Genomic DNA, 57,671 nt, shown 5'->3' with positions numbered 1-57,671 from the left:
TGGATCAGGAGATGGGCTGCGGCGTCTGGAATGTTCACCAGCGCATGCGGCTGCGTTATGGCGAAGAGGCGGGCCTGCGGTTTGCGGCATCTCCGCAGGGCGGCGTACGGGCTGTGCTCTATTGGCCGCTGCCGGATCGCTTGGAAGGAATCAATCAAAGTCAGGGCAGGGGGCAGAGAATGAATGAATATCTTATTGGTTGATGACGAGAGTTATGTCACGGAAAGTTTATATCAGACGATACCATGGCGTGAGCTGGATATTGAAGAAGTGTATCAGGCTTCTTCCGCCTTGGAGGCGATCGACCTGCTGGAGGAGGAGGACATCGATGTGGTGGTCACGGATGTTCGGATGCCGGTCATGACCGGCCTGGAGCTGATGGAGACCATAACCGAGCGCTGGACGCATATCCGCTGCATTTTACTTACGGGTTATTCGGATTTTGAATATGCCAAGCAGGCGATTCGGCTGCAGGCATCCGATTATATTTTGAAGCCGGTGGACGATGATGAATTCATACGCAGTGTGAGCTCCGCCTTGGCGTCAATCAAGGAGGAGCGGAAGGAGCTTGGGCAGTATCATCAGTTGATGTACAGCCGCAAATCGGATCTCGGCATTCTGCGAAACAGCCTCATGCATGATCTCTTGCTTGGACGCGAGATACCGCGACCTTCACTCGAACACAAGCTGCATGAATACGAGATCCCACTCCGAACAGACCGGTGGACGGTTATGCTGCTGATCCAGCTCGGGCAGAAATTTACAAGAATGGACGACCATTCGGTCAGCCTGATGGAATATGCCATCGGTAATATTGCGGAGGAGGTATTTGCCGAGCTGCTCCATGTGTGGTCCAGCAAAACGCCGCATAACGGCTTGATTCTGTTGGCTCAGTACAAGGCAGAGGAAATGAATCCATTCGCGGATTCCCGCGCATTGAAACAGTATGTATACCAGTTTCAACAGGATGTGGACAGCTATCTGAAGGGGAGTATTTCTGTTCTCGTATCGGCCTCCTTTGATTTTCCGGAGGAATTGGCATCCGTTTACCGGTCGGGATTAAGCTCGCTTTACCTCTGGGGAAACGGAGATCATGAAGCCATCCGGTTTGCTGAAGACCATGATGGCCGGCTGCGTGAGCCTGTATGGGACGTTACCCAGGCTTTTGCCAAACCGCCCAGTCTGCTGCATCTGCTGGAGACAAGGCAGTGGGATGCCGCCCGGGACAAAATAGAACAAGTTTTTGCAGAGCTTGAAACCGCATTCATTGGGCAGACGGCGTTGTATGAAATTTTTTTATCGGTTGCGAATGCCTTTATGTACCTGGCTCATAAGCAGGGCCATTACGTTCATCAGCTGGACCAGGCCGGCTGGGATCCCCTGTATATTCAGCAGGTGGTTCAGTCGGCTGCGAAGCTGCGTTCCTGGTCGCTTGATATGCTGAACAAACTTCATGATATCTCCTCCGAGCAGGAGATAACGAGCAAAAGCCATATCATCAAACAGGTTCAGGAGATGGTGACTGCCGATTCGGGTCATGACCTGTCCGTCAAGACGATTGCGGACCGGGTATTCCTGCATCCGGTGTATTTATCCAAGATTTATAAGAGTGAAACCGGAGAGGGACTTGGCGATTATATCATCCGCAAGCGAATGGAGCGGGCGTTATACCTGCTGAAGCATACAAACAAGAAGATTTATGAAATTACCGCTGAGCTTGGCTACCAGAACCCGCAGTATTTTAGCAAGATGTTCCGGAAGCACTACGGGATGACGCCGAACGAATACAGAGACCAAGGATGTTGCTAAAGGTGCAGAAATCTTCGATTCGTGACATAGGATGCGGCTGCCGGCCCCTCTATAATTAAACATGTAATCCATAAGGTGGTAGAAGGGGGATTTAGATATGAACGCTAGAAGAAAGAAATGGTTCCCGATCCTGGCTGCGTCCTTGCTGTTGGCCGGATCCTTGGCCGGATGCTCCGGGAGCGAGCCGAAGCCGGAAGCGGCACAGCAGCCAGCCGAATCTAAAACTGAAAACGTCTACAAAGACAAATACGATCCGGAAGTTACGATTACGACGGTGTGGGGCGTCGATCCAACGCTGCAATTCAAGAATGGGGAAACGATCGAGAACAACGTGGCTACGAAGTGGGCCAAGGAGAAGTTCGGCATCAACATCAAATCGCTGTGGTCCATTACGGATACCAACGGCGCTTTTGCAACCAAGCTGCGTCTGGCTATGTCCTCCGGACAGGAGATGCCGGATATCGTCACGCTCGGCACCGAAAATCAGCAGCTGGCCCAGGATTTAATCGATTCCGGCATGTTTGCCGAGGTAGGCACGCTGTTTGACCAGTATGCATCGGAAACGTGGAAGAACGCGATGAATCTGGATTCCAATGTGTGGAATCAGTACAGCCGGGACGGTAAGCGAATGGGGCTTCCGGTACTGGATTTTGCCTATAATCACGACTATGTATTATGGATCCGGCAGGATTGGCTGGACAAGCTGGGGATGAGCGCACCGAAGACGATGGATGAGCTTGAGCAGGTGATGGAGGCCTTCAAGAACCAGAACCCTTCCGGTCTAGCCCCGGACAAAGTCACCCCGCTCAGCATTGGCTTCAAAACGTCCATGAGCACCTGGATGGGCGATCCGTCCTGGATATTCGGCGCTTACGGAACGCTGCCGCAGCAGTGGAACGTGGCTGAGGACGGAAGCCTGGAATATGGCTCGGTTCATCCAGGCATGAAGGAAGGCTTGGCGAAGCTGAACGAGTGGATGAATAAAGGGTATATTCCGAAGGAAGCCGCACTGTGGGATGAGAATAAGACTGCCGAGCCGGCTGTAGCCGGAACGGCCGGGATCATTCCGGGGCCCTATTGGATGAGCGGCTGGCCGCTGATCGATACCGTGAAGAATGCGCCGGAAGCCGTCTGGAAGCCTGTGCAAATTCCGGCTGGTCCTGACGGCGCTGCGATGCGGCATGGAACGCAGTATACAAATGGCGTTACCCTGATCCATAAAGACATGGAGCATCCTGAAGCTTTCTTCACGTATCAGAACTACCTGTTTGATAACTTTGCCGTGTCCAAGGAAGGCGGCGAATTTGCCAATGGACTGTTTGAAGGTTATGACTTCGAGCTCGATGCCAATGGCGAAATGGTTCCGAACGATCAAATCGAAGGCGGTTATGTCAATGTCGTCCGTTATTTGCTGGTCCGCGACGGCGCCCGGATTCCGGACGAGCAGATGAAAGCGCTGCTGAAGCTGGCAAAAGGGGAAAAGCCGGAGAGCCGTCTCGAAAAAGATGTCGCGGTCAACTATGGCAAGGATACGCCGGCCGCTGCCGAGGTGCTCCTCTCCCAAGAGGAGATCTCCAAGAAGAACATGTTTACGGGACCGGTTACCGCCACCATGAAATCGAAGTGGGATTATCTGCTGAAGATCGAGAATCAAACCCTGAACGAGATCATTTACGGCAAGCAGCCGGTTGAATCGTTTGATAAATTTGTAGAGACGTGGAAAGCCGGAGGCGGTGAACAGATCACCAAAGAGGTTAACGAATGGTATCAAAGCGTGAAGTAGTTATGGTTACCGATTAATGAAGGGCGGCCTGCCAAAGGCCGTCCTTTTTGTGCCATTGGAGTCGCCGCAAATTGATTGCTATCGTGCCATGAATATTGGTTTTGTGGGCTACTGCGTCCCGTGGGACGGGTCCTATAATCAAGAGGTAGATTGATTTAACGGGAGGATCTTGGATGAAGAGGATGAAAAAAACATGGCCTTTCCACGTCATGCTGCTGCCGGCCCTTATCTGTCTGTTCTTATTCAGTTATTTGCCGATGGGCGGCATCATTATGGCTTTTCAGGACTATAAGCCGTGGGAGGGCGTTGGCGGCTCCGCATGGGTGGGCTTGGACAATTTCCGTTATTTGTTTGAAAGGCAGGACAGCATGCAGGTCATATGGAACACCTTGGTCATCGCGGTGATGAAAATCGTGTTCAATCTGCTGATTCCGTTCGTGTTTGCCATCCTGCTGAATGAAATCCGAAAAACGGCGCTTCAGCGGAGCATCCAGACGATGGTGTATTTGCCCCACTTTTTGTCCTGGGTCATCCTGGGCGGAATTTTGATCGAAATGCTCGCCGTGGACGGCTTTGCCAATCGGATTCTGGCGGCCGTCGGCATCGATCCGATCTTTTTTCTCGGAGACAATAACTGGTTCCGTTTCACGGTGATCGTGTCTGACGTATGGAAGGAGTTTGGCTACAATACGATTGTATTCCTGGCTGCGCTGGCCGGTGTCAGCCCGACCTTGTACGAAGCTGCGGAGATGGATGGAGCGGGACGCCTGAAGCAAACGCTTCATATCACGATCCCTGCCATGATTCCCATCACGATCGTTGTCGGAACATTGGCGCTTGGCAACATCCTGAATGCCGGGTTTGACCAAATCTTCAACCTGTACAATCCGCTGGTATACGAGAAAGGCGATATTATCGATACCTTTGTATACCGTACAGCAATCCTGAATGGCGAGATGGGGTTTGGAACGGCCATCGGCTTGTTTAAATCGGTGATCAGTATGGCCCTTATTCTCGTATCCTATCGGCTGGCCTACAAGTGGGCGGGCTACCGTATATTCTAGCAGAGCGAAAGAGGGAGAGCCATGTACCATAAAACGATGGAATACCGCATATTTAACGTGTTTAATACCTGCTTGCTTGTCGCGCTGGCCATTCTCTGCATCATTCCGCTGCTTCATGTGCTGGCGATTTCGTTCAGCTCCAAAGCCGCTGCTGACGCCAGTCTGGTGGGATTATGGCCGGTCGATTTTTCGCTGGAGGCTTACAAGAAAACGATTAATAACCCGGCGTTTTTGCACTCGATCTGGATCTCCATTGCGCGTACCGTATTAGGAACGGCTCTAACGCTTGCCGTAACGTTCCTGGCCGCGTACCCGCTGTCCAAGGAGAACCGCGTCTTCCGCAGCCGCAGTATTTATTCCTGGCTGTTTGTGTTCAGCATGGTGTTTAATGGCGGCCTGGTGCCATTCTATATCGTGATTCAGAAGCTGGGCTTGATCAACTCCTTCTGGGTGCTGGTCATTCCCGGCACGGTGAATACCTTTCTGGTGATCCTGATGCTGAACTTCTTCAGGGGGATTCCGAAAGAACTGGAGGAAGCGGCTTTCATCGATGGAGCCGGCCATTTCAAAACGCTGTTTAAGATTTATTTGCCGATCTCGCTGCCCTCGATTGCCACGATTGCGCTGTTCAGCATGGTGTTCCATTGGAACTCATGGTTTGACGGGCTGCTGTATCTGAACAATGCCAAGGACTTCCCGCTGGCGACCTTCCTGCAGACGGTTATTATCCAGCGAGACATGAGCTCGATGAGCATGAGCCCGAAAGAGATGGAGCTGTTGTCCCAGACGACGGTGAATGCCGCACAGATCTTTATCGGCGCGGCGCCCATCCTGCTGGTCTATCCTTTTTTGCAGCGTTTTTTCGTTAAAGGGATGACGCTGGGCTCTGTCAAAGAATAAGAGATGCAAACATAACAGGAAACAGGAGGTTTAACCTACTATGAAACGAACGTTTAATCCGATTAGCTCGCGCGTTCCGCACATGCTGCATGGCGCCGATTATAATCCGGAGCAATGGCTCCGTTATCCCGAAGTCCTCGAAGAAGACATCCGGCTGATGAAGCTGGCGAATTGCAATGTGATGTCCATCGGCATTTTTTCATGGGTTTCATTGGAGCCCGAGGAAGGGGTATTCACGTTTGATTGGCTTGACGGCGTATTGGACCGCTTTGCCGCCAATGGAATTTATGCCTTTCTGGCAACGCCAAGCGGCGCAAGACCGGCCTGGATGTCGGAGAAGTATCCCGAGGTGCTGCGCGTAAGCGAGAGACGGGTCCGTAACCTGCACGGTTTCCGGCATAATCACTGTTATACTTCGCCGGTCTATCGGGAGAAGGTCCATACGATCAACAGGAAGCTTGCGGAGCGGTATGGCAACCATCCAGCCGTGATCGGCTGGCATATCTCGAACGAGTTTGGCGGCGATTGCCATTGTGACTACTGTCAGGACGCATTCCGGTCTTGGCTGCAGGCGAAGTACGCCACGCTGGATGAGCTGAACCATGCCTGGTGGACCGCATTCTGGAGTCATACGATTACGACATGGAGCCAGGTTGAATCCCCGGCACCACACGGAGAGACGCAGGTCCATGGAATGAACCTGGATTGGAGACGGTTTGTAACCGATCAGACGGCGGATTTCATCCGGCACGAAATGGAACCCCTCCGCAGGGTCAATCCGTCCCTTCCGGTTACGACGAACCTGATGGAATATTTTGAAGGACTGAATTACTGGAAGTTTGCCGATCTGCTGGACGTGATATCCTGGGACAGCTATCCGACCTGGCATGACCAGGGCGGGGATGATGCTGTGCAGGCAGCCCGCGTTGCCATGATGCATGATATCATTCGTTCGATCAAAGGCGGACAGCCTTGGATGCTGATGGAGAGCACGCCAAGTCTGACCAACTGGCAGCCGGTGAGCAAGCTGAAGCGTCCGGGTATGCATTTGCTGTCTTCCATGCAAGCCGTTGCCCATGGTTCGGATACGGTGCAATATTTTCAATGGCGAAAGAGCAGGGGATCGAGCGAGAAGCTGCACGGCGCCGTCGTCGATCATGTCGGTCATGAACACACCCGGGTGTTCAGCGATGTGGCCAAGGTCGGGGACTATCTCAAGAAGATGGATGCCGTTGTAGGAACAGGCATTCCGGCGGAAGCGGCGGTCATTTTTGACTGGGAGAACCGCTGGGCCATCAACGATGCCCAGGGTCCGCGGAACAAGGGAATCAAGTATGAGGAGACCGTGCAAGATCATTACCGGGCTTTATGGGAGTTGGGAGTCCCGATCGACGTCATCGATATGGAGCAGGACTTCTCCAGATATAAACTTTTGGTAGCGCCCATGCTGTATATGGTACGCCCAGGCGTGGGCGAGCGGATTCAACAATTTGTGGAAGCGGGCGGCACGTTTGTTGCAACGTATTGGTCGGGAATCGTCGACGAGTTTGACCTTTGCTTCCTTGGCGGATTTCCGGGGCCCCTCCGTAAGACGCTCGGCGTATGGTCGGAGGAAATCGATGCTCTCCATGATCACGATGTCAATGGCATCATAACGAATGACGGAGGGGGGCTTGGCTTGGCCAAAGCTTATGAAGCCATTGAGCTCTGCGACCTCATTCATCTGGAGACGGCGGAGGCACTGGCCGTTTACTCATCCGATTTTTATGCGGGACGGCCTGCTTTGACAGTCAATCAGCTGGGGAAGGGCCGGGCTTATTATATTGCCTCCCGGAACAAGGAGCCGTTTCATTCCGATTTTTACAGGAAACTCGTTGAACAGACTGGTGTCCGCCGGGCGCTGCCGGTGGAGCTGCCTCCGGGCGTTAGCACATCCATTCGTACGGATGGAGAGTCGGACTACATTTTCGTGATGAATTTCTCTGGCGAAGCGAAGCGGGTCACGCTGGACGGAACCCGGTACAGCGATTTTATCTCAGGCGAAGCCATAGGGGCTGAACTTGTGTTGGCTCCTTATGGAGTGAAGGTGATCATGAAAGGCGGGAGTTCGTAAGCCGTCTTAGCTTTCGATGCTCCGATTCGTTTCACAACATGCCTCCTCCAGGGACAGGTGCCTTCGTACAGTGTCTGTCCTTTCTTCATATACCGCGCAGCTTTTGTCTATACCATATGATCGTCTTATCCGCACCGGATCTGACATTTCACCCCTTTGCGCACGGGGTTCATTTTGCTTGGAAAAGGACCGGAAATGTTGGCATTATGCCCTGTGGCTTCATTTGGAGAGCGCTTACAATAGGGATGTCACTTGCGCAGTGAACGAAAACCAAGGAGGTATCATGATGACTGAAGTTGCGAAAGGAGTTTGGTTCAGGATGTTTCTATGCGTATCGATGCTTGCGTTATCGTTTGGCTTTACGGGTAACGGCTCAGCCGAGGCGGCGCCTGCTTTTGCAAAAGGAGCGGACATCAGCTGGGTTCCCGGTATGGAAGCTCAAGGATATAAGTGGAAGGACAAGACAGGGGTTCAGCGCGATATTCTGGACATTCTGAAGAATGATTACCAGATCAATTCCGCCAGGATTCGAGTCTGGGTAAATCCCAATATGAATGATTACATGAACGGCTATCTGAATGCGGAAAAAGCCGCCGAGCTGGCCCAGCGTGCCAAGAATAAAGGCATGAGCATTATGCTTACGCTGCATTACAGCGATTCCTGGGCGGACCCGGGACAGCAGAACAAGCCCTATGCCTGGCGTAATTTTACCTTTCAGCAGCTGATGGATGCGGTCTATTCCCATACCGTCTATGTGATGAACACCATGAAGAATAAGGGCGTGACGCCGGATTGGGTACAGGTCGGCAACGAAACCAACAACGGGATGCTGTGGGAGGACGGCAAAGCTTCGGCGAACATGAAGAATTACGCCTGGCTCGTCAATACGGGGCATAATGCAGTGAAGTCCGTCAGCAGCCAGACCAAGACGATCGTTCATTTATCGAATGGCTACGACAATGAATTGTTCAAGTGGAACATTGGTGGCTTGATCAGCAACGGCGCGAACTTTGATATTATCGGCATGTCGCTGTACCCGGAAGCAGGCGATTGGTCTTCGAAGGTCGATCAAACGATTGCCAATGCCAAAGACATGACCGCCAGATATGGAAAAAGCATCATGATCAGCGAAATCGGCATGGATTACAATCAACCGGAGGCAGCCAAGAGCTTTATCCAGAGCATCAAGACCAAGGTGAGAGGCTTAGCGGGAGGTACGGGGCTGGGCGTGTTCTACTGGGAGCCTGAAGCCACGCCGGGATACAATGCGGGATACAACAAGGGAGCCTGGCAGGCGGACGGGAAGCCAACCATTGCCTTGGAAGGCTTTAAAGACTGAGCGTTTCTAACCAGTACATTGAGCTAGAAGAACCCTGTTTCCGAGAAGGAGAAAGGGTTCTTTTCTTTGTTTTTTCAGCCCTGCTGGCGCACGATTTGTACCTGTTCCGCATGTTTCCCCATTTTACTCAGAAGCCCAATGAGTTGATGTTTCTCTTCCTCATCCAATCCACCCAGGGCATGCTCGATGTGACGTTCATGCAGGGGGTAAAGCTTCTGCATTAATTGCTCTCCGGGTGGAGTCAGCTCGGCGTAAATGACCCTTCTGTCCTCGGGACAGGGTTTGCGGCGCACATAACCTTTTTCAACGAGCTTATCAACCACATAGGTTACGTTTCCGCTCTGCAGGAGCAGCTGTGCCCCGATCTGCTGGATGGGCTGGCGGCCTTTATAGTACAGTACTTCCATTACGGCAAATGAAGTTGGATTAAAGCCTTCGATTTTACTGTTATTCACGACATGTTCGTTGACGCTCTTGAATGACTTGGCAAACACCCGATACAGGTGCATAGCAAGCTGTGTATCGCGTTCATGTGACACCTTCATACATTCTCCCGCCTTTGATATGGACTCATGTCCTGAATTACTTCAAATCTAAGATTACGCTGAAATGAGTAAATTCAACATGTGATTTGTCACAATCCGGCCGAAACATTTTCATTCTCCGCTCGTATCAACTACACCTCCAGCCTGATAAGCCGGAATCAGAGGGATTTCAACCGCTGCTGCTGTTGTGTAAAACGCAGAAATGAACAGAAGGATAAAGCTTTTGGCGCAGGGAGAAAGGGCCACATGGTCCCTGAAACTTTTACAGTATAATGTAAGAATGTTTTGCTAAATGCAACGAATCCTTGTCTATCTGCGTAATACTGAGATAAGGATTAACGGATGGGGTGTTAGGATGCATAAGATTCAAGAGAATGAATGGGATACCGAACCGGTACTGAAGGTGGATATTCAGCAGGCGGGTTACGAACCAGGCCGCCCGCGCATACGGGATATATCCTTTCAAGTGGCACCCGGCGAACTGCTGGGGTTGATCGGACCGAATGGAGCCGGAAAGAGCACGACCATTAAGACGGTGCTGGGGCTGCTTAAAGATAGTAAAGCCGACGTCTTTATTGCAGGTCAGCCGCCCCGATATGCTTACGTTCCCGAGCAGCCGGTGTTTTATGAGGATTTGACGCTGTGGGAGCATCTGGATTTGGCGGCTGCTGCATTTGGAATGGATGATGAACATTTCGAGAGACAGGCCGATCAGCTTCTCCGTCAGTTTGGAATGGAGCCGGTGCGCAATGAACTGCCGGGAGGCTTCTCCAAAGGAATGAAGCAGAAGATGATGCTGATGATCGGATTTCTCTCCAAGCCGGACGTCTATATTGTAGATGAACCGTTTATTGGATTGGATCCCCGGGCCACCCGAGATTTCTTGAATTTGCTGCTTGAGGAGAGAAGTCGGGGAGCCGGGGTATTGATGTCCACCCATGTGCTGGATACCGCAGAGAAAATTTGCGATCGCTTTGTGCTCATATCCGCAGGCCGGATTGCCTCGGAGGGCACGTTGGATCAAATTCGCCAGGCCGCTGATCTTCCCGGCGCATCGTTGTTTGATTGCTTCGATGCGCTGACATGAGGGAGGGAATGGACATGGATCGATCCTATCATTTTAGCCATCCGGGCGCCCTCTTTTGGCGAAGGGTGACCGCTCATTGGAAGAATCAACGCGACAATCTGGCAACCGTGGTCGATTGGATCGTAATGCTGTACATCATTGTTCCGGGTCTGCTGCTGGGAGGCGGGCTCTACCGCGAGTTATGGACGAGCCCGCTTCCCGGATGGGCCCAGTTCTTTCCGCTGCAGGCGGTGGTAGGCCTTCTGCTCTTTATGTTCTCAGGTAGAGTGCTGCTGTTCCTGGAAGAGGCTGACGTATTGTTTCTTCGCCAGCAGCGAGGCTGGATGAAGGGGTTAATGATCAGGGGCATGGCATACAGTCATACGGTCTCAGCGATAAAGGGATTGGTCGTTACAGTGCTTGCGCTGCCAATTCTGGTCAGGGAACTTGAGATAACCGGCATTGCCCTGGTGACCTTGCTGATGATGACGGCTGTATGCGCCTGGTGCGCGAATTTATTAACCGCCATGATTCGCTCCAGTTATAAAGGCTGGCGGAAACATGGAATGACTTATCTCGTACGCTGGCTCTCATTTGGACTGTTAGCGTTGCTTGTTACATTTTGGCTGGAGTCCTATGCTGTATTGTGGACAGCTGCCTTGATTCTGCTTATGGTTCTGTTTCTTCTTAGCCGCAAGCGGCTTGCCATGCAAGGAACCTTCATCGCAGATGCGCGTGAGGATGCGAAGACAAGGGTCCAGCTGACGGAGAAGCTGCTCGTTCAAGCCGTCGGCAAACCACCAAGTGTACGAAGCAATACCTGGTTTATGCGCAAGTCCGGCCGATTGTTCAAAGGTACAGCGGAGAAGAGGCTGGCCGATGCGGGGGTAAAGGCGATTGTGCGCCACCCTGAGAGCTTGTTATTGTACATTCAGATTACGCTGGTCGGCATTCCGGCTGTCTGGCTGCCGCCGCCGATCATCAAAATCATCGTATACCTTGCTCTGGTATTGATGATGTCGCATTGGCTGAATACAAGATGGGCGGTGTTCGCCAAAGCCGAGTTTATGCAGGTGCTCCCGTTTACGAATCAGCAGCATCGTTCGGCTGGTGTCCTCGCGGTCCGGACCTTGCTCGCTCTTCCCGCATTTCTTTATTCCCTCGTGGCTGGGCTAACGCTTTTGCAAGGGGGAATGGGATGGCTCGCCGTGCTTGCACTGACTGTGCTGGCAGTCATGGTAGCGCCATCGCTCATGTCTTGGCCAGTCTACAAAGAGGAGAGACACCCGCAACAATAATAAAAAGCGTGCTGGAATGCTCCAAGGGATGGGGCATACAGCGCGCTTTTATTCATTATAGCAGAAAGTATAAACTTCGAAGCTAGTGACTTCCTGATATCGCAAGAAAAACCTCATCTAACCGCGGTCTGTCATCTGTGAAAGTACGTCGATAGACGTTTTTCTTATAGATATCAGAAAGTATGAACTTCGAAGCTAGTGACTTCCTGATATCGCAAGAAAAACCTCATCTAACCGCGGTCTGTCATCTGTGAAAGTACGTCGATAGACGTTTTTCTTATAGATAGCAGTAAGTATAAACTTCGAAGCTAGTGACTTCCTGATATCGCAAGAAAAACCTCATCTAACCGCGGTCTGTCATCTGTGGAAGTACGTCGATATACGTTTTTCTTATGATTTACTTACCGCTGCTGCTTCGGCAGCATGCTTGCCTGCCGTATAACCGGTTGCAAAGGCGGCTGTAATATTGTAACCGCCGGTGTATCCGTGAATATCCAGAATTTCACCGCAGAAGAAGAGGCCGGGCATCAGCTTGGATTCCATGCTTTTGGGCTGGATTTCCTTGAGGCTGACGCCGCCGCCTGTCACGAAGGCCTCCTTCAGCGAACGGGTGCCCGACGCGCGGAACATGAACTTTTTTAGAATCGAGATAAAGGTTGTCAGCGCCGGTTTGGAGATACCGCTGCAGATCATGTCGCTGTCGATGGAGGATTTGGATAGCAGCAGGGGGATCATTCGTTCCGGCAGCATGCCCTTGAGCACGTTTTTGATGCTTTTTCTCGGCTCATCCTCCAGCCGTCCTTTGAGTTCGGCCTCAAGCTCCGCTTGGGAGCGATCGGGGAACATATCGATGGCCATGTCCACATTTACGATATCAAACTTCCGCTGCACCTGGCGGATGAATTGACTGCAACGCAGCGCGATCGGACCGGACACCCCGAAATGGGTGAACAGCATATCTCCCCGGTGGGCAATCACATTTTTTCCTTTCGGATTCCAGACGGAGAGCTCCACATCCCGCAGTGACAAACCTTGCAGCTCTTTAGAGGCAATAAAAGGCTCGGTGGAGACGATAGGCACTTCGGTTGGATACAGCTCCGTGATCGTATGTCCTGCCGCCTCAGCCCAAGGATACCCGTCCCCCGTCGAACCGGTTTGCGGCACAGACTGTCCGCCGGTTGCAATGATCACGCAGGAAGACTTGATCACTTCCCCGGATTTCAGTTCGATCCCGGCCGTCCGGCCGTTCTCATAAAGAACTCTTTTCACCGGACTGTTTGTCCGGATGTCGGTGCCGAGCTCCTTCACTTTGCCAATCAAGGCATTCACGACACTGGAGGCTTTATCCGTCACAGGAAACATGCGCCCATTGTCTTCTTCTTTGAGGCGAATGCCAAGGCCCTCGAAAAAAGACATGATATCCTTATTGTTCCAATGCTGAAAAGCACTATATAGAAAACGGCCGTTTCCCGGGATGTTGGCAATCAATTCATCCTGTTCTTTGGCATTCGTCACATTGCATCTTCCGCCGCCCGATATGCCAAGTTTACGGCCTAGTTTATCTCCTTTGTCAATCAGCAGAACGGAAGCTCCTCTTTCCCCTGCCGCAACACAGGACATCAATCCGGAAGGTCCGCCGCCGACGACAATAATATCATATTCAAGCATGTTTGCTCATAGCTCCTTTGGGGGTATATCAATTAATAGATGAATCTTATTATATAGGATTTTTGCGAATTATCCCAAACCTCATGAATAGGACATAGGATGTAGTTTACCCGGGCTTCGAAAGAGAAATTACAAGATATTGTAATATGATGTCGCCTATGCTTTAATCAGAAATATTAGATGCGTCGTCCAATTGAGGTGATCGATCACTGTGCTGAGCCTATGGAAAGATATTTTGCTGCAAGTTTTGCTGTCTGGTACACTCATCTTTCATCTGCCGCTTCTCCTCGACAGACATCTAAAGTGCCTGAACAAGAAGAATCCGGATGATCTGCTTCGATTTCGCAAACATATTGTCATTGCATGCGGAATCAGCACTGTATTATGTGTCTTGATCTCGGCCATGAACGATTATTACGTACCGATCAACCTTGGCGTAATTCCGTTATTTTTAGGCATATTATATGGAGGTCGTCGTTCAGGGCTATTTCTTGCAGCTGTGTATATCACAAGCCAAGGGCTGATTAATGGTTGGTCCACGATCGGCCTCATTCTGAATATGCTGGTTCTGGGATATTCGCTATTACCTTGGATCACCTCTAATTTCAGGAAAGGCTCCATGACCGAGAAGATTTGTTGGCTGTGGAGCGCGCTTATTCCGGCCATGCTGATTATTGTAGCCTCCCACGCGATTGAAGGTAAGGTTAAGAATGATAATCTGAATCCGGATACGATATTGGTGACCATTTTGTATATGCTGATCGGCATTTTTTATTCTGGAATGATTGTGTATTGGATCGAATTAACCAATGAGCGTCTGGGCGCGGGCCAATATGATGTGAAGAACAGAGAGTGGTCATCGTTAACCAAAATGATGGAGATGATTCCTTTAGGGATGGTCGCGGTAGATCGAAGCGGCAATATCATCGCCTTTAATCAACCGCTTATCCGCAGCTTTCGAAACGTGTTTCCCAATCTGTCGACCAAGGATGTTATCGGCAGACCGTTGTTTGACTTATTGGATGGCATGATTCAAAAAGAACATCTGCGCAGTCGGTTTCATAGAGCGATAGATGGAATCGAAAGCACCGGTGAGATTATGCGAAGCGCTACCAGGGTGTATTCCACGGGCATTTATCCGCTTATACATAACGAGAACGGCGACATCTTGGGTGCGGTAGGTATTATGGAAGATATTACGGAGCTGGAGCGGCTTCGGACGGAATTTATTAATGTAGAGCGTTTAAGTTTGGTTGGCCAAATGGCGGCAAGCATTACCCATGAAATTCGCAATCCGATGGCTGTCGTGCGTGGATTCTTGCAGCTGATGCAGGAGAAGAGTCCGGATACGCTGGACCATTATTACCGGATTGTCATGGAGGAGCTCGATCGGGCTAACGGTATCATCAGCGATTTTTTATCCCTCGCCCAAAACCGGGTTGCAGAAAAAGAAGAGTGTCACCTGCATGACATTATACATGAGCTCAGTCCCCTCTTGTGGGCTGACGCGAATTTGCGCGGCCAGAGCATTGAGCTGAAACTCGGAACCGAAATTCCCCATCTGCATCTGAATGCCAAGGAGATGAAACAGCTGATTCTGAACCTGTGCCGAAACGGGATGGAGGCTATGGACGACAAGGGGACGTTGACGATCGAAACCCGGCTCGAAGGGGATCAGGTCCAGCTTTATGTTGCGGATACCGGGATTGGCATCTCCGAGAATGAGCTGGAGCGTTTGTTTGAGCCTTTCTTTACGACGAAGAGCAAGGGAACGGGGCTGGGACTTGCCCTGTGCATGAGCATTGTACAGCGTCATCACGGGACCATTGATGTGAAGTCGCGGCTAGGGGAAGGAACGGTTTTCATTATTTCCTTTCCTGTCCGCTCATTCCCGCAAAGCTTACCGGAAACCGAGAGTGCTGCCGCTTCCGAATAAACGGATTGGTAATTAGGCATTCTAAGGTAGAGCTTAGGGTAAAGGAGGGATTCGGATGAGTAAAAATGATTCCAAACAACAGGAGCAGCAGGAGCGTGAAAACAAAGAGCGCCGTGGCGAGCCCATCGTTGACAAGAAAAAAGATGGGGTAAACTATCCTGCTACCTAGTTCAAAGAATGAAACAATGAAAGACGGGCGGTATCCTATTTTGTGATGCTGCTCGTTTTGTATTTTCTTGCTTTCAATCTTTAGGATTGTATAATATAGATATCGATGAGCTGTTATAATTCGAACAATCTTGTTTATATAAGGAGTGAAGCAGTTATGGGTATGTCTTTTGACCGATATATGCGCGATATGGTTCAACCGATGCGGGATGAGCTGACTAGCTTGGGAATCAAGGAGCTGACAACACCTGAAGAGGTGGAGGAAGTGCTTCCGGCAGCGAAAGGCACAACGCTGGTCGTTGTAAACTCCGTATGCGGATGCGCAGCTGGGCAAGCACGTCCTGGTGTAGCTATAGCGCTTGAGAACCAGGTGAAGCCGGATCATTTGTATACCGTGTTCGCAGGACAGGATAAGGAAGCAACGGCGAAAGCCCGCGAGTATTTTGCTCCGTATCCTCCATCCTCCCCATCGATTGCGCTGTTGAAGGACGGAGAATTGGTGCATTTTATTGAGCGCCATCAAGTGGAGAATCGTTCTGCAGAAGAAATCGCGGCGGATTTGACCGACGCATTCAATCGCTACTGCCAGTAATTCGGCAGTTACATAGGCCCCGAAGCATTCGGCATATTCCGAAGCCGCGGGGCTTTTGTTATAGAAGCACTTCATAAAAGAGAGAACATACTGAAAGGAGTCATCTATCATGAGCCTACAAGAACAAATTATCGCCGAACTGGGTGTCAAACCTACCATTAATGTGGAGGAAGAGGTGCGCAAGCGCGTTGATTTTCTGAAAACCTATGTGAAGAACTCGGGTACTTCCGGATTGCTAATCGCCATTAGCGGCGGGATTGATTCGGCGGTGGCTGCCGGTCTGTGCAAACGGGCTACTGACGAGCTTACGGAGGAGACCGGTAAGGAATACAAGACACTAGGGGTGTTCCAGCCATACGGCGAGCAGGCTGATATTTCCGACAGCTACGCCACGGCGAAGGCCTTCGATTTGAAATATACCGTCGAGACCAATATCGAGGAAGCCGTGAACGAGGTTGCACTGGAGGTAGAGCATGGCCTGAAGAATATCGGCGTCCATAAACATATGAGCATTCCCGGCAAAGGTAATGTGAAAGCAAGGGTGCGTATGGTGGTACAATATGCGCTGGCATTCGAACAGAATTTGATCGTTGTCGGCACGGATCATGCTTCCGAGGCGATTACCGGCTTCTATACCAAGTGGGGCGATGGAGCAGTGGACATTACGCCGCTGAGTTCCCTGAACAAGCGTCAGGTTCGTATGCTCGCATCCTATTTGGGGGTTCCGCAATCGATTCTGGACAAAGCGCCTTCTGCCGGCCTTTGGGAAGGTCAGACAGACGAGAAAGAGCTCGGAATCAGCTACGAGGATAACAGCGATTATCTGGAAGGCAAGACGATCAACCCTGATGTTCAGCAGAAGCTCGAGAGCTATTACAACAAAACCGCGCACAAGCGCAATACGATTCCAGGCATCTAACATACGAATACCCAGCAAATAGCCTTCCGGAGAAATACCCTCCGGAAGGCTATTTATTTAGCGAGGCACTAGGTTAGGTATACATGATGTTGTAGGTCGGTTTGAGAACGCCGTTGGCATATTGCTTCATATCGACCAGTTCGAGTCTTAGCCGGGGTTTGACACTGCCGAACAACGGAACGCCGTCGCCAACGATTACCGGGTTGACCTTTAATACAAGCTGATCGATCAGTTGATGCTGAAGCAGGCTTCCTGCCAATTCCCCCCCGCCGCACAGCCAGAGCTTACCGTCTGTCCGTTGTTTGAGATTATGGATGTACGGGATGGCGTCCTCCTTGACTAACTCAACTTCATCATTGGATTCGAATTCTAATGACCGTGAGAATATATAATGTTTGAGTCCTTTGTAACCAGGTTCACCCGGCTTAGCCCCCATCTTAAATCCAAACTCATAGGTTTTACCGCCCATCAGCACAGCCTCAAACTCCTGAATCTCTGCCAAGAAGTCCGGAACATGCTCCCCATCGAATAAAAAGAGAGTGCGGTCGATCCTCCCATCCATCATGGCTTGATCTGCGATAAAATAGTCAAGCGAAACGGCAACGTGATAAATCAATGAGCCCATAATATGCTTCCCCCTCACATCATGCTATTTTGTACAGTCTATATGGATAAAATTTGAAACACAACAATTTTATTTAATTCATTTTGTTGTAACACCGTTGGTCTCGCGTTGAGGTACATCGACTGATACAATAAGTAGGAGTTTATTTTTTTGGACAGGAAGACTGGATCCATGAAGGAGAGCGGACGATTGTGATCTACGGAATCGGACATGACGTGCTGGACATGAAGCGAATGGAGATGTTAATGACAGGCCCGCATGGAGAGAGGTTCATGCAGCGCGTGCTTACGCAGGGCGAGCAGGTCATTGCCGCAGGCAAGGGGGCGAAACGCACGGAGTTTGTTGCCGGGCGCTTTGCTGCCAAAGAGGCGATATCCAAAGCCTTTGGCTCCGGAATCGGGGGTGTAATCGGGTTTCGTGACATCGAAGTGCTGCCGGGTGCTCTTGGCAGGCCTGAGGCACGTTTATCCCGGGAAGCCTGGGACCGCCTTGGAATGGAGGAGTCCGCCCATTATGCGATTCATTTGACGATTTCGCATCAGGCCACGCTGGCTTCCGCTTTTGCCGTGGTTGAGAAGATAAAGTAAGGTTAACGAAGGAGATTACTTATAGATGTATAATAAGGAACACAAACAATACTTCAGCCACGAGCTGCTGGATTGGTATGAGATCAACAAAAGGGATTTGCCTTGGCGCAGGCACCGCGATCCCTACTATATATGGGTATCTGAGATCATGCTGCAGCAGACCCGGGTGGACACGGTAATTCCTTACTTCCACCGGTTTATTGAACGGTTTCCAACGATTCAGTCGCTTGCGGATGCGCCGGAGGACGATGTATTGAAATGCTGGGAGGGCCTCGGCTATTATTCCCGGGCACGCAACCTTCAGGCTGCCGCCAGGCAGGTGACAGAGCAGTATGGTGGCGTTATGCCGAGCGGCAAAGAAGAAGTGTCGGGACTTAAAGGCATTGGTCCATATACCTCGGGTGCCATTCGCAGCATCGCATTTAACATTCCTGCCGCAGCAGTGGACGGTAACGTCATGCGTGTGCTGTCCCGCTTTTTTTTGATTGAAGAAGATATTATGAAGGTGAAAACCCGGACCAAGATGGAGGATCTGGTGCTGATGCTGGTTCCGGACGGGCGAGCATCGGATTTCACTCAGGCGCTGATGGAACTGGGGGCGTTGATCTGTACGCCGAAGTCTCCTAAATGTCTGGTATGTCCGGTGATGGAGCATTGTACAGCGCGGTTTGAGGGCAAAGAGGAGTCCCTTCCTATTAAGACGAAGGCCAAGCCGCCGCGCCCTGAATACCGCCTTACGGCGATTGTAGAGGGCACCGGCGTGCACGAAGGGAAGATTCTGATCCGTAAGCGTCCATCTACCGGTTTATTGGCAGGGATGTGGGAGCTGCCGCATGTAATTGTATCGACCGAAGGGAGCGGCGTACCGGCCACGATGTCCGAGGAGACAACGATGAACCGCTTGAGGGATGCCCTACTGGAAGAAGGGGTTCCGGTTCTGCCGATCGGCCATGTGATGGACGCTGAGCATACCTTTAGCCATATTCAATGGAATATGGGCGTGTACCGCTGTAAGTGGCACGAGGTGCCGCCAGCAGCCCTGCAAGCAGCAGAGAGTGCAGCGGCTTATGAGACAGGCGAAGAGAACTTTCGCTGGATTCACGTGCATGACATGGAACGCTACGCATTTCCGAATGTGTTCATTCGGATTTTGAACTCGTATTTCTCATCTTGAAGCCGAAAATACCCTTGGAATGGGGATATCATAATAAAACGGCTCGTAAGGAGTAGTGGAGATTTTGCATACCTGGAAGAATGCGCTTCTTTACATTTTTGGCATCGGGGTCTCCAATCTGGGAAACTGGATCTATCTGGTTGCCATCAATTTGCTTGTGCTGCACATGACAGGTTCTCCTGCGGCGGTGGCTGGATTATTTATCATCCGACCGCTCGCAACCCTGTTTATCAACTCCTGGGCGGGCAGTATGATTGACCGGGCGAATAAGCGCAGGCTTATGGTCACCACCGATGTGATTCGGGGGATTTTGATTGCCATGATCCCCTTTATTTCATCGGTTTGGGGTATCTATTGCATCATGTTTCTGATTAACGTAGCGGGCGCTTTCTTCGGGCCTACGTCCATGACTTATATAACGAAGCTGATACCGGGAGAGGAACGAAAGCGGTTCAACGCATGGTCCAGCTTTACAACATCCGGAGCGGTGCTGCTTGGACCCGCCATATCCGGCCTTTTGATCGCTTATACGGACATTCGGGTTAGTATCTTCATCAATGCCGTATCATTCTTCATCTGCGCGCTTGTCATTTACTTCCTTCCCGATGTGGATGGAGAGGAGAACGCGGGCAATGGACGTGATGCCATCACGATGAAGATGCTCCTTCGGGATTGGGCAGCGGTTATTCATTTTGGGAAAGCGGCGAAGTATTTTATGCTCGTATACCTGTTGTTTCAATCTGCCATGCTGCTCGGCTTCGCGCTCGATTCCCAAGAGGCTACCTTTATTAAACAGGTGCTGTTCCTCGGAGACGAGGATTACGGACTACTCGTCAGCGTAGCCGGAGCGGGGTATCTGGCTGGCTCAGCGGCTGCGTCTCTAACAGTCAAATGGCTGTCATTGCGCATGTTTATCGGGGCTGGTGTGCTGCTGTCGAGTGCCGGATATATGATCTTCTATGCCGCATCCGGCCTCCTGACGGCAGTTATCGGCTTTATCGTGTTTGGTTTCTTCACTTCGTATGCGAATGCGGGATATACCACTTTTTTTCAAAATCACGTGCCTATTGATCTGATGGGGCGTTTTACGAGCGTGACCCGCTTGTTGGAAGGGATGCTGCAGATTCTGTTAACGCTTCTGCTCGGTTTTGTCGCCGCTGCCTGGCCGCTGCAGACCGTATGCCTGATCGGTGCAGGTGCAGCCGTCCTGATCTCGGTCATCCTGCTCGCGGTCATCTATACGCCGTCCAAGGTCCGCTATTATGAAGCTACCCCTCCACCAGCGGTAAATAACACGTAACAGCATGATATCGATATAAAAAGGCTGCTTTCGCGGTAGACAGGGTCTACAAGCTGAAAGCAGCCTTTTTTTGGTATGATATCGGTTTTTAGTTAAGCGATATTATTTCGCGTTATCGTAACGTTTGCCGACTTCTTCCCAGTTTACTACATTCCAGAATGCAGAAATGTAATCAGGGCGTTTGTTTTGATACTTCAGGTAGTAAGCATGCTCCCAAACGTCCAGGCCGAGGAGAGGAGTTTGACCTTCCATGATCGGGCTGTCTTGGTTTGGTGTGCTGGTTACTGCCAGTTTGCCGTCTTTAACAATGAGCCAAGCCCAGCCGCTGCCAAAACGGGTTGTAGCCGCTTTTGCGAAATCTTCTTTGAATTTATCGAAGCCGCCGAGCTCGCTGTTGATGGCATCAGCCAATGCGCCAGTCGGTTGTCCGCCGCCGTTTGGTCCGATAACTTCCCAGAACAGGGAGTGGTTAGCATGGCCGCCGCCGTTGTTGCGAACCGCTGTGCGGATGCTTTCCGGTACAGCGTCAAGGTTAGCGATCAGATCCTCAAGGGATTTGCCTTGAAGCTCAGGAGCGTTCTCAAGAGCAGCGTTCAAGTTGGTTACGTAGGTATTATGGTGGCGATCATGGTGGATCTCCATCGTTTGTGCGTCGATATGAGGCTCGAGCGCGTCGTTTGCGTAAGGAAGTGCTGGTAATTGAAATGCCATAGTAAAAACCTCCTGTAAATTTAGTTTTTGGTTATGATGAAAGGGTCTTCCTTCATCAGGAAGTCTTTATCATCCCGGAGAAACGTAATATGTAATCCGGCTACACTACATATATTAAACCGTTTTGGGTGATTAAATCAACTTTTATGTTTGAAAAGTCGACAGAGGGCTAATTTTTTGCACGATGGAACGTTGTTTCGGCGCAATGAATATTAATGGAAAACTTTTCTTTGAAATTTGTCGTTATATATATAGTCTTGAACAAATCTATGATTAAACGTCGATATAGAAGGGATATGTCGAGGTAGAAAGGGGTCGGTACATAACATGAATAGTACAAAGCTCAGAGTGACTGCCATTCTGATGGCTGCCATTCTGGCTGCGGCACCGCAAGTGGAAGCTGCAGCATCTAAGACGCAGCCATCGCAAATCACGAAGTCGACTGCGCAGAAGGGTGCAGCGCTCGCCTGGAGCGTGAAACTTGGCAACAACGTCACGGCAAAGCTTGACCATGCCGACGTATGGCAGCAAACCGGCACGAATGTGGCGGTATTTACACTGACTTATAAAAACGGAGGGAAAAGCGCAGCGCGCCTGGTATCTTATTTTCCCAAGGTGGTGCTTCCCGGCGGTTCGGTGACGGCAGCCAATCCCATTTCCAAGGATCTAACCAAGAAGAAGGTAGAACCTGGGCAAAGCCTGAGTGTAACCTACTATGCGAAGACCGATAGCAGCTCCTTGTCCGGCATGAAGCTGGTGATGGACGTATGGAATCCGCAGGTCAAAGGCTACCTGCAGCGTGTCGGAACGTACAGGATGCCGGCCAACTATTCAGCCGCCGTACCATCCGGTTCGAGCTCCAAGCTGCAACTGGGCGGCAGTCCGGTTACCGTACAGGCTGAATCACTGGAGATCATCAAGTACGACGGGAAAGTCATCGCCAAAGTCGGGATGTATATGACGAACCATGGCGGAAAGGTATGGAATGACCGCGGGTTCGAACCGTATTTGGTGACGGGAAGCGGCAGTTCATTCCTTCTGCGTCATGAGGCAGGGGCCGAGGGTGTGCCTGTTCAGCCGAAAGAAAAGAAACTGGTTTATTACATAACGGAAGTTCCCTCCTATCTTAAAACGACCGGGTTGCGTTTCTTGTGGACCGAAAACGATGAAACGCTGAAGCTGTCGTTGCCGGTCGCATCCTTCAAGCTGCCTGCGGCAACAGCTCCAAAGTGGGATGTCGCGGCTGGCGCGGCCAAGAAGTTGACCATCAAGGGCATTCCGGTCGATGCCAGAATCCGCCAGGCTTCGCTGCGCGCCGCCGGGGGACAGGGCATATGGAGTATCGAGATGGCCTTCAAGAACAAAGGAAAAAAATCGGTGGAGGTTCCGGCCTACGAGTATACGATTAAAGCATCCGAAGGCTCCTTCCATCCTTACACTCCGGATAACAAGGCGGGTTTGACACTCCGTCCCGGGGAAGAGAAAACGATGGTGATGGAAATAACACTTCCGCTTGATCTCAAGCAGGACCGGTTGAAGCTGCAAATGATCGGGGCATCTGGCCCTGTCAGCTCATCCAATCCGCCGGCGGGCTCGGGTGAACCGGGCAGTGAGACGACCACCGAGGTCCAGGAGTCATTGACCCTGCCGATTGCATATTTTGCCATCCCTTACCAAACGGAACGCAAATCATCGATCGGCGTGGAGTACGACGCGCAGACGGCCAAAGGATTTGCGTACACGCTGGAATCCATGCAGCGTCTGCCATGGCAGGATCAGGATCTGATCGTTGCGAAGCTGCGTCTGCGGAATACCCAGGAATCCAAATCGCTGCCGCTGCCTGAGCTTAAAGTAAACGTCACAGCGGACGAAAAAACGACGCTGGCCGGTTCGGAGGTTATTGCGGAGGAGCAGGGTTCCCTGATTCCCCCGGGCTCATCAACCGAGGTATATGTCATGGCGCGAATCCCTTATACCAAGGATATCCGTTCGCTCCGCTTCGAGCTGTTTACGCAGCAGGATACAGCCAAAACGTCGTTCCTTACCATGACCACGTCCGGCATGACGCAGTCGATCAGCACCTTGGAGAAAGGGAAGCCGTATACGGTTACCGCGATTGGTAAGCGCGCCGAGGCACAGGAACGGCGGACGGTCATCTATGAAGGCGTGGACTCCGACATTGTCTATTCCGAGTTCTTGCTGACCAGCAATGAACAGCGCCGCGTTCAAGCAGCAGTGCTGAAGGGGTATTTCCAAAGCACGGATGGCAAGATCTACGAAGCGGAAACCATTCAGCCGGAAGCCTCGCTTCAGCCGGGATCCAAGCAGTCGATCGTCTTTTGGGCCAGAGTGCCGAAGGGGGCTGCAAGCGAATTGGGGCTTGCTCTGGGTACGGCAATGACCGGAGGCAAGCTTGCGGAGACGGGGAAAGACGCTACCGGTGTCATGGGCGTGAAAAAATTGATGCTGAATCCGATCAGACCTGCCGTAAGCTCCGGACTGACGAACCTCGATTGGTATCCTTACCACGTTTCGGTTACGAAAGCGGTAGGACATCTGCAGGAGGGCAGTTCTTCCATTCCGCTGAATATCACGTTTGATGTAAAACGCAGCGAGAGCATCGTTGCGGCGGACTCCGGCCACAAGCTGATTCTAATCATCAAAGACAGCCTCGGACAGACACAGGAGCGTACGCTCACGCCAGGTACCGATATCCAGGTGCCGGGCACCCGGTCGGTGTCGATGGAGCTGTCGGATGAGCAATACAAAAAACTTCGCGGCGGTTGGTTTAACTTAACCCTGGTGGACGAATTCCAGAATGAGCGGATCACGCTCGGCAGCCAAAGCTACAATCTGATATTCACGCCTACTGCAGTTCCTGACGAGGAGAGTTAAATTAAGAACCGGAAAGGAATAGCGAACATGTTGCGTTTGGAAAATGTATCGCACAGCTTTAAGAACGGTAACGAAGTGTTAAAGGTGCTCCATAATATCCAGTTCGAAGTCCAGAAGGGAGAGATGATTGCCCTGCTCGGCAGTTCCGGGTCGGGCAAATCCACGCTGCTCAACTTAATGGCAGGACTGATGAAGCCGACGGAAGGCCATATTTATATTGCCGATCAGGATATTGTCAAATACGGGGAAAACAAGCTTGCTGTCTTCCGGCGCAAGCATATCGGGTTTATTTTTCAGGCCTATGAGCTGATCCCGACGCTCACGGTTCGGGAGAACGTGGAGCTTCCACTGGTCTTTCAATCCGTTTCTCCGTCCAAGCGCCGCAAGAAAGCGATGGAGCTGCTGGAGATGACGGGGATCGGCGATAAGGCTTCGTTGTACCCGTCCCAGCTGTCAGGCGGACAGCAGCAGCGCGTCAGTATTGCGCGCTCGTTGATTACCGAGCCTTCCGTAATTTTTGCGGACGAGCCGACGGGCAACCTGGACACCAAGACGGAAGAAGAAATTATCCGAATCATGATGGCGTTGAATGAGTCCATGAAAACGACGTTTGTCATCGTTACCCATGAGATGGAAGTCGCTGCTCAAATGAAAAAAACGATTATGCTCCGTGACGGTTATTTGGTTCAGCCGGAGGACTATACAACGCCAGCAGCAGGTCAACGGGGGCCAAACGCCCCCTCGTCCCTGCCTGGGGTCCCGGTTCATGCGGAGGAGGCAGGTGAGGTCAGCTGATAATTTTAGACAGCATACGGCTGGCATGGGGACAGATCAAACGCCGTAAAGTGGTGACAGCCCTGTGCATGACCGGTATTTCGATTGGATGCGCGGCTATTATCGTAGCGATCAGCATTGGCAACGGCGCCCAGAATTATTTGGAGACGGAAATTATTGGCGGCATGAAGCTTGACGAAATTACGGTGACTCCGCAGGGCTCAAGCGGGCAAGGTGAAGGCAGCGGCCCCACGGTCGGAGCTGACCGGGGATTGCTTACGGATGATAAGGTTCAGGTGATTCAGGGCTTTGATCATGTCAAATCCGTTATAGCCACCAAGCAGCTCGGGTATTTTAGAGCCATTTCGTCCGACAACCTGATCAACGACGGCTTCAACGTTGTGGCCGTGGACCTGTCAAAGCTCAAAGAGCAGGGTAACAGGTTCAAGGAAGGCGGCCCGCTTGATCAGATCGGTGCTATGGTGCTCAATTACGGGGCAACAACCGGATGGAAGGATGCAGAGACGAGCGAAAGATTAATGAATATGATCAATAGCGATCCCAACAATCCGAAGATATGGGAAGAATATCAGATGTATGAGAGCACCGTATCGGAAATGAACGGGAAAAATATTCAGCTGGAGCAGATGGACGGTGACAAGAAGCAGCTTAGCCCGGCGCTTTATGTTGGAGGCGTGCTGGACGTGCCTACGGGAAGAGATGCCCAGTTTGCGATCTACGATCGTCAGGCCTATATTTCCTTTGATACGGCGGAATGGCTAACAAACAGTTTGAAACTGCAAAATGGGACAGCTTCGAAACAGCGGGTATACGATAGTCTAACCGTCAAAGTGGATGATCTGCAGCATATTAAACCACTCGAGGATCTGATCTCAAAGCTTGCGCTGAATGCGAGCGACAATCTGGCCATGCGTGACCAGGTCGCTTCCCAATTGGATACATTCAAAGCGATCGCTCTCGGCATCGGCGTATTTATCCTGTTATTAGCCTCGATATCGATCATCGTAGCGATGACGATGTCTACGCATCAGCGCCGCAGACAAATCGGCATCATGAAGGTTCTGGGGGCGAATATGCCGCAAATCCGCAACATGTTCATCGTAGAAGCCAGCCTGCTCGGTTTGCTTGGCGGATTGCTTGGCATCGTATTCGCATTTTTGATCATCAAGGGACTAAATTCATTCATTATGGCTTCGGCGGGCATGTCTGGGCTGCAAATTGCGGTTACGCTGGAGACGCTGCCGATCGGCATTGTCTTCGCCGTGATGACCGGAATCTTCTCGGGGATCTATCCGGCGATCAGTGCAGCAAGAACGAACGCACTTCTGGCCATCAAGCGGGATTAGGATAATGAGTTTCGGAAAGGAAGCTAAATCGGTATGATAAAAAAAATCATAAAATGGACGGTTATCGTTGCCGTGCTGGGCTTGGTGGGATATTGGGGATATGGACAGGTGAAACCGAAAGAACCCGAGATTCCCATGATGGAAGAGCCGCAGGTCATCTCATTTCCCGTAACCGAGGAAAGCATCGTCTCGACCGTGCAGGTCAAGGGAACGTCCGAATACGGGCGGGAGACCAATGTGTACGCACCTTTTGAAGCGAAAGTGGAGTCTTGGAACGTAGAGAACGGCCAGCAGATCAAGAAAGGCGATGCGCTTTATAAATTGGAGCAAACGGCCATTCGCCAGCAGCTTCAGCAGAAGGAAGCCGAGCTGCAGAAGCGGAAGCTGGAGCAGGAGCTGAAGGAGTTCACGTTAAATCAGGACCTCGATAACGCCCCGGCGTTAGCAACGGAGGCCGAGCGCCTTAAAATGCTCGCAGACCAGGAAAATGCTCGGCTGAGCAGTCAGCTGGACGAGGTTACCAACGATATTGAACGCCAGACGCTGGCCGACTTGAATGACAGGCTGAAGAAAGCTACATATCTATCACCTGCAACAGGCCTGTTTCTGTTCGATCCGACGCAGCAGCGGCCGCAATCGGTGACGGCGAACCAGTATATCGGCAAAATCGTCGACCTGGATTCTCTTCGATTAGTGGCATATGTCGGGGAAAACGATATATTCAGCATTAAGCAGGACATGGCGGTTGAAGTAAAGCTGCCGTCCATCAAGGATCTAAAGCTGAAGGGAAAGGTGCTGGAAGTGGCCAAATTTGCCGAGACGACGGCTCAGGAGAAGCAAACCTCCCAGACGCCACAGTTTAAGGTAATCATCTCGCTGCCGAAGGAAGATCGTTTGATCGGCGGGCTGACGCTGAACGGAGACATTGTAACCAAACGAAAGGATAAGGCGGTTGTGGTTCCTAAACTTGCCGTTATGACGGACGGAGGCACCTCCTACGTCATGGTGGACAAGGGAGGCGGTCAGATTGAACGGCAGGATATCGAGACCGGCTTGCAGACGCTGGATAAAGTCGAGGTTGTGTCAGGGCTGAAAGTGGGCGACACCGTCGTTCTCCAGTAAATATGATGAACGAAAACACAGCGTTGCTCAAAGGCACATAGCCTAGAGAACGCTGTTGTTTTTTTTACTTGCCTATATCAACGATAGGACTGGGAAAGTCCGGTTATTTTATTAAACTATAGATCTCAATCAGAAAGAAAAGGCTTGGAAATTCATGGGTGTGATTTTAACAGTGAGCTAATGGTTTAACAGCAGGAAACAAACCTGTTATTCAACAAAAATATGGAATATTATCCAGCTAAAAAGATGAAAACGCTTCATATAAAGCGCTTTCAGAAGAAAACTCGTGAATTTACGAGAAAGATGTGGTTTAATGGACAAGGAAAGAGGATTTTCGGGTTTTTTGTAGTAACATAAATGTCAGGTTTGCGTTAACGGAATACTAGATTTTTGTAAACCGGGTAAACCGCATCATGCTAACGAAAAGGGAGATTTTGAAATGCATGTTCGTTCCTTTCAGTTGAGTGACTGTAACCCCGTAACCGAGCTTCTGCAGATTGCTTTATCGGAAGAATGCTACGAAAACACGATGGAGCCCTTCTCCAGACAGCTTGCTTGGGACTCCGATCTGATTATGGTGGCTGAAGAAAACGGTGAAATCGTTGGTGCCTTAATCGGTACGATCGAACGCAATCATGGTTGTTATTACCGCATTGCCATTCATCCCGACTACCGCAGAAAAGGGATTGGCAAAGCATTGATTTCGGCAATGGAACAGCGTTTTCAATCACGGAAAGTCAGTCGGATCATGGTAGCCGGAGACGAGCACAACGCCGCAGCCATGCCATTTTATGAAGCTATGGGATACGGTGCCAGCCAAATCCTGCGGTCGTTCCAGAAGCTCAGTATCCTTGGTCAATAGTAGTCATGACGAGAGCGGTACATACGAGCGACGCAAACGGCGGCCTTAAGCTTCGACAGAGATAAGAAACGACATTTTTTCGATATGAAGCATATCTTTCAGCCGTTGCAAATGGGTGGGAGATATGCTTTTCTATTAATGTACCTTTTTTGAAGGTGCCGCCTTTGGTACCCGAAGGCGAAATTGAAGTAAAGTAGGTGTAGCATGGGACAAGTGATTTCTCCGGATTCAACTGAGCATGGCGAGAACAACGGACCTCAGAATCAACCTGGCAAGAAGAACGGCTGGGCTGCCGAGCTTTGGGATTGGGTAAAGACGATTGCGATTGCATTTGTTATTATGGTGCTTCTAAATATGTTTGTGTTCAACCTTTCTATGGTTAAAGGTGAATCTATGCAGCCGACACTGGTAGCATCGGAGCGGCTATTTATTAATAAAGTGGTATATCGCTTTGCCGAACCGAGCCATGGCGATGTCATTGTGCTTAAGGACCCGAGTGATGGCCCGGATAAGAAGGAGTTTCTTGTAAAGCGTGTCGTTGGCGTACCTGGGGACACCATTGAGGTAAAGGACCAGAAGCTGTACGTAAACGGAGTTGCACAGCAGGAAGGATATACCGATGTCCCGATCGAGGACCCGGGCTTTGAGCCTATAACCCTGGAAGAGGGCCGCTACTTCGTTATGGGAGATAACCGCCATCTTGGAAAGAGCAAGGACAGCCGCATGTTCGGCAGCGTGAAGGAAAGCGACATCGTGGGCAGGGCTGAATTTATTTTCTGGCCGTTGTCCGAGATCAAAAAGCTGTAGCTGAAAAGACAGAACATCATCCCAGGAAAGGAGGCGCTGGAGAATGACCTACACACTTGGCTCGTATGCTCCTCCGCCTTCGGTATGGGAGGAGCTTAAGCAGGAGCTTAAGACCGTTGCACCGGAGCTTGGCATTGATGATATCGGCTTTGCTTCGGCGGAGCCGTTCGAATCCTTGAAGGGAATATTGCAAAACCATCGGGATAAAGGGTATGAGTCGGGCTTTGAAGAGTCCGATCTGGATAAGCGGGTTACTCCGGCCCTTCCCGGTACGAAGCCGAAGTCCCTGATCGCCATCGCCATAACGTACCACTCCAAGATGGAGAACCCGCCCAAATCGGAGCCTGGCAAGTACAGGGGGATTATGGCGCGGTCTGCTTGGGGAAGGGATTATCATCAGGTGCTCCGGGAGGCCATGAGCCGCCTGGAGGAATACATTAAAGAACGCGTGCCGGATGCGAAGCTTGAAAGCATGGTGGACACGGGCGCGCTTGTTGACCGGGCGGTTTCGCAGCGAGCCGGGATTGGCTTTAGCGCTAAGAACTGCGCCATCATCTCTCCGAAGTTCGGTTCCTGGATATTCCTTGGCGAAATGGTGACCAATATTCCGTTTCCGCCGGATACGCCGGTAACCGAGGACTGCGGGGAGTGCACCAAGTGCATTGACGCTTGCCCAACCGGCGCGCTTGTCGGTCCCGGGCAGCTGAATGCCCAGCGCTGCGTTTCTTTTCTAACCCAGACCAAAGGGTTTCTGGACGAAGAAGCCATGCGCAAGATCGGTAACCGGCTGTACGGCTGTGATACCTGTCAAATTGTTTGTCCGAAGAACCGGGGCAAGAATTGGACTCATCAAGAGGACTTTAAGCCCGATCCTGAAAAAGCCAAGCCGCTGCTCCTGCCCATCCTGGATATGACCAACCGGGAATTCAAGGAGGCATTTGGAGATACTTCGGCCGCTTGGCGCGGCCGAAAGCCGATTCAGCGCAATGCTGTCATCGCGCTTGGCAACTTTAAAGATATTTCAGCCGTACCGAAGCTGAGCGAGGTACTGCTGAAAGACCCGCGCCCGGAGCTGCGGGGAACCGCTGCATGGGCTCTGGGCCGTATTGGAGGCGAAGAAGCGTTGAACAACTTAGAGAAAAGCATGAAATCAGAAGGGGATTCCCAAGTACGAGATATGCTGCAGCAAGCCTTGAATAAACTGAATACACCGAGTGAGAAAGAAGCGCCTGCCGGAGCTGCGGCTGATGCTTCTTCCGCTGGCACTCCTGCTGCGGGTTCCTCTAATGGGGACAAGCCGGAACAGGAGAGTCCTGTTATTCAGGGAGTTGAGCCGATGGCCATCCCTGAAGGAGGACCGGAAATGCTGTATTACGATGAACTTCAATCTCCGATTGGACCGCTGACGGTCTGCGCAACGGAGAAGGGATTATGTCTTATTGAATTTGGCAGCTTCTATGTGAAGGAAGCGGTCATCCAGCAGTGGTCACGGACCTGGGCCGGTAACGGCGGCTACCAGCGTGACGAGGCAAGATTAGCTCCTGCGATCACGCAGTTGAAGCAGTATTTTGCAGGGGAGCTAAAGGCGTTCGACGTACAGCTGGACATGCGCGGAACTTCGTTCCAATTGCAGGTGTGGGAAGCGCTGAAGTCCATTCCTTATGGAACGGTGTGTTCCTATAAGGATGTGGCCGAATCCATCGGGCGTCCTAAAGCGGTTCGTGCCGTAGGCGGAGCGAACAACAAGAACCCGGTCCCGATCATCGTGCCATGCCATCGTGTGGTAGGTGCTGACGGAGCTCTCATCGGATATGCCGGCGGGCCGGAGATCAAACGCACTCTGTTAACAATTGAAGGAGCTATGCCAGGTCGAAAAGGGTCGTAAAGGATACAATATGCATGACTAGGGCCGCTTGCTGCCATGTATCCGTTATTTTCATTTGCTGTGGCGAAAAGGACATGCTATGATAGGTTCGTATATGCGCCATTAAATGGTAAATATTAGTATAGTAGAAGGTGGTCAAGTGATGGATATAGTCATTCCGATTATTACATTGATCGTGGGTCTGGTTGGCGGATTTTTTATCGGCGTATTTTATCTCCGCAAGCAATTGGAGAAGATGCAGAACGATCCGCAAATGCTGCAGAAGATGGCAAAACAAATGGGCTATAACATGAACAGCAAGCAAATGCAGCGCGCACAGCAAATGATGAAAAATCAGCCTATGCCGGGTAAAGGGCAAGGCCGTAAACGCAAATCATAATGAAAAAAAGCCCGCTCCCGTCTAAATGAAATGACGGAGGGGCATTTCTATTTAAAAAGGCCGCTAACAGCGGCTATAAGTTAACCGTTTGCTTTTTCTATGGAACGAAAAAGGGGGATGTACTGTGGCGGGTGTAAAGGATTATGTGAACAATAAAGTAGGCGATAACCGGGAGCAGATCGAGTATCATGTTGAGCAAATATTGAAACTGATCGGTGAAGATCCCCAGCGTGAGGGACTCCTTGAGACACCGGCCCGTGTAACGCGGATGTATGAGGAGATCTTTGCGGGATACGAAGTGGATCCCAAGGATGTCCTCGGGGTTACCTTTGACGAGAATCATGAGGAATTGGTTATCGTGAAGGATATCGTATATTACAGCCAGTGCGAGCATCATATGGCGCCGTTCTTTGGCAAAGTCCATATCGGTTATGTCCCTAGCGGCAAAATCGCCGGCTTGAGCAAGCTGGCGCGTCTGGTTGAGGCGGTTACCCGCCGTCTTCAGGTGCAGGAGCGCATCACCTCGCAAATCGCGGACATTATGGTGGAGGCGCTGCAGCCAAACGGCGTGATGGTCGTTGTGGAAGGCGAGCATCTGTGCATGTGCGCGCGCGGTGTGAAGAAGCCGGGCAGCAAAACGGTCACGTCAGCTGTACGCGGTACCTTCCAGAGTGATTCTGCACAGCGTTCAGAATTTCTGTCTTTGATTAAAGACTAAGCAGGATCCAGACCATTGAAACAGGCTTCGCCCACGGGGGCGAAGCCTGTTTTTTGTGCTCAGCAACGAATATGAGCTTCTATGTTAATCGATGCAAGGGCTTCTCAAGAGGCCCCATCCACTTGTTTCATATACTGCACATATTGGATGAGTGCGTGTTTTTGCTCCTCGATATCCCGGATGCGGCGGGACATCTCCATGAAGAAGGTTTCAATCTGATCGCGCAGCACATTGGCGGATTGTCCCTTCCAATCCTGCAGGCGGGCGTACATGACCCGTGCCTCCTGTTCGTCGGCCCGAATGGCTGCCAGCAGTCCTGACAGCTCGCGTTCGGCCTGAAGCAAATCATCCAGCTCCAGCAGAATCTCTCGACTCATCTCCATCCCTCCCGGTAGTTTTCGTATTGATGTTTACCCGCTGTTGTCTGTTCGTTCAAATAAATCCGCTTTGAATTTAATATACTGAACGATGTCGGTGGTATGCTGCAGATGCCATTGACTCATCGACATGATAGATGTATCCAGCTGCTGGACAATAGGCTGCAGACGTCTGCTGTGGCTGGAGAACATGTATTTGGAGAGACGCTGCCGGATTCCTTGGATTTCGGCATCACTTTGATGGGCGTGTGCTCTCCATTTCTCGGCTACGCTTCGCAGCTCGGCAGGGGTTACCTGGATGGTACCGGAGGAGCCTCCTGCAGCAACAGCTCCATTTAAACCTAAGAAGGGAGATAATGTACCGACTGTTCCAAGTATCATATCCCTCAAACCGTCAAAAATCATATTTTCTGAAGGAACTCGAGGGGAATCGACTGACTTATCAGTGGCCCCGTTATACAGACGGTTCGAAATGTAACCATTCTCAAATTGATAACGGTCAAGTTGATGATAATTGGGACCGCCCAGCGTATTATCGATTTTTTCTTTTATGCTAAGTCCGTCATTGGCGTCTTTATAACTGGAGTCTATGTAATAAGTAGAGCCGACGTGACCGTCGTAACCTCCGAGTGTGCCACTGGCAATAATATCACCTGGATGTGCAAAATTAATGATTTGGGAGTCAAACTCCCCATTTTCGGCTTTTCGTCTAACCTCCGGAGATAGGCTTCCGACAACGGAAGGGGCGCTGAAGGTAACTGCTGTCATACCTGTGTAAGCAGCAGCATACTGTGCATTTGCTCCACCTAGTGAGTGACCGGTCAGAGTGAAATTTAAATCTTTATGTTTTTCCTGCATTTCTTTGGCATAGTCTTCTGCTTGGTACATTTGATTTGACCCTAAAACATCCATGTTTTTATCGAGCTTTCTGGAGGTTTCGCCGATCCAATCATTGACTGTAGTAATTCCAACTGCATCTTCAAATTTGGTTAGATGCTCATCAAAAGGTCTTTCAATCTCTGCTTTCCTTTTGAGTTCCTCAATACCAATTCCAATATCACTTACATAATCGGGTAGGGATGCTGATAATTCAGCTTCTCCCTCCGTCCCTCTGTATGCAATAACTGCTTCTCCTGTATACCTGTTGACAAAGGTGACAGCATCAAATCCGGATAGTTTATAGCTTCTAGTATCCTCTAAAACCTCCCATTGCGGAAGATCCTCAATTTGTGTATCTACTTTCAAATCTTTGTAGGCTAATCTGGATAAAATATTATATGTTTCATCATCAACCATGATGGGTCCTCCATAAAGAATAATTAATTAGTTCTGGTCCTTGGCTTGAATTACTTTTTTTAATTCTGGACTCATGACAAAGTTTTTGGTTTGAAGGGTTTTATAGTTTACTGAAATATTAAATGTTTGATCTTTATGCCCGATGACATACCCTTCGACATCAATCTCATCAGCGACATAGGTAGGCATTTTCTTTTGGTTGGTTACCTCGACATCCAAGTCATACTTTTCCTTAAAGAACTGAATGGCTGTCTCTCTGGCTTGGCTCATTAGTTCATCGTCATTATTCGTTATATCATCAGTGATGTCTGAATTATTGGTTTTATTAGAATTCATGTTTTGACATCCTCCTAGTATAAATGGGATTAACAAGAAGCATATGAATAGTTTTTTCCACCCTAAACGATTACCCATAACAATTTCAGTCCCCTCGAACATCTCATTAATTCTTTAATTAAATCTTTAAGCTGCTAATGTACCGTCATATCATAATCCAGTATATGGGTTTATTCAACCGGATAAATAACCATAATTCTAGTGAAAAAGACCTATTGATAGTCCTATAGATAAGCCCTCCTTAAACTCCATAATGAAGTAAGGAGGGCTATAGACAACATACCCAATATTAACCAATGTGAAGCAACCCAGCAAGGCTTTGAATTAAAAAGGCTTCCATTTCAGCTCACTGGCATGCTTGAAACGCTCTGCTACCGCTGGCCAGTAGACCACGTTCCACCAATCCTTGATGTAATCCTTGCGTTTACTTTGATGTTTGAGGTAGTAGGCGTGCTCCCATACATCCAGTGCCAGAAGAGGTACGACGTCCCACTGGGAGAGGTTCTGATGCTTCTCGGCCTGCAGAATTTCCAGTCGATGGCTGCGCGGACTCCAGACGAGGATCGCCCAGCCGCCGCCTTCCACTTTGTCTGCCGCTTCCGAGAAGTGCTTTTTAAAGCGATCGAAGCTTCCGAAATCCTTCTTGATCTGCTGGGCAAGCTCCCCGCCCGGTTCCCCACCGCCCTGCGGGTTCATAATGTCCCAGAAGATCGTGTGCAAATAGTGGCCGGCACCGTGAAAAGCCAGCTCGCGTTCCCAATGCTTCACCAGCTCGAAATCGCCGCTTTTTCTGGCCGCCTCCAGTTTTTTCTCTGCTTTGTTTAAACCGTCGACGTAGCTTTGGTGATGGATATCGTGATGAATCTGCATGGTTTTCTCGTTGATATGAGGCTCCAGCGCATTATATGCGTAAGGCAGCGGAGGAAGGCGATGTCCGCCAATCGGTACGGCCTTGCCGCTGTCTCCCATGCCTTGAATGGACAGATCAGCCTCAGAGCGAGATGGCGGTGGGGAGGAGGCCTCGTGAAGCGTCATGGATTGCACCGGCATCTCCACATCCATAAATCTCTCCAGCGCTCCAGCGGAGTTGAGCGTCTCCAGCGCGTTCAGGAAGTATTCGGACTCCCGAATCACATGGTGCAGCACCGTGCTGGCAAGCGGCACTTTCCGAACAGCCTCACTATGCTCCTTCAAGCCATGCAGTTGGCGGATGAACTCTCTGGATTGCTCGCAGGAAGCGCGCAGCAGCTGTTCAACCTGGGCCAGCACCTGCTGCGAAGGAGGCCCGTCATAACGGAGAATGTGGCGCAGAAGTTCGTCTGCTGCTTTTTCCGTGTCGGAGAATACCACGGCCCATTGATCCAGCGTTTTGACATAGTCCGGCTCCAGCTCCGGCACAACGGCTTTGATAAGGCCAGTATGCTTCCTTTCCTGATGCTTCCAATAGCGAATCTCTTCGAGTAATCGTACCGGGAGCTTTGCTCCGTAAATAAATAACATGTCCGTTCCCTCCAGTATCAGGTTCACTAAACACACTATATTCACGTGGCAGCCTGTATTATGAAGAGAAATAAAAATACCCCCGCCGCATCCAAGCAGCAGGGGGAGGTGGATCGTATGATCAATAAAGCATCAGGATCCATCCGGTGTTTCGAGTTTTCCTAGAAAGGTGGATACTCTGCGCAGATATTCTTTAGGGTGCTCACGGAAGATAAGCTCATGATGCGCATCCTCTACAATCCAGGAATCCGAATCCGTATGGGTTTGGTTGGAAGCAATCTTCTCGGCGATCGGGTAAGGTGCCTTGTCGTCTTTCGTTCCGTGGATGAACAAGGTCGGGAACGGATAATCGTGCTTCTTCACCTCATTGTACGGGATCTGATCCAGGCTGGTGCCATTGAGCACCGGGAAGAGCAGCTCCAGAATCTCCAGGGACGGATGACGAGGAAGATTGATCTGGTTGTGAATGTTGTGGTAAAGCGTGTCCGGCTCCAATAAAAAGGCGCTGTCCAGAATCATGGCATCTACATCCTTGGTCTCAAGCCCTGCCTGCAGCGCGGTACCGGCACCCATGGAGAAGCCCCAGACGACAATCTGCTTCGCGCCGCGCTGCTTCACATGCTCAATGGCTCCAAGAAGCTGGCGTTTCTCTTCCTTGCCTCCGGTCGCCACTTCCTTGCTGGTCTGGGAGGCAAAACCGTAGTCAAACATCAGCACATTAAAATTCATGTTGTGCGCGTAATGGGCGATATCGTACATCGGTACCCAGGTTTCCTCCCGATTGGCGCCGTATCCATGGCTGAGCACGATGGTTTTGGAGGAGTTCTCGGCCGGGATATACCATCCATTTATATTTCGTTTGCCGTCAATGGAGTGGAACGTGACATTCTCGTAATTCATCTCTTTAGCAAGCTTGGGATTGGAGTACAGCGGAGCAACGGTCGGATTCGACAAAACCCAAGCAATATAGGCATGAAGCGCAATAAAACAGAAAACAAGGAAAAAAACGACAGATAATAACAACGCTAATATAATATGCTTTAAACGAACCAAGCCCGTCGACAGCTCGGCTGGCGTGTCATTTAATTGGGAGAGTGGGGCATTACTACCAGTCGTTGTGCTCATAAGTGGCCCCTCCTTACCATATAGTCTGGATATGTTTCGTTAACATGAAAGAGTTGAAATTATAATAATCGTATGCCCGGATGCCTATAAAGTCAATGCAAATCCATAGATTGTAAGAGAACTGTAAAGTCCTTGTCTCCATGGTTTACTTTTGAGAAGAATTCTCATATAATTCTTGTAACCAGGTTTCATAGAATGAAACAGGAGAGGAGCTGGTCGGGATGGAAGACCGTAAATTGACGGTGCGTGCTGTAGAGCGGGCGCTTGATATATTGATGTGTTTTACGAAAGATAGTGAACTTGCCCTCACAGAGATTTCTACCCTTATCGGATTACATAAAAGTACCGTTCATCGGCTGCTAACAACGCTGGAAGACAAAGGATTCGTTGTTCGTAACAAAGAGACGGAGAAATATCGGCTTGGCTTGAAGATATGGGAGCTGTCCATGCATTTGTCTCAAAGCGACGACCCGGCGATTCGTCTTCTGCCCGCGATGGAGGCCTTACGGGATCGGCTTGGTGAAACGGTGAGCTTGTATTTAAGAGACGGTTCGGATCGTCTTCGGATTCAAGCGGTTCAGAGCAACCAGGGCATTCGGCGGGTCGCCCAGGTCGGAGTGCGACTGCCGTTGTCGGTTGGCGCTTCCAGCAAGGTACTGGTGGCCTTTGCGCCACCGGCCGATCAGGAGGAGCTGCTGAATGCGCCGGATTGGCCCGAATCTGTCGACCGGATCGTTTACCGGCAGCAGCTGGCCGAAATACTGGAGAAGGGATACGCGATCAGCATCGAAGAGCGCGAGCCTGGAGCCGCTGCGGTATCGGTACCCATCTTTGACCGGAATGGTCAAGTGGCGGCAGCACTGTCGATGTCAGGGCCAGTCACCCGCCTGTCAGCGGAAACGCTTCGCGAACATGCGCCAATCCTGATGGAGGCGGCACGGGAAATGGGAATGATGATTTAATTCATTCTATTACGAGAGTGCGGACAGCATCACTATAAGTTATTGAATGACCGGGCGGCCCCATGTGATACAGCTGCCCGGTCATTTTTATGCGGGGACGAGTGTTCGATAACGAGCAAAAAGACCGGACCCATGATCTTGGTGATCGTAGGGACGGTCCTTTTGCCGTGACGGCATCGCTATGTACAGGCAAGGGCAGCTTAAGTCAGCTTCACGTTCTTTTCCTTCATTTTCTGATTAAGGATCTCTTGAAAGGTGAGGGCTTTATCCGTCGTTTCCTCTTTCTTAGGCGCTGCCACCGGCTGCGGCCGGTGGTATTGATATTGGAACGAAGCCATCGTATGTATTTTGATCATAGGTACTTTCCTCCTGGGCATGGATTTCCGAAAATGTTTTTTACCAATTAACCTTCTTGGCATCATTCGAAACGGAATATCCAATATTCAGGAAAGAAGTACCGAAAAATAACAAAATCCCCATCATCCATAAGCGGATGATGGGGATTTGTTCCTAAGGCTAAAGCGCCTATAGTGATTGTCTTATTGGTTCGATGCGATCATTTGACGCAGTACCGTTTGGAGGATACCTCCATTATGGTAGTAGTCCACGTCCACCATGCTGTCGAGGCGGGCGATAGCTTGGAACTCGAATTGGGTTCCGTCTTCACGCGTAACGACAACGGTCAATTCCTGGCCTGGCTTCACATCGTTGCTGAGGCCCAGGATATCGAATGTCTCGCGGCCGTTCAGACCAAGGCTCTTCCAGCCATGACCTTCCTGGAACTGGAGCGGAAGAACGCCCATGCCCACAAGGTTGGAGCGGTGAATACGCTCGAAGCTTTCAGCAAGCACGGCTTTGACGCCGAGGAGATACGTACCTTTTGCCGCCCAGTCACGGGAGCTTCCTGTACCGTATTCTTTACCGGCGATAACGACGAGGTTCTGTCCGCCTGCTTGATAATTCATCGAAGCATCATAGATGGACATCACTTCTTCCGTTGGCAGGTAAGTCGTAACGCCGCCTTCCGTACCTGGAGCTACCTGGTTACGGATCCGGATGTTAGCGAAGGTACCGCGCATCATGACTTCGTGGTTACCACGGCGGGAGCCGTAGGAGTTGAAGTCTTTGCGTTCAACGTTGCGGTCGCTCAGATATTTGCCGGCTGGGCTGTTCACTGCAATGTTACCCGCTGGGGAGATATGGTCCGTTGTAACGGAATCGCCCAAGAGAGCAAGCACGCGCGCTTCCTTGATGTCCTGGATGTCGTTCAGGCCGTTGCCCAGACCTTCAAAGAATGGCGGGTTCTGGATGTAAGTGGATTGATCGTCCCACTCGTACAGCTCGCCTTCAGGAACAGGAATCTTGTTCCAACGCTCATTGGCGGTAAACACATTCTCGTATTTCTCACGGAAAGCGTCAGGGCTAACGGCTTGACCGATCGCTTCGCGGATTTCCGCACTCGTTGGCCAGATGTCTTTCAGATAGACAGGCTCATTGTTCGGATCGTAGCCGATCGGTTCGTTCTGCAGGTCGATGTTCACTGTGCCTGCCAGAGCGTAAGCAACAACCAATGGCGGCGAAGCCAGGTAGTTGGCTTTGACTTGAGCATGCACGCGGCCTTCAAAGTTACGGTTACCCGACAATACGGCGGCTACCGTCATGTCGTTGTCGGCAATCGCTTCGCTCACTTCATCCGGCAATGGACCGGAGTTACCGATACAAGTTGCGCAGCCATAGCCTGCAACATAGAAGCCGAGAGCTTCAAGGTAGTGCAAGAGACCGGACTTCTCGAGGTAGTCGGTTACAACAAGGGAACCTGGGGTCAAGCTGCTCTTCACATAGCCAGGCTTTGTCAGGCCGCGTTCAACGGCTTTCTTCGCTAGGAGACCTGCGCCGAGCATAACGCTTGGGTTGGACGTGTTCGTACAGCTGGTGATGGCTGCGATAACAACCGCACCCGTTCCCATTTCACTGGTAGAGCCGTCTTTATGATTGACTTTAACGGTTTCCGCAATTTTCTCATCGCTGAGACCGTATCCGCCTTTGTCGATTGGCGTACGGATGATATCGTTAAAGTTTTGTTTCATGTTGGTAAGCTCGATACGGTCTTGCGGACGTTTCGGTCCAGCCAAGCTCGGTACAACCGAAGCGAGATCCAATTCGATCACATCGGAGAACTCAGGGTCCGGCGTATCTGCCGTACGGAACATGTTTTGCGCTTTATAGTAGCTCTCCACGAGCTCAACCTGCTCATCGGTACGGCCCGTATTCCGGAGATAAGCCAGGGTTTCGCTATCAACCGGGAAGAAGCCGATGGTAGCGCCGTATTCCGGAGCCATGTTGGCTACCGTTGCGCGGTCAGCCAGACTGATGTTCGCGAGACCAGGGCCGTAGAATTCTACGAATTTACCTACAACGCCTTTCTTGCGGAGAAGCTCGGTTACCGTGAGGGCAAGGTCAGTCGCTGTTGCGCCTTCCGCCAGACTGCCTGTCAGCTTGAAGCCGATAACTTCAGGCGTTACAAAATACAGCGGTTGGCCGAGCATGCCGGCTTCCGCCTCGATACCGCCTACGCCCCAGCCCACAACGCCAAGACCGTTGATCATGGTTGTATGGGAGTCCGTACCTACGAGGGAATCAGGGAAGACCAGCGTTTCGCCGTCAACCGTCTTCGTAGCCGCTACGGAAGCAAGGTATTCCAGGTTAACCTGGTGAACGATCCCCGTTCCAGGAGGAACTGCACGGAAGTTGTTGAATGCCGTTTGAGCCCAGCGGAGGAAGCGGTAACGCTCTTCGTTACGCTCAAATTCAAGCTTCATATTCGTTTCCAGAGCTTGATCGGTACCAAAAGCGTCAACCATGACGGAGTGGTCGATAACGAGGTCAACCGGAACGAGAGGGTTGATCTGTTTAGGGTCGCCGCCGGATTTTTTAACGGTGTCGCGCATAGCTGCAAGGTCTACGACAACCGGAACGCCGGTAAAGTCCTGCAATACGATACGGGCAGGAATGAACGGAATTTCCTTGTTGTTGTCGCGTCCTTCATTCCACTTGGACAAGAGTTTTACATGATCTTCGGTAATTGCACGTCCGTCGAACTGACGCACGGCTGCTTCCAGCAGCACCCGAATGGAGAAAGGAAGCTTGGATACACTTCCGTATCCTTGCTCTTCGAGAGCCTGCAGGCTGAAATAACGGTAACTTTTACCGCCCACCTCCAGGTTGCGGGAGATGGAGAATTGATCCTTTGCTGGCATTGATGAACCTCCTTAAGTCATTTCATAAATCGAATAAAGACACCTTGAGATAAATCCTCTTTCGTTTCACTAGGTGAAACCTAATTTCATAAATTAACTACTTTAAGTATACCGTTTTCAACTCGCTGCGTAAAGCATTTTTTATAGAAGAAACGTATTTCAAAAAGGTGAAAACAAGCCTGTTTTTTTACCCGAATACACTCGCTGAGATCCCGGTGTTTCTGTATTCTCTTGACCGAAGTACATAGCCCGAACATTTTCTTCATATAGTTGTGATAGGGAACAGCGTGAAAGGCAAGGTTAGAGGAGGAGAGTAGATGAACAGTCTGAAGCAAGCAGAGAAGCCTTGGAAGCAAGCTCTATATATTTACGTCAATCAATATAACCAAAATCGCGTGGACTATTCTTCAGGCCTGAAAGAGCAGATTGTAGCGGATCTGAATTTCCTGGTAGAGAGAGGAGAAAGGCAGTTTCGGCTGCAGTCGTGGTACTCGCAGCGGGAGGTTACGCCGCTTAAGAGCGAGACTCGTGCCCGCCTCCTGCGCATTCTGAGGGAGACGGAGGATGATGTGGTCGCGGACGTGCGGCTTCACAGCGTATTTTATTATGAAAAAAGAGGGATGACACACCGGGAGGATACGGTTTTTAAAGAGCGGCTGACGCTGATCCGGGACGGGGATGCCTGGTTGATCGTAGGCATCGAACGTCTGCAGGATGAACGCCATCCCCTGCAAAGAGCCGATGTTCCGGCAGCAGGCGCGGATGTGGCTGGTAGAGAGCCGTCCACTCCCTTTATGAACGGACGCGTATACGCCGCCGGCAGCAGCCCGCGGTCCGGCCGTTACGAGCGTGAAGCCGCAGCTGCATATGCCGACCGTTGGTGGGATTCGGGGAATCCGGAGTTTGAGGAATTTGACGTGGATTGCACAAATTATATCTCCCAGTGCCTCTTTGCAGGCAAAGCCCCAATCCACTATACTGGTAAAAGAGAAACGGGATGGTGGTACAAGGGGTACGTAAACCAACGGGAATGGTGGAGCTACAGCTGGGCGGTATCGAACAGCTTTGCGCATTATTTGAACGCCAGTGCCTCGGGGCTGCGGGCCGAGCGGGTGGAGCGTCCCGAGCAGCTGATGCTGGGGGACGTCATCGTATACGACTGGGATGGTGACGGCGCGTTTCAGCACAGCACCATCGTGACGGCGTTTGACGCGGGCGGTATGCCGCTCGTTAATGCACATACGGTGTCCAGCCGCCATCGCTATTGGGACTACCGGGATTCCTACGCTTGGAATGATAACACCGAATATCGGTTTTACCATATCCCCGATTATTTTTAAGATGACAGCATGTCGTGCTGCAATACGGACAAGAGAGAGGTTAACATGGGACAGGATAAATTGACGGTAGGTTTAGTATACGGGGGGAAATCCGGCGAGCATGAGGTGTCGTTATCCACGGCATTCGCGGTCATGAACGCTTTTGATTTTGATAAATATGAGATTGTTCCGTTTTATATTTCCAAGCAGGGTAGCTGGAGAATCGGCAGCAAGCTGTCGGCTCCTTTTGCCCAGCTGGAAGAATTGAAGCTGGCTGAAGGGGAAGGCACGCAAACCGCGCTGAACGCCGTGTTCAGCAGATTGTATGGCCAAGAGAGTCAGGCGGTGGATATTATGTTCCCGCTGCTTCACGGGACGTTCGGTGAGGACGGAACGATTCAGGGACTGTTCGAAATGGCGGACATTCCTTATGTGGGAACCGGTGTGCTTGCGTCGGCGGCGGGGATGGATAAAGTCGTCATGAAGAAGCTCTTCGCACAAGCAGGGCTGCCGCAATGTGAGTACTGTTATTTCAATCGTACCCAGTGGGAGCGGAGCCAGCATGAAGTGCTGAAGGATATCGAGGACAAACTCGGTTACCCGAGCTTCGTCAAGCCGGCTAACCTGGGTTCAAGCGTCGGGATATCCAAGGCTAAGAACCGGGAGCAGCTTAAGGCGGCGATTGAATCCGCGCTCCGGTTCGATGACAAGATCATCGTTGAAGAGTTCGTGGATGCGCGCGAAGTGGAGGTCAGCGTGCTGGGCAATGATGAGCCGATGGCATCCGTTCCGGGTGAAATTGTCTCTTCCAGTGAATACTACGACTATGCGGCCAAATATACGGATGGACAATCACAGATGCAAATTCCGGCCGAAATCGAGCCGGATACGGCTGATCGTCTGCGCGACCTCGCCATTACCGCGTTCAAAGCGATTGAAGGCGGCGGCATTACTCGGGCCGACTTCTTTGTCCGCCGCTCGGACGGCGCGATTCTGATCAATGAAGTGAACACGATGCCTGGCTTTACACCGTTCAGCATGTACCCGCTCTTGTGGCGGGAAACGGGCGTGTCCTACCGCGAGCTGCTTGACCGGATGATCGAGCTGGGCCTTGAGCGGTACAACCGCAAGCAATCCCTGATTTATGAGAACCAGGCGTAAGCCGTCACAATAGGATATGAAACACCAGGGGGAGTCCGCGCTATTTAATACGGCTCCCCTTGAGTCTAATATTATGGGATGAAAGGAAGATACGTATTATGGGATTTCAAACCGAGTTCAATTCCGTTTGTAAGTTTAAGAGTGAGCAGGAGCTCTATGAGCTGCTGGAATACGGCCGCGGTAAGATGCTGAAGGACGGGCTTCGGGTATTTCCGACAGGACAGAAGGTTATTGCTTATACGCCGGATAACCAGGCGGTGGCCATCGTCCTGATCACTGCATGCGTATCGGAGATTAACTTCCAGGGCCGCGAGGTTACTTCGGTCGAACTGCAGCTGATCCGCAAATTGACGGATGAGGAAGCACGCGTACAAACAGCGCTGGCTCACGAAATGTTCTTTGGAGATCATGCATGATTGTCCGTTTCGGTTATGTAGCCATGTCCACGGTCGTGCAGAATGCTTCTCCTTCCAAGACGATGACCATGAAGAGTTTTATGAAGCTGAATGACCGTGAGGCCGGCTTACACAAACTGGAGCGGATTGCGAATGAGAATCTACATAATACCCTTCGGCTTCTAAAGCATAATGCGGCTCACGATATCAAGGTGTACCGCTTCTCGTCCAAGCTGATTCCGCTGGCCACGCATCAAGATATGCAGGATTGGAATCCGTTCCCGGCTTTGCGGGAAGGCTTTCAGGCCATAGGGGAATTCGTGAAAAAGCACGGGATGCGGGTCTCCTTTCATCCGGATCATTTCACGGTGCTGAGCACGCCGCGTCCCGAAGTGCTGGCCAATTCGATCCGTGATCTGGAGTCGCACGTCCATATGCTGCGGGCGATGGAGCTGCCTGCTTCGATGAAGAACAACATCCACATCGGGGGAGCTTATGGGGACAAGCCCTCGGCAGCGGCGCGATTCGTTGAACATTTTCATGAGCTTGAGCCGCACATCAAGGAACGGCTGACCCTTGAAAATGACGATAAAACCTTTACCGCCCAGGAAACGTTGGCCGTATGCAAGCAGACCGGGCTGCCGATGGTACTGGACATCCATCATCAGTGGGTCAATAACGACGGCGAGGCTCCCTGGGAGCTGTGGCCGGATATCCTTCGCACCTGGGAGACGCCGCTTGCGCAGGCCGATACGGACCGGGCGCAGCCGCTCCCGCCCAAGATTCACGTATCCAGTCCCAAGAGCCCTACCGATATCCGCAGCCATGCGGATGGGGTGGATGTCGTGCCATTGCTGGCGTTTTTACGGAATATTGCGGGGGCTACGCCGAAGGTGGACGTCATGATTGAAGCGAAGATGAAGGACGGCGCCTTGTTTGATCTGATGAAGGATTTGGGAGATTATACGGAAGAGGGCGTAACCATTCTCGACGGTGCTTCCATCGAAGTAAACCCATAACCCGATAAGATGAGCTTGTTAAACACTTGCAAGTTGATGGATTTTGGGTTACGTTGGAAGTATCCAAACAGAGATTCCCCTTAACACATGACATCGGATAAAAAAGTTCGTTCTCGCCAAGCATTCAGGTGCACAGCATAGGACGGACTTTTATTGAAATAGGCGGAATTTTCCCTTGATTGCCCTTTCGATTACCGCCATGACTGAATAGGATGTAGGGATTGTCAAAAATCACTAGATTTATATAGAAAGTAGAGTGAGTGCTTTGAACGAGAATGAAAAGATTCCTTATGTTGTCAGCAGTAAGAGCTACACCGCCGTTGCGATTAATTGCGCCGCCAAAGCGGGAGAGTGGATTAAGAGCAAACTCGGTACCGTCAAGCAGTTGAGCACCAAGTCTTCGGCACAGGATATCGTAACCGAGGTGGACAAAGGCGCGGAGCAGATGATCCGCAAGCTGATTTTGACGCACTTTCCGGATCATGCGATCCTCGGAGAAGAAGGGGTTGCCCCGGGTAGTGATGCCTACAATAAGGCACTCGGGGACGCCAAGGACGAAGAGTATCTCTGGATTATTGACCCTGTGGACGGAACGACGAACTATGTTCATGGATTTCCGTTTTACTCCGTGTCGATTGCACTGGCTCATCATGGAGAAGTCATTGTCGGCGTTATTTACGACCCTTCCCGGGACGAGTTGTTTGTTGCGGAAAAAGGAAAAGGAGCCTACGTTCACGGCAACCCTACCTATGTTTCCAAGGAAGATCAATTGTCGGACAGCTTGCTGGCCACGGGCTTCCCGCTGGACAGCACGGTCAACCTGCCGCTGAATATGGCGGAGCTGCAGGCGCTGCTGCCGATGGTCCGCAATGTAAGAGCAGGCGGATCCGCTGCCCTTCATCTTGCTTATGTGGCTGCCGGCCGCCTCAGCGGATACTGGGAGCACGGCTTGAGCGCTTGGGATGTTGCTGCAGGCGCACTATTGGTTCAGGAATCCGGCGGTAAAGTAACCGATACGGAAGGAAAGCCATATGATCTGTCGGTGCGTCATTTGGCGGCAACCAACGGGCTGATTCATCAGCGTTTTCTGGATACACTAAAAGACGCCGGCGAAGCTTTGGTTCGCTAAACGGCCAGGGACGACAGAGAAATGCAGGTCACTTACAACCGCTTGATAAAGGAGTGTGCTTACGATGAATGAGAAGTCGGATCAGGATTTGGAGCGCCAGCTCAGCGAGATGTTAACGGACGGTGAAATGCAGAAGAAGGATCGGGAGAAGGAGGAGCGCAGGCTTCTCTCTCCGAAATACGAGATCCGGATTCAGACGCAGCTTGATCCTATTGTGGAAGAGACGCAGAAGTACCGCAGCATGGCGAAGGAAGTGGATGATCGCTATGACAAGTACATGGATAAGGCAGTTAAGAAGGATAAGCCTGAGGATTCAGGTGAAGAAGCTTGATAGCGCTTTAAGGGATGGGATGTTTAGAGAAGCGGGACATCTTCGTTAAAGGCCCGAACCAGGAATGGACAGCATAGAGCGTGCTGTCCATTTTTTTATGATGGCTGGCCAAGATCACACTGTTCTAGGCTGGCTCAAGTTGGTGTGACTATGGTTGACCTTGACCACATAGGGGGGAGATCATGCGAGTTCGGATTCAAATATGTCATGTTCTGGGAGGCGCATCCGGGGCAGCCTCCATGCTGCTATGGTGCATCCTTATCTTTTTCAACCCTTATTCCGATGAGACCAGCTGGAAACCAGCCTTAACTACGTTCGTTATGCTGTTTCTTCCAGCCAGCTTGGCGATGCTCGGGGTGCTTTATTCCTACCGGTTGCTGCTGCTGGTTGCTTTTGGATGGTCGATATTGCCAAGCCTGTATCTGGCAGCCACGCCTGGGATATTTGCTTGGTTTGGAGCTATATCCCTCGGTTATTTATTCGCTTATCTTCTCATGAAGCCTTATCGTCCTGGTTGAGTTCAGTACCATTCACAGGTTACTGGTGGTAAAATAAGGCTGTATTAAGATAATTGATGTTAAGGGAGTGAAGGCATGTTCAAACAATGGAAGAAGGGGCTGGCGGCAGTAACCGGCACCTTGACGCTCGCGGTGGCACTGGTTGGACCGAGCGTTGCGCCGGCTTATGCCGATGAGGTTACAGCCAAGGATACATATCATATTGTAGCGCTGGGGGACTCGTTGACTGTCGGGTATGAGCCGGGAATGGATCTGAACAGCAAGCCTTACGGTTTTGTTGACCGGCTGTATGAGCAAGGTTTGTTCCACGGCCGGACCGAGGTAACGAATCTGGGGATCGGCGGATTGAAAACCGATGGGCTGAACCATTACGTCAAGGCCGTCTTGGATGAACGCGCAATTACGGCGGAAGAGCTGCAGCCGGGGCTAAGCGGCATCGATCCACGCACGAAGCAGATTGGCGCTGACGCAGCGAAAGCCAAGCCGATTATCGCGGGTGCGGATCTGATTACCATTACGATCGGCGGCAATGACATGATGAGTCTGGTCAGCACCGTGGAAACATTAAGCGATGAACAGTTGAAAACTAAGATGCAGGAACTGTTCAAGATTTATACGGATAATGTCTCATCCGTCATTACCAATTTGCACGCCATCAATCCGGATGCCGCAATTGTGGTGGCGGACCAGTATAATCCGGTGCCCAAAGTCGCTGACGAGATCGCATATGCTAAACTGCTTGCAGCATCCGGAGAGTTTACGAAGCTGGTGGAAGGCGTAGCTGACAGTTTTGCCACTCAGGGCGTGAATATTAAGGTAGCCCATGTGGCGAAGAAGTTCGTGGGCTCCGAGCTGACGATGACCCATATCCTGAAAGACGATATTCATCCGAACCAATATGGATATGAGACGATGGCCGGTGTGTTCGCAGAGACGATCTGGGGCAGCTACAAGAATCCCGCTGTTCAAGAACAGGGGCAGCCGATGCGCATCATCGTGAAGGGGCAGGAGCTGAACACGCCGTATAAGCCGATTCTTCGCGATAATCTGAATTACGTAGCGATACAGGATATCGTAGATGCAGTGGGGGCGACGACCACATGGGAAAATAAAACGTCCAGTGCAACGATTACGTTTGGAGATCAGACGGTGGTAGTGAAGATCGGTGCCAAAACCGTTCAAGTTAACGGAACGGCTGTACCGATCGATACGCCGGCTTTCCTGCAAAAAGTAGGAAAAGAAGATAAAACCTACGTCCCGCTCGCGGTGATTGCATCCGGTCTTGGTTTTGACGTTCAATACAGCACCAAATTGCGTACCGCATTCATTAATTTGTAATCCCATAAGCAAGCTGCATCGGCTGGAAGGAGCCGATGCAGCTTTTTTTGTCATTAGCGTTTTTGTGATGTTTTTAACATAAGTAACTCCAGGCAGATGGTACAATACGACATCATTTCCTTTCATCGGTTTGATATCAGATCAGATTTTTAACCCATTTCAATGACATATGGAAAGCGGCAGATCCGTGAAATGGGCAGGGGAAGGCTTATGGAATGTCGAATCTTGGAAGAAACATAGATATGGCATGATAGGGGGATCAAGGAATGAATGGACCGATGATCATTACGTTGTCTGTTTTGGCCGTGGCATCCGCATTGTTCATGTCGGGAAAAGTGCGGTCGGATTTGGTCGCGATCGGCGTGTTGATGGTACTTATGTTAACGGACATTTTAAGTCCGGCTGAAGCCCTTTCGGGCTTTTCCAATTCGGTTGTCATCATGATGATCGGTTTGTTTGTTGTGGGCGGGGGGATTTTTCATACCGGATTAGCCAAGATGGCAAGCGGAAAGCTGCTGAAGCTTGGAGGGGGAAGCGAGACCCGGCTCTTGATTATGATCATGCTGGTAACGTCGCTCATTGGCGGATTCGTCAGCAATACCGGCACGGTAGCGGTCATGCTGCCCATTGTTGTCAGTCTGGCGTTCAGCGCCGAGATTAATCCGGGGCGGTTGCTGATGCCCCTTGCTTTTGCCAGCAGCTTGGGGGGCATGCTCACGTTAATCGGCACACCGCCGAATCTCGTGATTCAGGAGACGCTGATCAACGCAGGATACGAACGGCTGTCGTTCTTTGCTTTTTTGCCGATCGGACTTGTCTGTTTGGCAACGGGGATCCTCGCGATATTTTTCCTTCGCCGTTTTCTTCCCAGCAATGAAGAAGGGGGTGCAGGTAAACAGGGCGGGCGCTCGCTTCGAGAGCTGGCCAAACAGTATCGGCTGACCCAGAACCTGTATCGGATTCAGGTTAGTGCCGATTCCTCCATTCGATCCAAAACATTGCGGGAGTTGGACATTCCGGCGAAGTTCGAAGTGAACGTCATTGAAATCCGCCGTAAAATGTCGGCCAAGAATCAATTCTTCAAAACGATCAACCAGGAAATCGCCGGTCCCGAGACCGTGATTGAGGAAGACGACATTCTGTATGTAAACGGCCCGTTCGAGCGGGCCTCGGAGTTTGCGGAGACGTATGGGCTTGTCATGCTGGACCAACGTGTACCCGAGCATCGAAAACGTACGGAGGAGTCGCAGTACGCCACGAGTGACGTCGGCATTGCCGAGGTGATGCTGACTCCGTCCTCTCGCCTGATTGGCCGGCTCGTCAAGCACTCGGGTTTCCGCGAGAAATATCGGGTGAACATATTGGGGATTCAGCGAAAAGAACAGTATCTTCTGCATCATCTGAAGGAAGAGAAAATGCGCTTTGGCGACGCGCTGCTCGTTCAGGGAACATGGAAGGATATAGCCCTTCTGGCGGCCGAGCAAACGGATGTCGTGGTGGTGGGGCAGCCCGTGGAAGAGTCGCGCAAAGTGACGATGGACCACAAAGCGCCGATTGCGGCCGGGATTATGCTCTTGATGGTGATCCTGCTGGTGACCGAATGGATTCCGGCGGTGGCCTCCGTGATGATTGCCGCGGTGTTGATGGTGGTGTTCGGATGCGTGCGTAACATGGAGGAGGCCTACAAGACGGTCAACTGGGAGAGCATCGTGCTCATTGGCGGCATGATTCCGATGTCCATTGCCATCGAGAAAACGGGAGCCGCCACGCTGATCTCGAATATGCTGGTCCATTCACTGGGAAGCTATGGTCCGCTTGCCCTGCTGGCAGGAGTGTACTTCACCACCTCGCTGTTAACGATGTTCATCAGCAATACGGCTTGCGCCGTATTATTCGCGCCGATTGCGTTATCGGCTGCGATCCAGATGGGAGCCAGTCCGTATCCGTTTCTGTTCGCCGTCTCCATTGGAGCGAGTATGTGCTTTGCCTCACCGTTCTCCACGCCGCCGAACGCGCTCGTTATGTCGGCTGGCCGTTATAAATTCATCCATTATGTGAAGGTCGGATTGCCGCTTCAACTGGTGATCGGCCTGGTCATGATGGCGGTACTGCCGCTGTTCTTTCCGTTCTAAAGGAGAACCGGCACATAACACCCGCATGTTCAATCCGATGAGGATTGCGCATGCGGGTGTTATTCCATTTTGGGGGCAGCATGTCGTGAAGCCTTGTCCGATCACCCCCTTACTCCTCGATCGATCGACTCCCCCAGACACGCCCGCCGCTTTTGCAGGAAATCGCCTGTCGTAAGGCTAATACATCCACTTAGGACTTTCTGCCTGATCGTAAAAATACGCATCAATTCCGTAGAAATGACTACGCTGATGCCGCTGGATTGTTGCTATGCTTGAGAAAGCCGGAGGTGCAAGGGCCGATGAAGAACCGCTTGAAAAATCCACTGGGCCGAATGAATATCAAGCAGCAGATGATTCTGCTGTTCCTGGTGCTGGTCATTCCGTTGTTTGCGCTGAACGCCTACGGGAATTCCATGGCCGGTCAAATCCTGAAGCGCCATGTGACCAATGCTTATATCGAACTGAACAAGCAGAACTTTAAGCTGATTAACCGTGATATTGAAACCGTTAACAAAGTGACCTCCACGGTCATCCAAAATTCGCAGATCCAGCAGCTGGATCCCTTTGCCGAGGACACCGTTCTCGCGCGCGTCAAAAACTACGAGCGGCTGGAAAAGATGCTGCTGTCCTTCTCCCAAGAGACGGATGAACGCGAGCCGGTTTATTACTCGCTCTATGTGTATGACCCGAACAACAGCTATTTCTTTGCTCCCTATTACCCTGACCGCCGAAAAGCGGGGGTATATTTTTTCTCCGACGAGAAGGAGAAGCCGGCATGGTTCGATGAAGCCGTGGCGATGAAAGGGAACGGGTATCTCAAGCGCATAGCGAATCTGTCGCCGCCGGTACAAGGGCGCCAGGATCAAGAGACCTTAAGCTATGTAAGGGCCGTGAACAATATTTATAAGGGCGGAACCATCGGCGTTCTGGTGGTCACGAATTTAGACGCCCGGATCGGCGAGTCGTTATCGACGGTTTCGATTCCGGATGGGGAGCTGTATTTTACGGATGGGAACGACCATATCCTGACTTCGTCGGTACAAGGCATGGCAGGGAGGCTGGAATTGCCCCCTGAAGCGGATCCGGGTCAATCCACGATCGGCATCATGGACGTGATCACGTCGGATTTTATCTATGTTATTGACTATAACTACGTGCTCAATCAGAAGCTGGTCTACAAGGTGCCCGTCAAAACGCTGCTCGCCCAGCAAAGCGAGATGAAGCGTGTTATCCAGGTCATCTCCATCGCCTACTTTGCCGTGGGTCTCATTATCGTTTTTTATTTCTGGCAGTCGCTGATGACGCCGCTCCAGAAGCTGGCGCATTTTGTGAGAAGGTATGAACCGGGGAACGTCGTGCCGGAAACCCCCTACAGGCGCAGAAAAGATGAAGTCAGTGTCCTCATCTCCACGATCTATGACATGGCCCGCCGATTGAATGATCTGATCCACTACAAATACCGTATGGATCTGAAGCAGAAGGAAGCGCAGCTGCAGCTGCTGTATCAGCAGATTAACCCCCATTTGCTGTATAACACCTTGGAAAGCATCTATTGGAAGAGCACAATGGAGGGCAATACCGAGTCCGCCGAGATGATCAAGGATTTGTCCAAATTGATGAAGATCAGTCTCAGCCGTGGGCGGGATCTCATCACGCTTGGGGAAGAGCTTGAGCATGCGGGGGCTTATATCAATCTGCAGCTGAACCGTTACGATTATCAGTTTACCGTCCACTGGGAAGTGCCCGAGTCCTTGCTGGTGAACCAAGTGCCGAAGATTACGCTGCAGCCGCTGCTGGAGAACGCGATCATTCATGGCATTAAAAATATGGGCGAGGACGGAATCATCCGGATTTCAGGCCATATAGAAGAGGGACAATGCCGGATCGTCATTGAAGATAACGGCTTCCGCCCCGTAAACTACGAGTCCATCCACAGGCTGCTCCATGATGAAGCGCCGGACCCTTCGCTTGGCTACGGCATCCGCAATATCCAGGAGCGGCTCCAGCTGCATTTTGGAAGCGGCTGCGGTCTGCAATATAAACCAAGAGAAGAAGGGGGAACCCGCGTGACGATCACGATTCCCCGAATAGATGAAACAACCATTATCGCAACCGGACAGGAGGTTTCCTGATGTATAACATTTTGGTGGTAGATGACGAGCCTTTGATCTGCAAGGGCTTGGCCGGGCTGTTAACGTCCTCGGGCCTGGCCATCGATGGGATTGCTACGGCCTACAGCGGGCAGGAAGCACTGGATTACATACGGATGGGAGATATCGACCTGCTGGTCACCGATATCCAGATGGGCGAGATGAACGGCATCGAGCTGATGCAGCAGGCCAAGATCGTGAAGCCGTGGGTTCAGACGATCATTATTTCAGCCCATGAAACATTTCAATATGCACAGCGGGCGCTCCAGCTCGGTGCCAAGGATTATTTGATCAAACCGCTGAACAGCGAGCAGTTTCTGGATTCGGTTCGCAGCGTTCTGCTCAAGATGGATCGACCGGCGCCTCAGATGGAGCCATTTCTCATGGCCGATAACGAGCATTTTCGGATGGAGGAGACTCCGTCCGAACGAATAGAGCGGCTGAATCAGCGGCTCTCCACGGAGCGGGATCAGCCGCAACTGGCCGGCCTGGACGAATCGGAGCTGGGCTTGATCGGTCCTTATTTTGCCGTTATCAAGATGAAGCTGGGCTTAAGGGAAGACAGCAGCGCTTCTTTTTCAAGGAAAGATATAAGCCTGATTCAATATGCCGCGCTGAATATCGCCAAGGAGCTGCTGGAGCAGGAGCCGCACGCCTTCGTATTCTATTCGCCGGAGCGGGACATCAACATCATCCTACAATGGAGCGAGCAGGAGATGGAGGAGAATGCGGGCGGCAAGATCCAGCATCTGGAGATGATCGGCCGGAGTCTGCACCACCATGTGGAGCTGTACCTGAAACGAAGCTGTACCGTTGGGATCAGCCAAATATTGAGGGGGCCCGAATTTTTGAGTGTGCTCAGCCGTCAGGCGGACAAAGCGATGCTGTGGAGCGAGCAGCTGCAGGACTTCCACGTGTTTTATTACGGGGATTTCAATTGGCACAACTATGCCCAGGAGACGTCGCATGAGGTGCTCTCGAGCCAGGGCAATCGGATCGTGGAGAATACAAGGCAATATATCGAGGAGCATTACCGCCAGAAGGGATTGACGATTCACGAGATAGCCAAGAACAATCACGTGAGCCCGAACTATTTGAGTTATCTGTTCAAAAAATATACAGGCAGCAGCCTGTGGGAGTATGTCGTGAAGCTGCGGATGGAGGAGAGCAGGTCCCTGATCCTGAGCACGGATCTCCGCCGCTACGAAATCGCGGAGCGAGTCGGCTATGAATCTCCGGAGCATTTCAGCAAAATCTTCAAAAAATACTATGGCGTCAGCCCCAGCGAGCTAAAGAAGTAAGAACGGCTATACTTCACATAGTTTTAGACATGTTCGAAGACTCCCTGTCTTTTTACAATTAAAGCTGGACATTTAATTAAGGAATGAGGGAGTCAGATGGAAGAAACGGCCATGCCGCAAGGCCAGGCTCGGATAGAGCCCGGTCATCGCACCCGACAGGAGCACAAGCGCAAGCCGCTGTGGAAGAAGTACATATGGGGGTATATGTTCCTCGTTCCAGCCATTGCGATCTTTATCGTCTTTTTGTGGGTGCCGATCTTGAAAGGGGTCTTTTACAGCTTTTTTCATATCGATTTCGTAAAAGGAAACACCTTCGTCGGGTTCGATAATTATGCCAAGGTTCTCAGCAATCCCGATCTGCTGGTTTCCGTTCGAAATACATTGTATTTCATGATGTTAACGCTGGTCATCGGCTTCTGGGTGCCCATCGCGGCCTCTATCGCCATCTCGGAGCTGAAGCTGTTCCAGGGCTTCGCCCGGATTGCGGCGTATCTGCCGTTTGTCGTACCCGGCGTCGTGCTTTACGGCATGTGGAGGTGGATGTATGACCCGGTAGGTCCGATCAACGCCCTGTTCGGCTTCTTTGGGGCAGAACCGGTATCCTTTATTTCGGATAGCCGTTTCTCCATGGTGTCGCTGGTCGTGATGGAGACATGGCAGCAATTCGGCTCGGCGATGCTGATCTATCTGGCCGGCGTGCTCAGCATACCGAAGGATTGGTATGAAGCCGCCGAGATCGACGGTGCGGGCGTATGGGCCCGGATTAAATACATTACGCTCCCCTCGATGCGCAATTTGATTATGCTCATGCTGATCCTGCAGCTGATCGGCACTTCGCAGGCGTACCAGTCGCAGCTTGCGATGCTGGACGGCGGACCGAACAAGGCCACGCTCACCTACGCGCTTCTAACCGTAAAATACGCGTTCAACCAGCTGGATTACGGGGCAGGAACCGCGATGGGCATCTTGATGTTCCTGGTGCTGAGTTTGCTGGGCATCCTGCAATTCAAGATGAACAGGGAGGAGTACTAGGATGAAAGAGAGAGGCATACTGTCCGCTTCGGATCTGAGAAAACCGTGGAACAAGGCGATATACGGATTTATGGTGCTGTGCATTGCGGTGATGATCTTTACGATGCTGTATCCGATCGGCATGACGATGTTTAACGGGCTGAAGAGCAATCAGGAGATCAATACGTTTCCGCCGCGATTTTTCCCGTCGGAATGGCATTGGGATAACTTCCCGAAGGGGTGGGAATACATCGATCTGCCGATGTTTCTGAAGAATACGCTGCTTATTTTTGGCGGCAATCTGCTGGTAACGATTCTGGTACTAGGCTTGGCGGCATTCAGCATTTCCCGTATCCGGGTTCCCTATCACCGCGTCATCTATTTTTTCATTCTCATGACCTTGTTTATTCCGGCGTCGAGTTACATGATTCCGAACTTCGTCAATTTGAAGGAGCTGGGGCTGCTGAATTCCTACTGGGCCTTCTGGCTGCCGGCGGGAGCGAATGCGTATTTCTTCCTGCTGATCAAAAACTTCTTCGATGGCATTCATCCGGAGATCTTCGAGGCGGCACGCATCGATGGCGCCTCGGAGTTGAGCAGCTTCCTGCGAATTGCCGTGCCGCTGTCCGTCCCGATCTTTGCAACGCTGGCGATTTTTATCTTCTCCACGGCATGGAATGACTGGTTCTGGCCGTCGTTGGTCATGCAGACGCAGGACAAGTACACGCTGGCCACGGCCATCTACAAGTATGTCATCAACGCAAGGAGCCTGGACAGCAGCATAAAATTCGCGATCCTGTTCATGGTCATGGTGCCGCCGATCTTCGTGTTTCTGGTGTTCCAGAAATTCATTATGCGCAGCGTCAGTCTCTCGGCTGTAAAAGGGTAGGGCAGCGTGTACACCATCGTAGCCCTGCACATGATCGTCATATGAATGCACATCGTCCTTTCCGAGTTTCAATTTTATGATGGAGATAAGAAAGAACATTATCAATTCAATCAGGAAAAGGGGAGTATCCATGCGCAAGTTCTCAGCATTACTGATCTGCCTTATGCTGTTCAGCTCCTTGCTCGCCGCTTGCGGCGGAGGCAAAGCAGCGCCGGAGGCCGGCGATAAAGACGGAGGGACTGCCAATTCGGGCGGAACGACTGCAACGCAGACGGATGAACCGAAACAGGATATCGCGGATCAAAAGATAACGATCAAGATCCACTATCCGCTGCCGGATGATACAACGCTGCGTCAGCAGGAGGATGATAAAATCGCCCGTTTCCAGGCGAAATATCCGAACGTGACCATCGTGAAGGACGACTGGCAGTACAGCGTCAACGAAATCGGGGTCAAGATGGCTTCGAACGAAGCGCCGACATTTTATAACACTTGGGCTACGGAAGCACAGCTGCTCGTAGAGCGGGGCTGGGTGGCCGACATCACGGAGTTCTGGAACGAGTGGGAATACAAGGACGACATGAATCCCGTGCTCCAGGATCAATTCATCGTGGACGGCAAGGTGTATGGTGTTACGCAGAACGGGTATATCACGTCAACGATCGTGAACAAGAAGCTGCTGGATGCGAAGGGCGTACCGGTTCCGCCGATGGATTGGACGTGGGACGACATGTACAACACGGCGAAAGGGGCAGCAGATCCGAAGGCCGGCATATCCGGTATCGCGCCGATGGGCAAAGGTAATGAAGCGGGCTGGAACTGGACCAACTTCCTGTTCGAAGCCGGCGGGGATATCGAAGTGAACGAGGGCGGCAAAGTGAAGGCCGTGTTTAACTCGGAAGCCGGCGTGAAGGCGCTGGATTTCTATAAAAAGCTGAGATGGGAAGCGAATGCCATTCCGCAGGACTGGGCTCTCGGTTGGGGCGATGCCGTCAGTTCGTTCCAGCAGGGACGTACGGCGATGGTCATTGCTGGCGCATTTGACGTGATCCAGCCGGCACTAAACGAGGGCGGCATGAAGCCTGAGGATGTGCTGGCATATCCGATGCCAGCGATGGAGAAAGGAGGAGCGCACCACGGCATTTTGGGCGGCAATTATCTGGTCATCAACCCGAATGCCACGAAGGAAGAGCAGGAAATGGCATTCCGTTACATCACGTTTGATTATTTTACGGATGATGCGCTGAAATCGGTGGAAGATACGATTAATGCCCGTAAAGCCGAAGGCAAATACTTTGTACCGACGCCGCTGGAATATTTCAGCGATGATTCCGAGTATGCCGCGAAGGTAAAAGCCATCTACGATAAGTACGACAACGTCTACAAATACGATCCGCAGCTCTTCAGCCTGTTGGAAGGCAAACCGGAAGCGCAATTCGGCACGCAGGATTATTATGCGGCGATGTCCAACGTTGTACAGGAGTCGTTCTCGAAGGAAGGCACGGATTCCAAGAAACAGCTGGATGAAACAGCCAAGCTGGTTCAGGAGAACTTCTTCGATAAGATCGAGCAGAAGTAAGGGAGCTGCTGTCCCGGTTGGGATTGGGGAGAAGTCTGCAGCACAACAAAAGAGAGACGCCGGAGCGGCGTCTCTCCAGAGTGTCGAGAAACCCTGTACTTTTTTCAAAGTACAGGGTTTCTCCCTTTCTAAGTAGTCAC

50 protein-coding genes (1 of these 50 running past the window's edge) are annotated in these 57,671 nt (G+C 51.2%); 39 read left to right on the top strand and 11 right to left on the bottom strand.

Going from position 1 to position 57,671, the window contains the following annotated elements:
* From M4D81_RS31885 to M4D81_RS31855, 7 genes are all read left to right on the top strand, one after another.
* Nucleotides 1–203 carry the 3' end of a sensor histidine kinase gene (locus tag M4D81_RS31885; protein ID WP_260069334.1) on the top strand. The gene continues 1,588 nt to the left of window position 1, outside the view, so the window shows 203 of its 1,791 coding nt (coding positions 1,589–1,791); the start codon falls outside the window, past its left edge; it ends in the stop codon at nucleotides 201–203.
* Entirely contained in the window at nucleotides 184–1,809 is a 1,626-nt protein-coding gene (locus tag M4D81_RS31880; RefSeq protein ID WP_260069333.1) for a response regulator, read from the top strand. The genes M4D81_RS31885 and M4D81_RS31880 overlap by 20 nt, the downstream gene beginning before the upstream one ends.
* A 97-nt stretch (nucleotides 1,810–1,906) precedes the next feature.
* Nucleotides 1,907–3,592: a type 2 periplasmic-binding domain-containing protein gene (locus tag M4D81_RS31875; RefSeq protein ID WP_260069332.1), complete on the top strand. Its 1,686-nt coding sequence runs from the start codon at nucleotides 1,907–1,909 to the stop codon at nucleotides 3,590–3,592.
* Nucleotides 3,593–3,765: 173 nt separating this feature from the next.
* The gene (locus M4D81_RS31870) at nucleotides 3,766–4,656 is read left to right on the top strand and encodes an ABC transporter permease (RefSeq protein ID WP_113058258.1); all 891 of its coding nucleotides are present in this window, start codon (nucleotides 3,766–3,768) and stop codon (nucleotides 4,654–4,656) included.
* Between the two features lie 21 nt (nucleotides 4,657–4,677).
* On the top strand, nucleotides 4,678–5,556 hold the full coding sequence (locus M4D81_RS31865) for a carbohydrate ABC transporter permease (RefSeq protein WP_113058259.1): 879 nt from the start codon (nucleotides 4,678–4,680) through the stop codon (nucleotides 5,554–5,556).
* 40 nt (nucleotides 5,557–5,596) lie between these two features.
* On the top strand, nucleotides 5,597–7,669 hold the full coding sequence (locus M4D81_RS31860; RefSeq protein ID WP_311200735.1) for a beta-galactosidase: 2,073 nt from the start codon (nucleotides 5,597–5,599) through the stop codon (nucleotides 7,667–7,669).
* A 319-nt stretch (nucleotides 7,670–7,988) separates the two neighbouring features.
* Nucleotides 7,989–9,008, top strand: a complete 1,020-nt coding sequence (locus M4D81_RS31855) for a glycoside hydrolase family 53 protein (RefSeq protein ID WP_235613214.1) — start codon at nucleotides 7,989–7,991, stop codon at nucleotides 9,006–9,008.
* A gap of 74 nt (nucleotides 9,009–9,082) precedes the next feature.
* On the opposite strand, the gene M4D81_RS31850 is transcribed toward M4D81_RS31855, so the two are convergent.
* A complete protein-coding gene (locus M4D81_RS31850; RefSeq protein WP_071221887.1) occupies nucleotides 9,083–9,553 on the bottom strand; it encodes a MarR family winged helix-turn-helix transcriptional regulator in 471 nt (156 codons plus the stop codon).
* A gap of 355 nt (nucleotides 9,554–9,908) precedes the next feature.
* Here M4D81_RS31850 and M4D81_RS31845 point away from each other — a divergent pair, with 355 nt between their 5' ends.
* Together M4D81_RS31845 and M4D81_RS31840 are read left to right on the top strand one after the other, a co-directional pair.
* A complete protein-coding gene (locus M4D81_RS31845; protein WP_071221886.1) occupies nucleotides 9,909–10,640 on the top strand; it encodes an ABC transporter ATP-binding protein in 732 nt (243 codons plus the stop codon).
* 14 nt (nucleotides 10,641–10,654) lie between these two features.
* Nucleotides 10,655–11,917 (top strand): ABC transporter permease, encoded by a 1,263-nt coding sequence (locus M4D81_RS31840; protein ID WP_260069331.1) that lies wholly within the window; start codon nucleotides 10,655–10,657, stop codon nucleotides 11,915–11,917.
* A gap of 390 nt (nucleotides 11,918–12,307) precedes the next feature.
* Here the strand turns inward: M4D81_RS31840 and M4D81_RS31835 are convergent, their stop codons facing one another.
* Nucleotides 12,308–13,585, bottom strand: coding sequence for a BaiN/RdsA family NAD(P)/FAD-dependent oxidoreductase (locus tag M4D81_RS31835; RefSeq protein WP_260069330.1), 1,278 nt, complete (start codon nucleotides 13,583–13,585; stop codon nucleotides 12,308–12,310).
* Nucleotides 13,586–13,796: 211 nt separating this feature from the next.
* On the opposite strand from M4D81_RS31835, the gene M4D81_RS31830 reads away from it, so the two are divergent.
* From M4D81_RS31830 to nadE, 3 genes are all read left to right on the top strand, one after another.
* Nucleotides 13,797–15,521 (top strand): two-component system sensor histidine kinase NtrB, encoded by a 1,725-nt coding sequence (locus M4D81_RS31830; protein ID WP_260069329.1) that lies wholly within the window; start codon nucleotides 13,797–13,799, stop codon nucleotides 15,519–15,521.
* Between the two features lie 325 nt (nucleotides 15,522–15,846).
* The gene (locus M4D81_RS31825) at nucleotides 15,847–16,281 is read left to right on the top strand and encodes a BrxA/BrxB family bacilliredoxin (RefSeq protein ID WP_071220893.1); all 435 of its coding nucleotides are present in this window, start codon (nucleotides 15,847–15,849) and stop codon (nucleotides 16,279–16,281) included.
* A gap of 109 nt (nucleotides 16,282–16,390) precedes the next feature.
* Complete coding sequence (gene nadE, locus M4D81_RS31820) at nucleotides 16,391–17,200, top strand: ammonia-dependent NAD(+) synthetase (RefSeq protein WP_071220892.1); 810 nt, start codon at nucleotides 16,391–16,393, stop codon at nucleotides 17,198–17,200.
* Between the two features lie 73 nt (nucleotides 17,201–17,273).
* Here the strand turns inward: nadE and M4D81_RS31815 are convergent, their stop codons facing one another.
* The gene (locus tag M4D81_RS31815; protein WP_194540896.1) at nucleotides 17,274–17,825 is read right to left on the bottom strand and encodes a dihydrofolate reductase family protein; all 552 of its coding nucleotides are present in this window, start codon (nucleotides 17,823–17,825) and stop codon (nucleotides 17,274–17,276) included.
* A 191-nt stretch (nucleotides 17,826–18,016) separates the two neighbouring features.
* Here M4D81_RS31815 and acpS point away from each other — a divergent pair, with 191 nt between their 5' ends.
* From acpS to M4D81_RS31800, 3 genes are all read left to right on the top strand, one after another.
* On the top strand, nucleotides 18,017–18,412 hold the full coding sequence (acpS, locus tag M4D81_RS31810) for a holo-ACP synthase (RefSeq protein ID WP_260069328.1): 396 nt from the start codon (nucleotides 18,017–18,019) through the stop codon (nucleotides 18,410–18,412).
* A gap of 25 nt (nucleotides 18,413–18,437) precedes the next feature.
* Entirely contained in the window at nucleotides 18,438–19,586 is a 1,149-nt protein-coding gene (mutY, locus tag M4D81_RS31805) for an A/G-specific adenine glycosylase (protein WP_260069327.1), read from the top strand.
* A 64-nt stretch (nucleotides 19,587–19,650) separates the two neighbouring features.
* Entirely contained in the window at nucleotides 19,651–20,886 is a 1,236-nt protein-coding gene (locus tag M4D81_RS31800) for an MFS transporter (RefSeq protein ID WP_260069326.1), read from the top strand.
* A gap of 102 nt (nucleotides 20,887–20,988) precedes the next feature.
* Here M4D81_RS31800 and M4D81_RS31795 read toward each other — a convergent pair whose 3' ends face one another.
* Nucleotides 20,989–21,597, bottom strand: a complete 609-nt coding sequence (locus M4D81_RS31795; protein WP_260069325.1) for a superoxide dismutase — start codon at nucleotides 21,595–21,597, stop codon at nucleotides 20,989–20,991.
* Between the two features lie 327 nt (nucleotides 21,598–21,924).
* On the opposite strand from M4D81_RS31795, the gene M4D81_RS31790 reads away from it, so the two are divergent.
* The 9 genes from M4D81_RS31790 (at nucleotide 21,925) to folE (ending at nucleotide 32,406) form a co-directional block, all read left to right on the top strand.
* Nucleotides 21,925–24,492 (top strand): hypothetical protein, encoded by a 2,568-nt coding sequence (locus M4D81_RS31790; protein WP_260069324.1) that lies wholly within the window; start codon nucleotides 21,925–21,927, stop codon nucleotides 24,490–24,492.
* 27 nt (nucleotides 24,493–24,519) lie between these two features.
* Nucleotides 24,520–25,287 (top strand): ABC transporter ATP-binding protein, encoded by a 768-nt coding sequence (locus M4D81_RS31785; RefSeq protein ID WP_071220886.1) that lies wholly within the window; start codon nucleotides 24,520–24,522, stop codon nucleotides 25,285–25,287.
* Nucleotides 25,288–25,337: 50 nt separating this feature from the next.
* Complete coding sequence (locus M4D81_RS31780) at nucleotides 25,338–26,633, top strand: ABC transporter permease (protein ID WP_483874643.1); 1,296 nt, start codon at nucleotides 25,338–25,340, stop codon at nucleotides 26,631–26,633.
* Nucleotides 26,634–26,666: 33 nt separating this feature from the next.
* Nucleotides 26,667–27,755 (top strand): efflux RND transporter periplasmic adaptor subunit, encoded by a 1,089-nt coding sequence (locus M4D81_RS31775; RefSeq protein WP_260069322.1) that lies wholly within the window; start codon nucleotides 26,667–26,669, stop codon nucleotides 27,753–27,755.
* A 439-nt stretch (nucleotides 27,756–28,194) separates the two neighbouring features.
* Complete coding sequence (locus tag M4D81_RS31770; protein WP_012819018.1) at nucleotides 28,195–28,617, top strand: GNAT family N-acetyltransferase; 423 nt, start codon at nucleotides 28,195–28,197, stop codon at nucleotides 28,615–28,617.
* Nucleotides 28,618–28,821: 204 nt separating this feature from the next.
* Nucleotides 28,822–29,424, top strand: a complete 603-nt coding sequence (gene lepB, locus M4D81_RS31765; protein WP_113060824.1) for a signal peptidase I — start codon at nucleotides 28,822–28,824, stop codon at nucleotides 29,422–29,424.
* Nucleotides 29,425–29,467: 43 nt separating this feature from the next.
* Nucleotides 29,468–31,309 (top strand): tRNA epoxyqueuosine(34) reductase QueG, encoded by a 1,842-nt coding sequence (gene queG, locus M4D81_RS31760; RefSeq protein WP_260069321.1) that lies wholly within the window; start codon nucleotides 29,468–29,470, stop codon nucleotides 31,307–31,309.
* A 142-nt stretch (nucleotides 31,310–31,451) separates the two neighbouring features.
* Nucleotides 31,452–31,688: a YneF family protein gene (locus M4D81_RS31755; RefSeq protein WP_009594912.1), complete on the top strand. Its 237-nt coding sequence runs from the start codon at nucleotides 31,452–31,454 to the stop codon at nucleotides 31,686–31,688.
* 124 nt (nucleotides 31,689–31,812) lie between these two features.
* Nucleotides 31,813–32,406 (top strand): GTP cyclohydrolase I FolE, encoded by a 594-nt coding sequence (gene folE, locus M4D81_RS31750; protein WP_071220880.1) that lies wholly within the window; start codon nucleotides 31,813–31,815, stop codon nucleotides 32,404–32,406.
* A 104-nt stretch (nucleotides 32,407–32,510) separates the two neighbouring features.
* Here the strand turns inward: folE and M4D81_RS31745 are convergent, their stop codons facing one another.
* The 5 genes from M4D81_RS31745 to M4D81_RS31725 form a co-directional block, all read right to left on the bottom strand.
* Nucleotides 32,511–32,783 (bottom strand): hypothetical protein, encoded by a 273-nt coding sequence (locus M4D81_RS31745; protein WP_076325903.1) that lies wholly within the window; start codon nucleotides 32,781–32,783, stop codon nucleotides 32,511–32,513.
* Nucleotides 32,784–32,816: 33 nt separating this feature from the next.
* Nucleotides 32,817–34,079: a Tle-like phospholipase domain-containing protein gene (locus M4D81_RS31740; RefSeq protein WP_260069320.1), complete on the bottom strand. Its 1,263-nt coding sequence runs from the start codon at nucleotides 34,077–34,079 to the stop codon at nucleotides 32,817–32,819.
* A 27-nt stretch (nucleotides 34,080–34,106) separates the two neighbouring features.
* Nucleotides 34,107–34,415, bottom strand: a complete 309-nt coding sequence (locus M4D81_RS31735) for a hypothetical protein (RefSeq protein WP_260069319.1) — start codon at nucleotides 34,413–34,415, stop codon at nucleotides 34,107–34,109.
* 324 nt (nucleotides 34,416–34,739) lie between these two features.
* Entirely contained in the window at nucleotides 34,740–35,915 is a 1,176-nt protein-coding gene (locus M4D81_RS31730; RefSeq protein WP_260069318.1) for a Fe-Mn family superoxide dismutase, read from the bottom strand.
* 132 nt (nucleotides 35,916–36,047) lie between these two features.
* Entirely contained in the window at nucleotides 36,048–37,040 is a 993-nt protein-coding gene (locus M4D81_RS31725) for an alpha/beta fold hydrolase (protein ID WP_071220875.1), read from the bottom strand.
* A gap of 221 nt (nucleotides 37,041–37,261) precedes the next feature.
* On the opposite strand from M4D81_RS31725, the gene M4D81_RS31720 reads away from it, so the two are divergent.
* Complete coding sequence (locus M4D81_RS31720; protein ID WP_071220874.1) at nucleotides 37,262–38,002, top strand: IclR family transcriptional regulator; 741 nt, start codon at nucleotides 37,262–37,264, stop codon at nucleotides 38,000–38,002.
* A gap of 200 nt (nucleotides 38,003–38,202) precedes the next feature.
* Here the strand turns inward: M4D81_RS31720 and M4D81_RS31715 are convergent, their stop codons facing one another.
* Together M4D81_RS31715 and acnA are read right to left on the bottom strand one after the other, a co-directional pair.
* Entirely contained in the window at nucleotides 38,203–38,358 is a 156-nt protein-coding gene (locus M4D81_RS31715; protein ID WP_201259390.1) for a hypothetical protein, read from the bottom strand.
* A 183-nt stretch (nucleotides 38,359–38,541) separates the two neighbouring features.
* Nucleotides 38,542–41,259 (bottom strand): aconitate hydratase AcnA, encoded by a 2,718-nt coding sequence (gene acnA, locus M4D81_RS31710; RefSeq protein ID WP_071220873.1) that lies wholly within the window; start codon nucleotides 41,257–41,259, stop codon nucleotides 38,542–38,544.
* A 317-nt stretch (nucleotides 41,260–41,576) separates the two neighbouring features.
* Between acnA and M4D81_RS31705 the strand changes: the two genes are divergently transcribed.
* From M4D81_RS31705 to M4D81_RS31640, 14 genes are all read left to right on the top strand, one after another.
* Complete coding sequence (locus M4D81_RS31705) at nucleotides 41,577–42,599, top strand: amidase domain-containing protein (RefSeq protein ID WP_260069317.1); 1,023 nt, start codon at nucleotides 41,577–41,579, stop codon at nucleotides 42,597–42,599.
* A gap of 45 nt (nucleotides 42,600–42,644) precedes the next feature.
* Nucleotides 42,645–43,739, top strand: a complete 1,095-nt coding sequence (locus tag M4D81_RS31700; RefSeq protein WP_071220871.1) for a D-alanine--D-alanine ligase — start codon at nucleotides 42,645–42,647, stop codon at nucleotides 43,737–43,739.
* A gap of 98 nt (nucleotides 43,740–43,837) precedes the next feature.
* The gene (locus tag M4D81_RS31695; protein ID WP_006208215.1) at nucleotides 43,838–44,155 is read left to right on the top strand and encodes a hypothetical protein; all 318 of its coding nucleotides are present in this window, start codon (nucleotides 43,838–43,840) and stop codon (nucleotides 44,153–44,155) included.
* Nucleotides 44,152–45,153 (top strand): UV DNA damage repair endonuclease UvsE, encoded by a 1,002-nt coding sequence (uvsE, locus tag M4D81_RS31690; protein WP_260069316.1) that lies wholly within the window; start codon nucleotides 44,152–44,154, stop codon nucleotides 45,151–45,153. Before M4D81_RS31695 ends, uvsE begins: the two co-directional genes overlap by 4 nt.
* Nucleotides 45,154–45,418: 265 nt before the next feature.
* Nucleotides 45,419–46,282 carry an inositol monophosphatase family protein gene (locus M4D81_RS31685; RefSeq protein ID WP_260069315.1) on the top strand — a complete coding sequence of 288 codons (864 nt, stop codon included), beginning with the start codon at nucleotides 45,419–45,421 and terminating at the stop codon, nucleotides 46,280–46,282.
* 64 nt (nucleotides 46,283–46,346) lie between these two features.
* Nucleotides 46,347–46,613, top strand: a complete 267-nt coding sequence (locus M4D81_RS31680) for a hypothetical protein (protein WP_071220868.1) — start codon at nucleotides 46,347–46,349, stop codon at nucleotides 46,611–46,613.
* Nucleotides 46,614–46,795: 182 nt separating this feature from the next.
* A complete protein-coding gene (locus M4D81_RS31675; protein WP_260069314.1) occupies nucleotides 46,796–47,131 on the top strand; it encodes a hypothetical protein in 336 nt (111 codons plus the stop codon).
* Between the two features lie 75 nt (nucleotides 47,132–47,206).
* Nucleotides 47,207–48,469: an SGNH/GDSL hydrolase family protein gene (locus tag M4D81_RS31670; protein WP_220686558.1), complete on the top strand. Its 1,263-nt coding sequence runs from the start codon at nucleotides 47,207–47,209 to the stop codon at nucleotides 48,467–48,469.
* Nucleotides 48,470–48,735: 266 nt separating this feature from the next.
* Complete coding sequence (locus tag M4D81_RS31665; protein WP_260069313.1) at nucleotides 48,736–50,601, top strand: SLC13 family permease; 1,866 nt, start codon at nucleotides 48,736–48,738, stop codon at nucleotides 50,599–50,601.
* 299 nt (nucleotides 50,602–50,900) lie between these two features.
* Complete coding sequence (locus tag M4D81_RS31660; RefSeq protein ID WP_194545048.1) at nucleotides 50,901–52,733, top strand: cache domain-containing sensor histidine kinase; 1,833 nt, start codon at nucleotides 50,901–50,903, stop codon at nucleotides 52,731–52,733.
* Complete coding sequence (locus M4D81_RS31655; protein WP_260069312.1) at nucleotides 52,733–54,052, top strand: response regulator; 1,320 nt, start codon at nucleotides 52,733–52,735, stop codon at nucleotides 54,050–54,052. Before M4D81_RS31660 ends, M4D81_RS31655 begins: the two co-directional genes overlap by 1 nt.
* A gap of 96 nt (nucleotides 54,053–54,148) precedes the next feature.
* Nucleotides 54,149–55,084 (top strand): carbohydrate ABC transporter permease, encoded by a 936-nt coding sequence (locus M4D81_RS31650; protein ID WP_260069311.1) that lies wholly within the window; start codon nucleotides 54,149–54,151, stop codon nucleotides 55,082–55,084.
* A gap of 1 nt (nucleotide 55,085) precedes the next feature.
* Complete coding sequence (locus M4D81_RS31645) at nucleotides 55,086–55,952, top strand: carbohydrate ABC transporter permease (protein ID WP_216532521.1); 867 nt, start codon at nucleotides 55,086–55,088, stop codon at nucleotides 55,950–55,952.
* A 130-nt stretch (nucleotides 55,953–56,082) separates the two neighbouring features.
* A complete protein-coding gene (locus M4D81_RS31640) occupies nucleotides 56,083–57,531 on the top strand; it encodes an ABC transporter substrate-binding protein (protein WP_260069310.1) in 1,449 nt (482 codons plus the stop codon).
* Nucleotides 57,532–57,671: the final 140 nt, after the last annotated feature.

It is taken from the genome of Paenibacillus sp. p3-SID867 (assembly GCF_025142895.1).
Lineage (GTDB): Bacteria > Bacillota > Bacilli > Paenibacillales > Paenibacillaceae > Paenibacillus_AQ.
Note: the sequence above shows the minus strand (reverse complement) of the source record. Positions and strands in the feature narration are given on the sequence as shown.

Coding starts and splice junctions, on each gene's coding strand:
- M4D81_RS31790 (WP_260069324.1), top strand. CDS start 21,925: ATGAATAGTACAAAGCTCAGAGTGACTGCCATTCTGATGGCTGCCATT.
- lepB (WP_113060824.1), top strand. CDS start 28,822: ATGGGACAAGTGATTTCTCCGGATTCAACTGAGCATGGCGAGAACAAC.
- queG (WP_260069321.1), top strand. CDS start 29,468: ATGACCTACACACTTGGCTCGTATGCTCCTCCGCCTTCGGTATGGGAG.
- M4D81_RS31665 (WP_260069313.1), top strand. CDS start 48,736: ATGAATGGACCGATGATCATTACGTTGTCTGTTTTGGCCGTGGCATCC.
- M4D81_RS31675 (WP_260069314.1), top strand. CDS start 46,796: ATGCGAGTTCGGATTCAAATATGTCATGTTCTGGGAGGCGCATCCGGG.
- M4D81_RS31835 (WP_260069330.1), bottom strand. CDS start 13,585: ATGCTTGAATATGATATTATTGTCGTCGGCGGCGGACCTTCCGGATTG.
- acnA (WP_071220873.1), bottom strand. CDS start 41,259: ATGCCAGCAAAGGATCAATTCTCCATCTCCCGCAACCTGGAGGTGGGC.
- M4D81_RS31870 (WP_113058258.1), top strand. CDS start 3,766: ATGAAGAGGATGAAAAAAACATGGCCTTTCCACGTCATGCTGCTGCCG.
- M4D81_RS31785 (WP_071220886.1), top strand. CDS start 24,520: ATGTTGCGTTTGGAAAATGTATCGCACAGCTTTAAGAACGGTAACGAA.
- M4D81_RS31655 (WP_260069312.1), top strand. CDS start 52,733: ATGTATAACATTTTGGTGGTAGATGACGAGCCTTTGATCTGCAAGGGC.
- M4D81_RS31740 (WP_260069320.1), bottom strand. CDS start 34,079: ATGGTTGATGATGAAACATATAATATTTTATCCAGATTAGCCTACAAA.
- M4D81_RS31755 (WP_009594912.1), top strand. CDS start 31,452: ATGGATATAGTCATTCCGATTATTACATTGATCGTGGGTCTGGTTGGC.
- mutY (WP_260069327.1), top strand. CDS start 18,438: ATGTATAATAAGGAACACAAACAATACTTCAGCCACGAGCTGCTGGAT.
- M4D81_RS31850 (WP_071221887.1), bottom strand. CDS start 9,553: ATGAAGGTGTCACATGAACGCGATACACAGCTTGCTATGCACCTGTAT.
- M4D81_RS31815 (WP_194540896.1), bottom strand. CDS start 17,825: ATGGGCTCATTGATTTATCACGTTGCCGTTTCGCTTGACTATTTTATC.
- M4D81_RS31745 (WP_076325903.1), bottom strand. CDS start 32,783: ATGAGTCGAGAGATTCTGCTGGAGCTGGATGATTTGCTTCAGGCCGAA.
- M4D81_RS31640 (WP_260069310.1), top strand. CDS start 56,083: ATGCGCAAGTTCTCAGCATTACTGATCTGCCTTATGCTGTTCAGCTCC.
- M4D81_RS31795 (WP_260069325.1), bottom strand. CDS start 21,597: ATGGCATTTCAATTACCAGCACTTCCTTACGCAAACGACGCGCTCGAG.
- M4D81_RS31845 (WP_071221886.1), top strand. CDS start 9,909: ATGCATAAGATTCAAGAGAATGAATGGGATACCGAACCGGTACTGAAG.
- M4D81_RS31875 (WP_260069332.1), top strand. CDS start 1,907: ATGAACGCTAGAAGAAAGAAATGGTTCCCGATCCTGGCTGCGTCCTTG.
- M4D81_RS31705 (WP_260069317.1), top strand. CDS start 41,577: ATGAACAGTCTGAAGCAAGCAGAGAAGCCTTGGAAGCAAGCTCTATAT.
- M4D81_RS31865 (WP_113058259.1), top strand. CDS start 4,678: ATGTACCATAAAACGATGGAATACCGCATATTTAACGTGTTTAATACC.
- M4D81_RS31650 (WP_260069311.1), top strand. CDS start 54,149: ATGGAAGAAACGGCCATGCCGCAAGGCCAGGCTCGGATAGAGCCCGGT.
- M4D81_RS31700 (WP_071220871.1), top strand. CDS start 42,645: ATGGGACAGGATAAATTGACGGTAGGTTTAGTATACGGGGGGAAATCC.
- M4D81_RS31775 (WP_260069322.1), top strand. CDS start 26,667: ATGATAAAAAAAATCATAAAATGGACGGTTATCGTTGCCGTGCTGGGC.
- M4D81_RS31855 (WP_235613214.1), top strand. CDS start 7,989: ATGTTTCTATGCGTATCGATGCTTGCGTTATCGTTTGGCTTTACGGGT.
- M4D81_RS31660 (WP_194545048.1), top strand. CDS start 50,901: ATGAAGAACCGCTTGAAAAATCCACTGGGCCGAATGAATATCAAGCAG.
- M4D81_RS31735 (WP_260069319.1), bottom strand. CDS start 34,415: ATGAATTCTAATAAAACCAATAATTCAGACATCACTGATGATATAACG.
- M4D81_RS31695 (WP_006208215.1), top strand. CDS start 43,838: ATGGGATTTCAAACCGAGTTCAATTCCGTTTGTAAGTTTAAGAGTGAG.
- M4D81_RS31770 (WP_012819018.1), top strand. CDS start 28,195: ATGCATGTTCGTTCCTTTCAGTTGAGTGACTGTAACCCCGTAACCGAG.
- M4D81_RS31715 (WP_201259390.1), bottom strand. CDS start 38,358: ATGATCAAAATACATACGATGGCTTCGTTCCAATATCAATACCACCGG.
- nadE (WP_071220892.1), top strand. CDS start 16,391: ATGAGCCTACAAGAACAAATTATCGCCGAACTGGGTGTCAAACCTACC.
- M4D81_RS31670 (WP_220686558.1), top strand. CDS start 47,207: ATGTTCAAACAATGGAAGAAGGGGCTGGCGGCAGTAACCGGCACCTTG.
- M4D81_RS31840 (WP_260069331.1), top strand. CDS start 10,655: ATGGATCGATCCTATCATTTTAGCCATCCGGGCGCCCTCTTTTGGCGA.
- M4D81_RS31825 (WP_071220893.1), top strand. CDS start 15,847: ATGGGTATGTCTTTTGACCGATATATGCGCGATATGGTTCAACCGATG.
- M4D81_RS31725 (WP_071220875.1), bottom strand. CDS start 37,040: ATGAGCACAACGACTGGTAGTAATGCCCCACTCTCCCAATTAAATGAC.
- M4D81_RS31680 (WP_071220868.1), top strand. CDS start 46,347: ATGAATGAGAAGTCGGATCAGGATTTGGAGCGCCAGCTCAGCGAGATG.
- M4D81_RS31645 (WP_216532521.1), top strand. CDS start 55,086: ATGAAAGAGAGAGGCATACTGTCCGCTTCGGATCTGAGAAAACCGTGG.
- M4D81_RS31880 (WP_260069333.1), top strand. CDS start 184: ATGAATATCTTATTGGTTGATGACGAGAGTTATGTCACGGAAAGTTTA.
- uvsE (WP_260069316.1), top strand. CDS start 44,152: ATGATTGTCCGTTTCGGTTATGTAGCCATGTCCACGGTCGTGCAGAAT.
- M4D81_RS31730 (WP_260069318.1), bottom strand. CDS start 35,915: ATGTTATTTATTTACGGAGCAAAGCTCCCGGTACGATTACTCGAAGAG.
- M4D81_RS31860 (WP_311200735.1), top strand. CDS start 5,597: ATGAAACGAACGTTTAATCCGATTAGCTCGCGCGTTCCGCACATGCTG.
- M4D81_RS31720 (WP_071220874.1), top strand. CDS start 37,262: ATGGAAGACCGTAAATTGACGGTGCGTGCTGTAGAGCGGGCGCTTGAT.